Genomic DNA, 57,671 nt, shown 5'->3' on the forward strand with positions numbered 1-57,671 from the left:
GTAAGGACGAAAAATCTATGATTGTAATCTTTTGTCCCAGCCTCGTTTGTATCATTATTGCCATTCATTCAAGTCCGATTGATCATAGTAGTTTTTAAATCGCTTGATCATTTGGTCTTTTTGTTTGAGTAAAATAGCCAAGCCATTCAATAGCTCACTTGACGTTTCGACCATGGACATGGCTTCTTTTTGCTCCAACAGGGCTTCTTCCACGCCTTCATAGGGCGCTTCGGCTACAATCTCATCCAAAATGGTCGTAATCTGGTAAATTAAGCGGTGTTTGCGTTGTTCTTCATAAGCCTTGATTTTAGGTAATTCATTGATCATATAGCGAAAATCTAAATGCCGCATCATATGACCATCTTGAACAATGACATATTCCTTTTCAAAGGGGGATATGCCAGGAAATTGTCCGTGAATTTGATACCAACCGTCAAAAATTTGCCAAACACCAGGTTTTAGTTCGGGTTGGAAGTCGCGTTTTAGTACAAATGTTTCATCATCACCCGTAATTTCAGCTAACCAGCGTTTTTCATCAGGGCCAATCGGCATTAATGGGAGTTCGTGTGAAATCATGTGTTCACCTCATTCATATTTACTATATTTCATTCATTCCTAAGTATAGGGAATCTTTTACGCAAATAGCAAGCCTCACCTTTTAGATTCACTTGCGACGAATACTAGAAACGTTTAGTATAGTTTAAGTAAAGAACGCGTAAATGGAGGTTTTTCAGATGACAAGGTTATTCCAACATCAAACATTAGGTGACCTAATGGCAGGTTTTTTTGACGGGTCAATGACCATCGATGCACTACTCGAACACGGTAACTATGGTATTGGTACCATGGACCACTTAGACGGGGAATTGATTGTCATAGACGGTCAGGCCTATCAAGCTCGCGAAGACGGTCAATTAATTGAATTGACGGGTAAAGAAACCGTACCCTATGCATCGGTGACCTTCTTCAAATCTCACCATACCTTCGATGTGGCTACGCCCATGAATATGCTAGATTTTCAAGAAGTGCTCAAGACACAGCTACAATCCTTACATACCTTTTCTGTGATCAAAATAGAAGGTAGCTTTGAAAGTATGCATACGCGAGTCATTCCGCGCACGGAAAAGCCGTATCCACGTTTTGTTGAGGCGAGCCGTGTGCAACCAGAATTTAAAACCCAAAATGTAAAGGGGACTTGTATCGGTGTCTATGGTCCCTATCTATTCGAAGGTGTAGTGAAACAAGGATTCCATTGTCACTTTATCTCAGAAGATCGACAATTTGGTGGCCATATCTTAGACTATGTCATCAATCAAGGGCATATTGCGATTCAAACTGTCCGTCATTTTGACCAACACTTTGCCATTGATAATGAAGCATTTATGAATGCTGACATTAATTATGATAATCTCGTCGCTGAAATCAACGAAGGCGAGTAGTCACAAGCAACCTAAGCAAAGGAGTATATCACCATGCAACAATTTATGATTATTGCAGACCATCCCGTGATCATCAATCGTAGTGCGTCCTACAAAAATATTACTTTGCGGATTGTATTATCTAATCCCTCTATTAGGATATCCGTACCCATGCATGCCTCGAAAGCTACAATCGAACATTTCTTCATATCGAATCTTGAACAAATCGAGGCCATGCAAGCCGAAGTATTCGCTACTGCCGAGGCAAGTGCCAAGCAATATGTTACTGGCGAGATGCATCATTTATTTGGGGAATTGTATCCCTTAAAAGTCGAAGAAAGTAGCCAACCAAGCGGCGGTCATTTTGACAATGGAACCATTTATCTGTCCGTGAAAAAGGGGGCTAGCAGAGACGATAGGGGCATCGTTATGGATAAGTTCTTGCGGGAAACCCTAAAAGAAAAAACGTTAGAAGTGGCGGCAAGACTTGAACCTAAGATGGGCGTCCACGCCAACAAATTCACCATGCGTCTGATGAAGACACGGTGGGGGAGCTGCAATATCAATAAAAAGACGATTTCCATCAACTTACTCTTAGTGCAAATGCCACTCATTTGTCTAGAATCTGTCGTAGCCCACGAATTGGTCCACCTCTTAGAAACCAATCATAACAAGCGTTTCTATAGCTTAATGGACCAGTATTACCCAGCATGGCAGGAAGCAAATGAATTATTAAAAGAATTTTCTCACAAAGTTGATTAAAAATCTGTTAAAATAGTAAGCGAAATCTCATATAAGCCCCATAGATGCTATGGGACTTTTTCTATGCGTAAGACAATTTGAAAGGATGTAGTCATCTCATGTCAAAAAAGAAATTCACCATGCCATTAGCACTGAAGTTAGTGGTTGCTATTATTTTAGGTATTATCGTTGGGCAATTTAGTTTTCTGCCTGACTTCGTCTTCGAACTATTCAAGACGCTTTCAGGCATTTTTTCTGAATTCTTAAGCTGGATCATTCCATTAATGATTGTTGGTTTAATTATTCCGGGGATTGCGGAATTAGCGGAAGATGCTGGAAAACTATTAGGTATCACCCTAGGCATTGCCTATGGCTCAACATTGATTGCCGGGACATTCACCTATCTTGTTGCGAGCAATTTATTCCCCATTTTTATTACAACAGATTTAGCTGACAAAATTCAGTCATCTGGAAAAGGGGCAACTGCCTTGTTCTCCATTGGTCTTGAACCCATGTTTTCTGTGACGTCAGGTATCGTATTTGCCTTCATGGTCGGTCTAGGCATCTCGTGGTTGCGGACACAGGGCCGTGGTGAAGGCTTGTTAGCCATTTTCACAGATTTCGGGAAAATTATTGACCTAGCCTTGCAAACAGTTGTTATTCCATTATTGCCAGTCTATATTTTCTTCAACTTCGCGGACATGTCATATTCAGGCTCTGTATTTGCCGTTATGTCAGTCTTCTGGAAGGTTTTAATCACAGCAGTTGTCCTACATACCATCTATATTTCAGCTATGTTCTTATTTGCTGGATCTTATGGTGGGAAAAATGCGATTACCTTGATGAAGAATGAAATCCCAGGATGGTTAACTGCTGCGGGTACGCAATCGTCAGCAGCGACTATTCCAACTAACGTGGAAATTGCCAAGAAAAATGGTGTTTCTGAAGAAATTGCCAACTTTGTTGTACCCTTGTGTGCGACCATTCATTTGGCTGGTTCAATGATTACCATCACTTCAGTTGTAACAGCCATCCTATTGATGTACGGTATGCCAATTTCATTGGGTACGATGATTGCGTTCATCATGGTATTGGGTATTGCCATGGTGGCAGCGCCAGGTGCACCAGGTGGGGCGATTATGTCAGCCTTGCCATTCTTACCAATGGTTGGTTTAACAGAATCTTTCAACCAACTGGCTATTTCACTGTATATCACGCAAGATTCATTTGGTACAGCAGCCAATGTATCAGGAGATAACGCCATTGCCGTGATGGTGGATACTATCTACCAAAAAGATAAGCAGAAAGAAAAAAACAAAAAATAAACCAAGATACGATGAGCGTGTGAGGCACTGGGTGTTTCGCACGCTTATTATTTTTCAATGATAGAAAATACCTAAATGTCTTTATTCTTATAATGATAAATTTTTGTATAAAAAAGAATTGATAAGTGATAAAATGTAAGGGCATACAACACACCTGTAATCCATTTAATGGAGGAGGATACACGATGAAAAATTTAGCACCTTGTTTATGGTTTAGTGATGGCAATTGTGAAGAAGCCATCCAATATTACGTAGATACTTTTCCTGATTTCATATCCAGCAAATTGTCCGTTACCCGGATGCCACTCTAGATGAACATTTTGAGGGGATGGAAGGTAAGGTCATTACAGCTGAATTTACCTTAGGTGGCCATCAATACATTGCACTCGATGGCGGACCTGTTTTCCGCTTTAACGAAGCAATTTCCATCACCATTCTTTGCGATGATCAAGCGGAGATTGACTATTTCTGGTACAAGTTAAGTTTCGTACCTGAAGCAGAGCAATGCGGTTGGGCCAAAGATCAATTTGGCTTGTCGTGGCAGATTATTCCAGCTAATATGGGCGCACTCCAAACAAAGCCAGCCCAAATTCAAGCAATGATGCAGATGAAGAAAATCATCATTCAAGACTTGGTGGATTTAGCATAAGGGGGTGGTTGCATGCCATATGGACAGTTAATAGAACATGATCATCGCTATACCCTGTATTTTGAACGGAAATTGCGTTTTACACCAAGTGTCGTATTTGATGCTTTGGTAGATCCTAATATTTTCGCTCAATGGTATCCATTTGCAACAGGTGTGATGGACGTGAAGGTTGGCGGTCACATCAAATTTGATGATGGGGAAGGCGCTAAATATCACGGTATGATTACAAAGTTGGATGCACCGCGTGAATTCGAATTTATTGAAGATACTACGGATGTTATCCACATTAGATTAGAAGCTACAGAAACGGGCACGGGCACACTCTTGAAGTTCTCACATACTTTTGAAAGTCCCGATTGGATTGTGCCGACTGCGACAGGCTGGCATAATTGCCTGAATGTATTTCGGGATATTATGAATGGCTATGAAGCAAATTGGCCAATGCCTGATGAGTTGACCGCACTCGCGCATGTCTATGAGGAACGTTTCGCATCGAATTATACAAAATAAGCTGGCAGGACAACAGTGTGAGCAAGATTGCGTTTCACTTATTTGATGATATAAATGAAAATGATTTATTTTCTTGATCTTTTGGATGAAATAAGTGAATTTTCCGCTAAATCGTTCATTTATTTAAGTCGATAAATGAATCATTTTGTGGATTTTCATTTATTTCCATTTATGGGTTAATAGTCTTAAATATGTTTCATTTATTTCGCGATATAAATGAAACATGCAACCATTTTTTTACTTATTATCCTGAATAAATGAATCGACTAGAAAAAAATGATGGACACAAAAAAGCCAGGGACTTGATGTCGCTGGCTTTTCTTGTGCTATTCAAATGTTTTTTTGACTAAAATTTTCTTATTCGTGATATGTAGATGATCATTCACGTCATATACAATTGGTTCACCTGTAGCAATTTCTAAATCGGGAATAGCCTCATCAGAAATATTTTCTAGGTATTTAGTTAATGACCGCAAACTATTCCCGTGAGCCACGATTAAGACGTTCTTGCCTTCTTTGAGGTCGGCTGCAATATGATCTTCCCAGTAAGGCATGGTACGTATTAGGGTATCTTTTAAACTTTCACCGGCTAACAAATGGTCGATATCCAAATCTTCATATCGACGATCGAAGGTATTACCAGTCGCTTTTGGTGGCCGCACATCATATGAACGACGCCAAATATGGACTTGTTCATCACCATGAATGGCCGCCGTTTCAGCTTTGTTGAGGCCTTGCAAAGCGCCATAATGTCGTTCATTGAGTCGCCAATGTTTATGGACGGGCAAATACAATTGTTCTAAACTATTCAAGGTGTAATAAGTCGTTTGTATAGCACGGGTTAAGACTGAGGTATGGACGGTATCAAAAAGTATACCCTCCGCTTTAAGTGCCTCACCTGCCGCATGTGCCTCCTTGACACCAAGGGCACTTAATTCGGGATCCAACCAACCAGTGAAAACATTTCGGAGATTTAATTCACTTTGACCATGTCGTACAAGTACTAATTTCATATGCTGTCACTACTTTCTTCAAGAATGCTTAAGGATGAAGCTGTATTTTATCTGTATCATACCCCTATGAGCTAGGGCATACAAGTAATTCGCCGTGGACACAAATAGGATAGGTATCAAAAGGTGGACTGGGGCAGCGTATAAATAATGGCTTTTCCATCTTAAAGTGTAGGATCCTTAAACCTGTGACTTATATGAGCCAAATAAGCCACTTGGTAGCTGAGGCAGTGACTTATATGAAAAAATAGGCCACTCGTTAATTAAAGTTGTGACTTATTTGAAAAAATAGGCCCCTTGGTAACTGAGGCAGTGACTTATATGAAAAAAAAGGCCACTCGTTAACTAAAGCTGTGACTTATCTGAGAAAATAAGCCCCTCATTAACTAAAGATGTGACTTATATGAGCAGAATAGGCCACAGACAGAAAGGTATAGAAGTTGAGTTGTACCGTAACTACTACAATGCATGCTTTTTATAACAATCAAAAAAGGAGGACGGAACTCTAAATCCACCCTCCTTTTCTAGAAACAGTCAATTATAATAGGCCTGCGGTAAAACCACCGTCAGCAACAATAATCGTGCCGGTCACGAAACTGGCGTCATCAGATGCTAAGAATACAGCAACGGTCGCAATTTCATTTGGCTGACCAATGCGCGGATTCAAGGCGGCTACTTGGCCAATACGACTGTTGCCAAAATCGCTCAAATCCGTCATAGTAGAGGCGATATTCGTTGCTACACCACCTGGGGCAATACCGTTTACGCGGATACCTTTGTTGACATACATGAAGGCAGTGGACTTAGTCATCGCAGTGACTGCATGTTTAGAAGCAGTATAAGTTGTACCCGCTACGCCTGTGAGTAACCCACCTATTGACGTCACATTGATAATATTACCTGGTTTATCTTCAGCCAGCCAGTAATCAACGACTGCGCGCATACCATACATGACGCTGTATACGTTAACGGCAAAGATGTGTTCAAATTTTTCAGTTTGAATCTCAGCAACAGGTTCATTATGGTCCATGATACCCGCGTTATTCACCAAAATGTCGATAGTGCCATAAGTGTTTATCGCGTAATGAACTAAGGCTAGCATTTTTGCGTTGACCGCTACATCTACCTCAAAGGCAGTAGCAATACCCCCATTAGTTTCTATTGCTTGCACGACTGCTTGGGCACCCGCTAGGTTGTAGTCTGCGACCACAACCTTGGCACCTTCCTTGGCATATAGTTCAGCAATACCTTTGCCAATACCGGATGCACCACCTGTAACAATAGCTACTTTGTTCGCTAATTTTCCCATGATAATTCTCCTTTATCTATCGTTTCCAATTGTAATAGTGAAGTTGATCAGCAGTAAAAATAGACGTGCATCCATAGATAGCAAAAATATTCTTGTTGCCTATATTGTACAATCAATCACAAATAATTGCGAAGATATTGATGTAAACGGATAGATTATTTTAAGCAAGTATAAAACCATTTTCACGCTTGCATATATCCTTATCATACAAGCTTTTAAAAAAGCTTATGTTAAAATAGATAAATAATAGAAGAAAGAAAAGGTGACACAGAATGAAAAAATGGACAGGTCCTACAAAACAAGGGCTACAGTGGCTCGCACTTATCGCAGTCTTCATTTTAGCAATAATTTATTGGTCGAGTATCGTTGGTGCAGTGGGCATCTTATGGTCAGTTCTCTTCCCCATCATTTTAGGGGGCATGATTGCCTTTGTATTAAATATTCCCATGCGTTGGTTTGAGAAACATCTCTTTCCTAAGTCGGATAATAAATATTTGAAGGCATCTAGACGACCGTTAGCAATTATCCTCGCTTTATTAGTAATCATTTTGGCTATAACTGCAGTTGTGATTATTGTGATTCCGCAACTAGCGTCAGCCGTGATGACACTGGTCGAAGTTGTGCCAACTTTAGTAGAAAACATTCAGAATTGGTTTAATCAGCAAGAGGCATTGGTCCCAATGTTAAACCAATTAACTGACCAAATGAACGTCAATTGGTCTAGTGTTGTGTCAAGTGTAGCTTCAGGTGTGAATTCAATTGCTTCTGGTGTAGCAGCTACTTCAATTGCAGTGTTGACAACCTCTGTTTCTGCCGTAACCAATATTTTCTTAGCCTTAATGTTTGCCATTTACATTTTGGCTTCTAAAGAAAAATTGGGTAAACAAATCACTCGCTCTATGGCTGTGTATTTACCCAATGATATTGAGAACTTGTTATTGAACGTTTTAGCCGTTGCAAATGAAACATTCTCCAAATTTATTTCGGGTATGGTTACGGAAGCGGTAATTCTAGGTGTTTTAGTAACAGCAGGCTTATTGATTTTACAAATTCCTTATGCCGCAATGCTAGGGGTATTGCAAGGTGTACTTGCTTTGATTCCTATATTAGGAGCCTTCATGGCTGGTGCAATTGGCGTCGTCATCCTATTAGCCCTAAACCCAACCTATGCATTTGTGTATATCATTTTCGTTTTAATCATCCAACAAGTAGAAGGTGATCTCATCTATCCACGTGTGGTGGGAGATTCTATTGGATTACCAAGTATGTGGGTACTTTTTGCTGTAACAGTTGGCGCAGGACTTATGGGTATTCCAGGAATGTTGCTAGGGGTACCATTCCTTGCTTCAATTTATAAGATTTTAAAATTAGACGTACGTTACAGAGAAACGCTAGAAGCTAATTCTGCCAATCAAGAAGATACTGATCATGTGAAGTTTTTGGATAGTTTTCGTCATCACTTACTCACGAATGACGAAATTGATTGCTTGTAATTTTAGTTGAAGAAATATCACTTATAGATTCTTTTTTATGTAAAAAAACTGAAAAACACCATGTATAGCAGGGTTTTGTATAATGCGAAACATCAAGCTATGCTCGGTGTTTTTTATTTTATAATATCAATAAAGCTAATAAAAATACAATAGCGGTACAAAACTAGTTGAATTTGTGAAAAAATGAATTTGTTGAATTTCGATTAATTTTTGGTAAAAAGACAAAAAATGCAATGAAAGTCGCGTTTACATTTAACCTTAACAACTATTTCACAAACTTAGTCGAAAAATTGCGAATTTTTGACTTTGTGCAAGCGCTAAAACGATACAAAAATGTTTTGTAATCATGAAATTTGCGTGTTATTCTGTGCTTGTAAATAAATGAGCAATTGGCAAGTATGCCGAGGAGGATAAACATATGAAAGTCGTTGTAGTCGGAACTAACCATGCAGGTATCTCAGCAGCTAACACTATTTTAGAATCAGGCCAAGATGTTGAAGTGACATTATTAGACCGTAACTCTAATCTATCTTATCTAGGTTGTGGTACAGCACTATGGGTTGGACGTCAAATCGATAGTTATGAAGGATTATTCTATACAAACGCAGCAGATTTTGAAGCAAAAGGTGCGAAAATCTCTTTAGAAACAGAAGTAAAAGATATCGACTTCGAAAATAAAGTTGTTTACGCTGAAACAAAATCAGGTGAAAAATTAGAAGAAAGCTACGACAAATTAGTTTTAGCAACAGGATCTCTTCCAATCGCACCAAAATTACCAGGTAACGATTTAGAAGGGTTACACTTCTTGAAATTATTCCAAGAAGGTCAACAAGTTGATAAAGCCTTAGCAGCAGAAGACGCAAACATCGTATGTGTGATCGGTGCAGGTTACATCGGTGTTGAAATTGCAGAAGCAGCGGCTCGTCGTGGAAAAGAAGTACATCTTTTCGACGCTGAAGAACATTCATTAATGAACTACTATGATGTAGACTTCGCTGAAATCATGGACAAAAACCTTACTGACAACGGCATTCACACACACTTCGGTGAATTAGCAGAAGCTTACTTAGGCGAAAACGGTAAAGTAACTGGTTTGAAAACAACAAAAGGCGAATACAAAGCTGACGTTATCATCAACGCAATTGGATTCCGTCCAAACGCTGCTTTTGGTGAAGGCCACTTAGAAAAATTCGTGAACGGTGCTTACCTAGTAGACCGTACATTCAAAACAAGCGACGACTCTGTATACGCTGTTGGTGACTGTGCAACAAACTACTCTAACGCTGCCAACGCTACAACTTACATTGCATTAGCATCAAACGCTGTTCGCTCAGGTATTGTTGCAGCAACTAACATCTTAGGCACACACCTTGAAGGTGCAGGTGTACAAGGTTCAAACGGTATCGCAATCTTTGATAAAAAATTAGTATCAACAGGTTTCTCTGTTCGTGCCGCTGAAAAGAATGGCTTGAAAGTGAAATACACTGATATCGAAGATACACAATTACCAGGCTTCATGCCAGCAGACCATAATGCAGACGTGAAATTACGTATTGTATACGAAGAAGAATCTCGTCGTATAGTAGGTGCACAAATGGCATCAGATTATGATATGTCAATGGGTATCCATATGTTCTCATTAGCAATCCAAGAACAATTGACAGTTGATAAATTAGCATTGCTAGACATCTTCTTCTTACCTCACTTCAACAAACCATACAACTACATCACTGTAGCAGCTTTAAACGCTGAGTAATTTTTTGTAAAAAAGACATACTCTCCCAAAAAGGACCACCGAGCATCCAAGCTTGGTGGTCCTTTCGTTTATAGCAAGTTTTCAACAAAGAATTCCGTCATCAAATCCATCGTTTCCGTTTTTACTAAGTGGTCTTCATCCTCGTGAACGAAGACAATATTCTTTTTATCCTGATTATCCTCAATAAATTGTAGGGTTTGATCGTAAGGCACGCGCCAGTCTCTTTCCCCATGCCATACCAAGAAAGGTCTACCGTTTAAGGTATCAATATGGGTAGACAAATCATATTGATCAATCCAAGCCGTTAAGTCAGCCAAATCTTCTGGCACAAAACGATTGGTCAAATTCTTCGCGTGTTGAATCAAGCGGTCGCGATAGCGAATCGGCGTTGGCGACCCCATCATACATGAAGCCACCTTAATTTCCGGATGGTGGGTGAGTAAGGCACTTGATGTAAAACCACCCATCGATGTGCCACCAACCCCAATCTTATCATCTAAAATAAGGTCTAATTTGCGAAAATGGCTAATAATGGCGCCAAACTCAAACAAGTTACTTTGAATACTTTGCCAAAAAGTTAAGGACGGAATGGCAGAAACATTTTGCTTGCGGGCACCGTGGTTCATTGCATCCGGCAATAAGACCCGAAAGCCTTTTTGTGCGAGTTTGCGGCCTTGGGTCAAATTCAATTCCTTACTTGATTGCCACCCATGATAATAAACAATCAAGGGTAGGGGGGCATTTTTATAGTCACTAGGTACCACCTCTAACAAGGGGATTTCTCCAATATGACGTCTTCTAATGGTTATTTTCACGTGATCTCCCTCTTTACGTTGATTTCATCATGCCTAGCATAAAGGCTGCCAAATGAAATTGCAAATGAAAGCATTTTGTCCAAATGCAAGGAAAAATAGAGAAGTAGTTTTTATTGCAAATTTTGTTATTTTACTCATATATCTGGTAGTCAAATCAAAAAAGTTGGTGTATGATTGTGGGGTAAACAAAAACGTTTTCATAAATGAAAACGAATGCGTACTCGGCAATTATTGGAGGGTAAATATGGATACAAATACAAAAGAATTTCCTTGGATGGATGAATCATTGTCTCCTAAGGAACGTGCAAGCTTACTTGTTGCAAATATGGATTTAGATCAAAAAATCAACCAATTACATGGCGCCATGGCTACCATTGATATCTATGCAACTATGGATGGTATTGAAGATGACGAAGGTATGGAAAAATTGGCGGAACAAATTCAAGTGGAACGTCACGTTGACGCAATTGATGACTTAGCCATTCCACGCTACCGCATTACCAATGGACCAGTAGGTGTTGGGATGGGTGATGGTATGCCTAGTCCTAAGGCCACAGCATTGCCAATGACCATTGGTGTTGCTGCTTCTTTTGACCCAAGTCTTGCCTATGCATATGGTGACATCATCGGTGAAGAAACCTATACACTAGGCCAACATGTGCTAGAAGGTCCGGCAGTATGTTTACACCGTTTACCAATTTCTGGACGTAACTTTGAATACTTCTCTGAAGACCCATATTTATCAGGTGTGATGGGGGTAGAAATTACTAAAGCCATTCAAAGTCATGATGTGATTGCGATGGGTAAACACTTTGCAGTCAATGACCAAGAAGATGAACGTTTCCGTTATTCTGTAGAAATTGATGAAAATGTATTGCGTGAATTGTACTTACTACCATTTGAAATGTTAGTGAAGGACGGCGAAGTAGCAGCGATTATGTCTGCTTATAACCGTCTACGTGGTACTTATGCCACAGAAAATCGTTACCTATTAAATGACATTTTACGTAAAGAGTGGGGCTTTGACGGCTATGTGCAAAGTGATTTCTGGTCAGCACGTTCGGCAGCCGGATCATTGAACGCTGGTATGGATCATGAAATGCCGGATGCAAAATGGCTAAACGAAGCCAATATTAAAGAAGCATTAGCTGACCAATCATTGGAAGAGGAAACCATTGATCGTGCCTTGATTCGTCGTTTTACCCAAATGTTTAAATTCAATGTCTTTGGCCGTGAATATAAGCCTGGTACCATTGATGCCAAAACAAATGGGGAGCGTGCACGCCGTATTGGTGAAAAATCCGCTGTCTTATTGAAAAATGACAAGGGTCTTTTACCATTAGACCCAACAGCACATGACAATGTCTTGATCGTTGGTATGGCCAAATTTGCGCAATTTGCAACTCAAGGTGGTGGTGGTTCTTCGAAAGTAGATCCATTATATACAGTGGCCCCAGCTCAAGGGATGACGGATGTTTTAACTGATTTAGAATCATCTACAAAAGTTGATTTATTCGTGGTTGCTGATGATTTGAGTAACTTAGAAGATGCGAAAAAAGCAGTCGCTGCTGCAGATGCAGTTGTGATTATGGCAGGTTTAGTTGCAACTGAAGGTGCCGACATGAAGACACCACACCAACCTAAAGACCAAGATACTATGGTTGATGCTTTGTTAGGGCTAAATAATCAAACGGTTGTTGTTTTGAAAGATTCAACACCAGTTGTATTACCATGGATTAACAAAGCAGATGCAGTGTTAGAAGTATGGAACCAAGGGGTGGAAGATGGCCATGTGGTCGCTGATTTAGTCTTTGGTCGTGTGAATCCATCTGGTAAAGTACCTACAACTTATCCAGCCCGTGATGAAGATATGATTTCTTACGGACATGAAGAACGTTACCCAGGAATCAATGAAGGGGGAAGGTTTCCCAACAATTCATTATTCTGAAGGCTTAGAAATGGGTTATCGTTGGTATCAAGGACAAGGTGTGACACCAGGTTTCGCCTTTGGACATGGTTTGTCATACACTACATTTGATATCCATGATGCCAAACTTGACCAAGCAAGTTCTGAGGGACATGCTGCCATCAATATCACAGCAACAGTTACCAACACCGGTGACCGTGAAGGTGCTGAAGTTGTGCAAGTTTATGTGGGTATTCCAGTGGACGGTCAACCACCAATGCGTTTAGTTGGTTTCCAAAAAGTGAACTTACAAGCTGGTGAAAGCCAAGAAGTAGTCATTACAATTGATCCATTTGCGACAAATCATCCGTTAAGTGTCTGGGATGATGCAACGCATGACTTTGTGATTGAAGCAGGGGAATATCAATTCTTTGTGGGTAATGCCAGCGACAACATTGTGGCTACATTAGCACATACAATTCAATAAAGTGTTATAAAGGGCTGGGTGCCGTTACGTACCCAGTCTTTTTTCATTTATATAGGATATGGGTACTTCTTTTAGCTTATTTATTTTATAATAGAAGAAAGATGATTTTTAAGGAGATGATTTGATGGAATTACAAGATTATATGGATGTGTTAGCGAAAATAGGGGCTGCCGTGTTTGCGACCGTAGATGCAGATGGCAAACCGCGCACGCGTTATGCCAATGTAGGTGTTGCAAATGAGAATGGTATTTTTTTCATGACAAAAGAAAGTAATGATTTCTACAAACAGTTGATGGCCAACGAGCATGTGTCAATTTCGGGTTTGTTGAATGATGAAGATGGTATTCAAGCGATTACGGTGGATGGTAAGGTACGCGCGGTTGACCAAGCGTATTTAGAGGCCATTTTGAAGGATAATCCTTATGTGAAGGATGTATATCCGGATGAAGAGAGTCGTAAGGATGTTGTAGCCTTGCAAGTTTACGAAGGGCACGGTTCTTATATGAATTTGAAGGCGCATAGTAAAGGTACCTTCGATTTTTCAGCAGAATAAATTTTGATATTTGATGGAGGAAACTAGGGCATACAGATAAGGTGAGTGGATATGGGTATTCGAAAAAATCGAGCACAGTCGTATAACGAAGAGGCAACATTTGGCTTTAAAAGTATTTTCTTTGGCGCCTTAATTGTGATTTTATGGACAATTGCCTATATGTTTATTGTGGCAGTACCGCAATTATATACAATGTATGGGAATAGTTTGGACCACAATCTGATGTTGATTCTTGGTGTGGTGAGCTTGATATTTATGTTTTTGGTGACGATTTGGTTTTATCGTTATTATCAAAAGAAACATCCAGATAGTTTTCAGCCACTCACGAAAAAGGATTTACTTCATGTAGCCGGTTTGTATGTGGGCATCTTGATTTTTAAAACAGCCATGAGTTATTTGATGGGCTGGGTTTACGGTACCGATACAACAGTAAATGATGAAATGATTTTTGGCATGTTAGGTGATCATCCTAATATCCTCTTATCTTTAAATCTTGGCCTTAGCGTCATCACCTTAGCACCTGTAATGGAAGAAATCATTTTCCGTGGCATGATTAGTAAGGGGATGTTCTTGGATAAATATTTCTGGCCTGCGATTATTTTGAGTTCCTTATTCTTTTCTAGTTTGCACTTGTCAGGCAATCTGATTTCCTTTCTATTGTATGCAGGGATCGGTGCAATTTGTTTTATGGCTTACTGGAAAAACAAGAATCTGAATGCGGCCATCCTTCTGCATTTCCTAAATAACTTACCTGGCGCTATACTTTTAATCTTTGGATTGTATTAAACAGCGCATGATTTCAGAATTTACCTAGCTATTTGAAAAGATAGCTAGGTTTTTTTACGTTCTTTTTCGACTTTGTTACAGAATTGTTACGATATTTTTGCGTTTTATATTCATTTTCCAAATTCTCATTTAATCTTTAACGAATCTTAAAACATTGATGATGCACGTTTTCTTTAACCTTTCTTAAATATTTATCCGTGTACACTTCAAAATATTATCAATTTTTTGCGAACTTATTGAGAAAGAGAAGCGAAAAGTGTAAGAAATAGTAAATAATTTGTAATCTGATTGTTACGGAATTCGCGACATCACATGTATATAATAGCAATGTAAACAATTTTCAGGGGGTAGAAAATTTATGAAGTATTCAGTTAAGAAAATGGTTGGAACATCTCTGGCCACGTCCGCTGCATTAGCAGCCTTTGCAACAACAAATGTTTCTGCTGATGAAGTATATACAATTTCATCAGGCGACACGCTTTCATCAATCTCACGCAAATTTGATTTACCAATTGCGGATATTGCAGAAGCAAACTCAATCAGCAACATCGACTTGATCATTGCTGGTGAACGTTTAGATATTCCTACATTGGAAACACCAGTTGTAGCGAACACTAAACGCGTTGCAGATGCTACTAATGTTTACTCAGTAGTAGCGGGCGATACATTAAACAAAATCGCTGCTGACTTTAACACAACAGCGCAAACTTTACGTGACTTAAACGGCATCACAGGTGACTTAATTTTAGTTGGTCAACAACTTAAAGTTGCTGGTGAAGTTGCACAAGCAGCACCAGCTGCAGATACTACAACGACAGATGTTACAACTGAAGTTGAAACACCAGAAGTTACTGCACCAGTTGCAGCAGCACCAGTAAACAACTATGTTGCTGACGAAAACGGTAACTACACAGTTGTTGCAGGCGATTCAATCAATAAAATTTCAGCTTCATTTGGCGTTTCAGCTGCGGACTTACGTGCTGCTAACGGCTTATCAGGCGATTTAATTATTGTTGGTCAATCTTTAGCTATTCCTGGCTTAGCAGTTGCTGCTGAAGCAGTAGTAGAAACACCAGCGGTTGAAGAAACAGTAGCAGAAGCTCCAGTAGCTGAAGAAGTTGTTGTTGAAACACCTGTTGTTGAAGAAGCAGTAGTAGAAACACCAGCGGTTGAAGAAACAGTAGCAGAAGCTCCAGTAGCTGAAGAAGTTGTTGTTGAAACACCTGTTGTTGAAGAAGCAGTAGTAGAAACACCAGCAGTTGAAGAAGTTGTAGCTGAAGCGCCAGTTGTCGAAGAAACAGTAGCTGAAACACCAGTTGTTGTTGACTACAGTGCTGAACAAGAAGCAGCGGCACAAGCGGCAGCCGAAGAAGCAGCGGCACAAGCGGCAGCTGAAGAAGCAGCGGCACAAGCGGCAGCTGAAGAAGCAGCAGCACAAGCAGCAGCTGAAGAAGCAGCAGCACAAGCAGCAGCTGAAGAAGCAGCAGCACAAGCAGCAGCTGAAGAAGCAGCAGCACAAGCAGCAGCTGAAGAAGCAGCAGCACAAGCAGCAGCTGAAGAAGCAGCAGCACAAGCAGCAGCTGAAGAAGCAGCAGCACAAGCAGCAGCTGAAGAAGCAGCAGCACAAGCAGCAGCTGAAGAAGCAGCAGCACAAGCAGCAGCTGAAGAAGCAGCAGCACAAGCAGCAGCTGAAGAAGCAGCAGCACAAGCAGCAGCTGAAGAAGCAGCAGCACAAGCAGCAGCTGAAGAAGCAGCAGCACAAGCAGCAGCTGAAGAAGCAGCAGCACAAGCAGCAGCTGAAGAAGCAGCAGCACAAGCAGCAGCTGAAGAAGCAGCAGCACAAGCAGCAGCTGAAGAAGCAGCAGCACAAGCAGCAGCTGAAGAAGCAGCAGCACAAGCAGCAGCTGAAGAAGCAGCAGCACAAGCAGCAGCTGAAGAAGCAGCAGCACAAGCAGCAGCTGAAGAAGCAGCAGCACAAGCAGCAGCTGAAGAAGCAGCAGCACAAGCAGCAGCTGAAGAAGCAGCAGCACAAGCAGCAGCTGAAGAAGCAGCGGCACAAGCAGCAGCTCAAACTGGTAACGTAACTGCATTATTAAACAATGCATATGCTCAAGTTGGCGTACCTTACTTATGGGGTGGTAAAACACCTGCAGGTTTTGACTGTTCAGGTTTCGTATACTATGTATACCAACAAACTTACGGTGTAAACGTTGGTGGATCAACAGCATCTCAACAATATGCTGGTCCTAAGATTTCTGTAAGTAGCGCGCAACCAGGCGACTTAATCTTCTGGGGTTCTTACGGTTCTCCTTACCACGTTGCAATTTCATTAGGTAATGGACAATACATCCATTCTCAACGTCCTGGTGAAACTGTTCATTCAGAATCAATCAACCCTTACTGGGCACCATCATTTGCTGTAAGCATGGCTGCTTACAACTAAGCCCTAATTACATATTAAAATTCAAAAAAGATCGAGATTCTTACCCTCCTCGATCTTTTTTTTGTAAGTAAAATTGGTGTTTTTGTTTTGTAAAAAAACACTATGAAAGCCTTTAAGTAGCTAAATTGGCAATTGTTCATAAAGGTGTTAAAATAAAGCGATAGGTCAATGTTACATTTCCAAGATCAGATTTTTTAAAATCAAGGAGTATAGATAATGAAAAAAATATTAATAGTGGACGATGAGAAACCAATCTCAGATATTATATCGTTTAACTTAAAAAATGAAGGCTATGAAATCGATACAGCCTATGATGGGGAACAAGCTTTAGAGAAATTTGAATCTTTTGAACCAGACTTAGTGGTATTAGATTTAATGTTACCGAAAATTGATGGCCTAGAAGTGTGCCGTCAAATTCGTAAAGAAAGCCAAGTACCTATTATTATGCTGACAGCAAAAGATAGTGAAATTGATAAAGTATTAGGGTTAGAAATGGGTGCGGACGATTATGTGACCAAACCATTTTCAAACCGTGAATTAACGGCTCGTGTAAAAGCAAATATTCGTCGTAATAATGTCGTTATCGAGCAAGTTGCACCAGAAGAAGAGGGTGCCAATGAAAATATCATTGAAATCGGTGACTTGATTATTCATGAGGATGAATATATTGCATCTAAAAACGGTGTGGATGTTGAATTAACCCACCGTGAATTTGAGTTGCTTCATTATTTGTCACAACATATTAACCAAGTAATGACTAGAGAGCACCTACTACAAACGGTTTGGGGCTACGATTATTTTGGTGATGTGCGTACTGTAGATGTAACAGTTCGTCGTTTACGTGAAAAAATTGAAGAGAACCCGAGTCATCCAAAAATTTTGATTACACGTAGAGGTGTTGGTTATTTCTTGAAGATTCCTACACAAGAATAGAGGTAGGGTATGGCAAAATCTAAGAAAAAATCGGGTATCCCTTTTTTCAAATCTATTCACTTTAAGATACCAATTATATTCATATTAACCTTACTGATTTCGCTCCAAATTGTCGGAGCGTATTTTATTCGTTCACTTGAAACAGAAATGTTAACCTCTTTTGATGAGCAGGTAACGAGTCAAACAACCTTTCTGATTGATAATATTCAAACAGTTATGGAAGATGAAGATTTAAGTGAAGATGATAAAGAGACACAAATCAATTCGATTTTGCGTCGTTTTAATGATGATAGCGTATTAGAAATCCAACTATTTGATAGTAATGGCTTCTTATTAGCTACATCTAATCCGACTTCTCAATCCTATATTGGCCAAAGAACTGTGGATGCAACGATTGAAGAGACGTTATATACAGGTATTCGTAGTGAAACGACCGGCTATGATGCGACACAAGAAATCCGGGTGAAGAAATTCGTCACCCCTATTTTTTCAACGGCATCTTCTGGCGCTATGATTGGTATTTTGAATGTTTCGACAAACTTGGAATCTATTTATAATCAGGTGCAAAACATTGTGTCTTTATTCTTGATTGCATCAGGATTCTCTCTTGTATTTACAACAGGGCTAGCAGTTTTAATTTCAAGACAAATTATTAATCCACTGCAAAAAATGCGTGATCAAACGAAACAAATTGCAGAAGGTAATTATTCAACAACTTTGGATATTAATGCTGAAGATGAGATGGGCCAATTAGCAGAATCTATCAACTACTTATCTGTAAGGGTTGGGGACGCACAAGATTTAACTGAAGCCGAACGACAACGTTTGGATTCGGTATTACGTCACATGACGGATGGGGTAATTGCGACTGATAGACGTGGTAAAATCACGATTATCAATGACCGTTCATTGAATATCCTGAACAAAACCCAGGAAGAAGTTATCGGAGAGTCCATTATTGAAGTGTTGGATTTATCTGATCGTTTTTCATTTAGAGAGCTATTTGATCAACATGAATCCATCTTGTTAAATTATGGGACTGCAGAAGAAGAGACCATTATTCGCGCGGAATATTCTGTTATTCAACGAGAGTCAGGTTTTATTTCTGGTTTAGTATGGGTTTTAACTGATATCACCGAGCACGAAAAAATTGAGCGCGACCGTAAACAGTTCGTATCCAATATTTCACACGAATTACGTACACCACTAACCAGTGTGCGTTCTTATTCTGAAGCCTTGGTTGATGGTGCCATTAAGGATGAAGCTGTTGCAGTTGAATTCTTGAATGTGATTCAGACAGAAACAGACCGTATGATTCGAATGATTTCAGATTTACTACATTTATCACGTATGGATGCCAAACAACAAGTCTTAAACCGTGAATTAGTGATTTTCAAAGATCTTGTCAACCATGTCTTAGACCGTTTTGAAATGATGTTACAGTCTGAAGATTATGAAGGCAAAAATTATATTATCAAACGTGAATTAATGGAAGAAGAAGTTTGGGTTGAAATCGACCAAGATAAGTTAATTCAAGTAATTGATAATATTATGAATAATGCGATTAAATATTCACCTGATGGCGGGATAATTTATGTGCGATTGATGTCAACACACAACCAACTCGTACTAAGTATCCAAGACCAAGGTTTGGGTATTCCACAAGAATCAATTCCACACTTATTCGATCGTTTCTACCGTGTCGACAAAGCAAGATCACGAGCTCAAGGTGGTTCAGGACTAGGTTTGTCTATTGCTAAAGAAGAGATTGAGTTACATAACGGTAAAATTTGGGTCAACTCTATCGAAAACAAGGGAACAACCTTCTTTATTTCCCTTCCATTTGAAGAATTCGATAGCGATGAGTGGGCTGGAGAGGATGAGTGGGCTGATGAAGAAGAAGAATAGATGGCAATGGGTGATTCACGCGATATTAGCAGTCTTAGCGATTATTAGTCTAGTGGCCTCTATCAGCAATCTGTATGGGCCAAAACTCATCAATGGTTGGATTAGTCAAGTAACCGAAGATAGTACTAGTGACACGAGCACCGGTATGAATAATATGGCCATTTCAAATAATGCCAATGAAGACGATGGTAGTGAAGTAACCAATGCACTTGCTGCCCAAAGATTAATCGTGCATAACGCAACTGATGGTTATGAAGCAATTTATGATTTGGATGCCATTAGAGGGTTTAAAACAATTGTCTCTGGTTTTGAATATGAATCTTCATATGAAGAGGATTCAGCGTATAACATTCGTAATTATGCAGATTCTCAGGAGTTTATTGAAGGTAAATTAACCAATGAAACACCTGTTAATTTATTTTTAGCGGATGTATTAACATTACCAGCAGATTTACAAGAAATGGCGATTTCTAGTTACATTTATATACTAGGCACTGATCAAGTATATCTAGTGAATGATGCGGAAAATATTGCCTATGGATTGACGGTGACAAATAAAGCATCTGAAATTAATGAGACAACAAGCAACTTTTTAGATGACCACAACCATGCATTAACGCCCGTTGTGCCAGTGAATTTAGCGGATAGCTTAACGTATGTTTCCACGGAAGAAAATCAGTTAAATCATTTAACCTACTTACAAGAACGCCAACCAAATACCTACTTTTTGAACCATTTCTTTGAAAGGCCAGAAGATATTCATGATTATTCCTTAAACTCAATTGCACGTTACTATACAGAAGGCCGTCAATTGACCATCAATATGGAAACGTTTGAGGTTACTTTACTCCAAAATGTGGGGGAAGAAGCGGCAACGAGTCTGAATTCGCAAGTGACTGCAACAAGTGAGGCAATTGGGGATATTTTACCAGACCATGACTCATGGTTGTATGCAGAATATAACGGAAATGATGGCGATATTATCAATTACCGTAAATATGTGAACTCGCAGCCAGTATTTGGTAACAACTATGTTGCCAAAACGCAGTTTGTCATGAGTGGGGATGAAATTAAGAATATTTACTTATCTTCATTAACCATTCAAACGCAGGTTTCTGACTTATCAGAATCATATACGATTATGAGTGGTGTGGATGCCTTGAATTTATTAAACAATGCAGGTTATGCCAACCAAGATATTTCAGAATTGGTATTAGGCTATCGCTGGGTGCAAAATCCAGAAAGCTCTCGTTTAGTTGAGTTAGTGCCTTCATGGCATGTGCAAATGGATGACGAATGGTATATGTTAGAAAATCTTGTCGATATGTCTAGATATCCGTCACTTGCAACAAGATATACAGAAACAGGAGAAACCGTTGATTTATCTGTATACTTTAGCGATTTAGGTGACCCTGTTAGTGAAGAGGCTGTGAAAACAGCAGTAGAGGAAGATTTATCCGCAACACTTTCAGCTGAGGAACTATCCGCTTCAACAGAATCCACCGTTGAAGCAGACGCAAGTGCAAATGTTGAGGAGGCGAATTAGGGATGAATTTTAGAAAAGTTGAAGTCATTTTTATTATCGCCTTCTTGATTTTGGATATTTTCTTGGTCAATATCTTTTTAGATAAATATATTGGCACCTTTAATCAAGCGATTGCGAGCCAATCGGTAGATATTGCAACCGAATTGCAGACAAATAATATTAGCTATGATGAACCGTCAGATGAAGTATTGGCGACACCATTTATTCGAACGATAAATAAAACCATCACTTTAGACGAAGTCTTATCTGTAACAAGTGATACTCAAAGTGTTGAAGTTGTGCCAGAGTCTAATCAAATCGTTTCACAAATTAACGAGCCAGTGCCATTGAATGGTGTTGGGGAAAATACGGTTTCTGGGACGCTATCAGATGACGCTTTGAGCCAGTTGGACGCTTTTGTGGATAGTGAAGTATATGATGGCAACATGTATCAATTTGTTACCTATGATCAAAATGCGGGTACTATTTTATACATGAAACAGTCGGCTGCCAACTATCCAATTGCGGATGGTTCTGGAGAGATTGTATTCCAAGTTAATGAAAATTATGCCGTCTATGGTTATGATCAAACCGTTACCGGTGAATCAGCGACACAAGGGGAAGACAGAACAGTTATTACCCAAGCGCAGGCTATTGAGAATGCCTTTTTAAATAATTCCATTCCGGATGACGCAAGAATTGTGACATCCTTCCTATCCTACCGTCAAACCCTAGTGCTCGAAGAAATTACGCTGTATCATCCTGTCTGGACTTTATTTATTCAAGCCAGTGAAGGTACGACACAAAGAGTATACGTCGATGCAATCAATGGGTCAATTTTAACGCAATAGTCAATGTAATCAGAATAGTTTGAAAATTGGAAAGAGGATTTGTCATGTTTCAGAAAAATACATCTATCAAAAGATATCCGAGGCTAAGCACGAAAATAAGTACTTGGATCACGGCGGTTATCGTCATGTTTGTTATGTTTGCTGGTCAAGTGGCCAATGTACAAGCAGAAGTGAAGGTCACCGATTATACTAGCAACATCGATGTTCAAGATGACGGTAGTATGAAGCAAACTGAAACATTTGGCTTTGATGTGAAGGGCACAGTGAATGAAATCAATCATCGCATTGAATTAGGAGAACTGGGCAAGCTAACTGACTTAGCAATTAATATGAAAAGTGTGAGTGCGGAAGCATTCTTCCCCTTTGTAGCGAGCGATTCTAATGATGTGGGTACATACACACTAACCGAAAGTGAAGATGGTATGGATATTACCATCTACAATACGATTACAAATGCACCGCATATCGCCCAAGTTACTGGAACCTTAAGTGATTTATGGACGAATTATGCAAAATGGTCGATTCTACAAGCCAATTTCCTAGCTTTACCTTATGATACTGAAGAAGCATCTGTAACCTTAAATTTCCCAGCTGCAGTACCGGCGGATCAATCTGACATTATCGTGTCTTCCAAAGCCAAAACGACTTTAACATGGTCAGATGATCGCACGAGTCTAACCATAAAAGCGGAAAACTTAGCTGCGAATGAAGTGATTGGGGTTCAAATGTATATGCCAGTTGAAATTCTTGCCAACAATCAAACAGTTGGAAAAGATTCAGAAGGCGAATCAATCATTAAAGAGATGGAAGCTAGCCGTACAGCCGAGTCTAATCTGCAAACACGTTTAGGCCGTCAAATTTGGCTTGTGTCTGGTGGTTTATTCATCATCATTCTAGGCTATGCAATCTACTTGTTTATGCGCAAACGTGCTATTTTTGCGGCTGTTCCTGATCTAAAGGGGGCCGTGCAATCAAAACCTAATTACTTCGCACCACATAGTGTTGCCATGTTAACAGGTAAAAAATACTCGAATACACAGGCCATTGTCCTGTTGATTTTAGAAATGATCGAAAATAAGACGCTCGCCGCTCATTTTATTACCAATAAACGCGGTCAAATCGCAGATATTCAAGTAACACCATTGACAAATGAAACGAACCATCCAGCTGGCCAATTACTGCTAGCAGCGGTTGTTGAGCAAACAGATGCGCAAAGACAAGTGGTTTCGTTGAATGAACTGATTTTTAATCCTGCTAGTAAGGGTGTTGTACTTTTCACACGTTTAGGCCGTAAATTGGTACGTAAAATCCGTCAAAATGCGAAACAAGCCTTAAATAAAGAGGGCGTTTATAGTAAAATGAATCAAGTATTCCATACTATCTTAACGATTTATATGGTAGCATGGTTATTTGGGACTTTCTTCGTGGGCTACTGGCAAGTGCAATTGGGTCAGGTGAATATTTGGGCTATCGTACTTATTATTTTGAGTTTGGCGCTTGTGTATCTGATTCAACAAAATGTACTACCACTACGTACGGAGACAGGGGTTGCCTTATATAGACAATGGCAATCTTACTTGAAACAATTAGTGCAACAAACTACGGCTGGTGAAGTTTGGTCAAACCAAAGTAATGAGTGGTTAGATGATAAATACCTTTATTCATGGGTAGCTGCAAATAATGTGAAGTTAGCCAAAAATGTAGAAAAAGATCCACAAATTTTACAATTACCTTTGATGGGCTCAGCCCAATCAATTGCACATTTATCGTTGAAACGAATGAAATGGCAACCAGAATTTGTAGCAGATCAGACAGATTCAGAAGAAAACAAACAATAAAACTTAGTAAACAACATGTAGGAGGCAATCGTGGAGACTGCAAAGAAAGATTTTACAATGCGTGTTTCCATGCTCGGCAGTAGCTCTAGTGGAAACGCGACTTATATAGAAACCCCCAAACGTAAGATTTTGGTGGATGCAGGTTTTAGTGGGAAGAAATTAAAGGATTTGCTAGCAGGAATCAATCGCGATATTTCGGATATTGATTCTTTGTTTATCACACATGAACATTCAGACCATATTAAGGGTGTTGGTGTGCTAGCGCGTAAATATAATTTGAATGTGTATGCCAATGAAGCCACATGGCGTGCAATTGGCAATAAAGTTGGTACAATACCAATTGAAAAGCAAAATATTATCGAACAAGGGGATATCTTAACCCTAGATGATGTGGATATCGTCTCTTATGGTGTGAGCCATGATGCAGCTGAACCGCAATTTTATGCTTTTCAAAAAGATAACAAGCAATTTACCATTCTAACGGATACAGGCTATGTCAGTGACCGTCTAGTAGGTCTACTAAAAAATTCGGATGGCTATTTAATTGAGTCCAATCATGATATCGATATGTTGCGCATGGGTTCATATCCATGGTCGTTAAAACAACGTATCTTGGGCGACGAAGGGCATTTATCAAATGATGCTGGCGCGCAAGCAATGATTGATATGATTGGTGACCGTACCAAACGAATTTACCTTGGTCATTTGTCCAAAGAAAATAACATGAAGACCATCGCACATCAAACGTGTGTATCTGCCTTGACCCAGGCTGATTTAGGGGTTCATGAGCAATTTGAGGTCTATGATACGAATCCAGAAAAACCGACTGATCTTTATACTTTATAGTTGGGATTTATGAAATTTTATAGATTTGGCCCTAAAAAGTCACAAACTATTCAAAATTTCCTATTATAATCTAATTGTAAAGGCCAAAATAAACAACGAGGGGGATGAGCATATGTCTCAAAATAACGATCAATTCAATAACCAAAACGACGAACCAATTAAAAACCCAAATGAACCACATAAACCAGAAAAGAAAGCCCGTAAGATGACACCCTTGCAATCAGGTTTGATTGGGGGCGCAATTGCTACTTTATTAGTTGGTGGGGTAGGTTATGCCGTTACCTCCTCGGCTAATAATGACACAAGTATTTCGACTGAAGAAGTTCAATCGATGATTGATTCTGCAGTTTCAAGTGCGCAAGCAGCAAATTCAAGCGGATCAGTACAATCTACTAGCCTAGATGTAACGACTGACGTTTCTGAAACGGTTGCTAAAGTACAGGATTCAGTTGTTTCAGTAGTAAACATGACTGAATCCGTTTCGACTTATGATTTATTCGGATTTACTTCGCCTACACAAGGTAGTGAATCATCTTCTAGTGACGATGCTTCAACTGAATTAGAGACTTCATCTGAAGGCTCTGGTGTCGTGTATAAGGTTGATGGAGACACAGCCTATGTTGTGACAAACAACCACGTTATCGACGACGCAGATGCCATTAATATCATTATGGCAGATGGTACACAAGTAGAGGCTGAATTAGTGGGTACTGATCCATGGACTGACTTAGCTGTATTGAAGATTTCTTCAGATGTAGTATCAACCGTTGCTGAATTTGGTGACTCTGATAGCTTAACAGTAGGTGAGCCTGCTATTGCTATCGGTTCTCCATTAGGGTCTGATTACGCAACAACTGTTACACAAGGGATTATTTCTGGTTTAAATCGTTCGGTATCAGTCGATATTGACGGTGATAGTACATACGACTGGGTAGCAAATGTAATTCAAACAGATGCAGCGATTAACCCTGGTAACTCTGGTGGTGCCTTGTTAAATGCAGCTGGACAAGTAATTGGTATTAACTCGATGAAAGTTTCAGATTCTTCCGTTGAAGGTATGGGCTTTGCGATTCCATCTAATGATGTTCAAACAATTATTGCTGAATTAGAAGAAAATGGCCAAGTAATCCGTCCAGAATTAGGTGTTTCAATGGTAGACTTGAACCGTGTATCTCTTGAATACCAATCTCAAACATTACAATTACCAACAGATGTAACTGAAGGTGTTTATATTGCTGAAGTGGCCGTAGGTTCTGCAGCTGAAGCTGCTGGATTACAAGCTGATGACGTTATTGTAAGCTTCAATGGTGAACCAGTAACTGATTCTGCATCATTCCGTCAAGCACTATACAGCCAAGATCCAACTGCTACAGTGGAAATTTCTTACTACCGTGATGGTGAGTTACAAGAAACGACCGTTCAATTACAAGCACAAGAATCTTCAAGTACGAGCACTGTAACTGAATAATAGCTAAAACATACAGCGTAAGCCCACATTTTGTGTGGCTTGCGCTTTTTTGTTTGTTGAATCAAATAATGAGGGGATAGAAATATGTTGCTATAGCTAGTTATCCCCAAAATATATCCACAGTCTTGGGGATAAAAAGTGGAAAATGTGCATAAGTATATGGAAAGGCTTTAAATAGTATAATATAGGGCTTGTTCAATTGTGTAAAAACTGTGGATAATGTGGATAAGTACGGGGATAACTGCAAAGTTAAATGGAAATGTTGGTTTAAGGGGATTCTGAGCGAAAACGAATTGTGGATAATGTGGATAAAAATGTGTATGAAAAACGCGGTTGAAAGAGCGCATTTGCTCTTTCAACCGCTTTGGTGTTGTTTAGATTAACGAATTTCGCGTAAGTAGTCTGCTTTTTCAAATTTATCTGTGTTGGCAATGGCAACATAGATGTCATCAGGTTGGATCACGTAGTCAGCAGGGAAGGTTGTTGTTAACGCGTCACGACGTTTTTTACGAATACCGATAATGTTGATATCGTAACGTTGGCGAGTATTTAATGTTGTTAAAGCTTTACCCACCCATTGGTCTGGGGCACGGAACTCAACTAATGAAGTTTCGTCGTCTAATTTAATTACTTCTTCGATAGTATTGTGGATCATGCGACGAGCAATTTGGATACCAGATTCTTTTTCAGGTTGAACTAAAACATCTACACCGAAAGCTGATAACACTTTACGGTTTGTTTTATTTTTTACTTTACAGATGATGTGTTTAATACCTAACTCTTTCGCGTTTAATACACCAAGAACTGAAGCTTCAAGGTTAGTACCAGTTGAAACAACAATAGCATCACATTGGCCGAAGCCTAATTCACGCATGTAGTCGATATCGGTGAAGTCACCAACGGAACCAACTGTTAAGTATCCTTCTAATCGGTCAACATTCTTTTGGTCAAGGTCACAAGCAATGATTTCGACACCATTCTCTGATAATTCTTTGGCGATTGTTGAACCAAAGATACCTAATCCTAAAATACCAACTAATTTAAATTTTCCCATTTTATTTTTACACCTATCCTATTAAAATATTTGTGGTTGTATATTGAATATCGCTTGTCTTATCTTTCTTATCTGGTAACAAGGAAATGAACATTGTCATTGGTCCGATACGACCGATAAACATTAAGGACATTATGACAACTTGGCTAGCCAGTGTTAATGTAGGGGTTAAGTTAGCCGTAACACCTACAGTTGCAAAGGCTGAAATTGATTCAAACAAGATATATAAATAATCAACTTGCGGATCAAAGGTTAAAATTAATCCTGAACCAATAATTAATAAAGCAATGTAAAGTAAGAAAATAACGAAAGCTTGACGTAACAATTGTGCTGGAATCGTATGTTTTACAAAGTTTACGTTTTCTTTTTGTTTAACTTCAGCAATAGCCATCATGATAACTAAAGCGAAGGTAGTTGTTTTCAAACCACCAGCAGTACCACCTGGGCTACCACCGATAAACATTGTGACAATAAATATTAAAATTGACACGGGATGCGCTAAGGTATAATCAATTGAAGCAAAACCAGCAGTACGCATGGTAACTGTCTGGAATACAGCAGTCATGATTTTGTTGCCAACAGTCATATCACCAATGGTACCTTCATTTTGCCATTCAAAAGCTAAGAATAAGATGGTACCTAGGCAGATAATTAATACGGTCATTCCCAATGCTAATTTTGTGTGTGGTCGTAATTTACGAATTGCAGTTTTAATCGCAATTCTTGGACGTGACCAGTCAAATTGTTTAACTTGATTCGTAACATCAAACCAAACACTAAAACCAATACCACCTAATACGATTAATGAAATAATCGTCCAGTTAATAATTGGAACAGTTTGGTACCCTATCATTGACATATTGGATAGGGGATCAAATCCAGCATTACAGAAGGCTGAAACAGCCATGAAAATACTGATGAACGTACCTTTAGCAAACCCCAATTCTGGAATAAAGAAAGTGGCGAATAATAAAGCACCAATACCTTCAATAATGAAAGTATATTTGAAGATTTTTCCTAGCCAATTTGAGATGTTGTCTAGGGAATTACTATTCAAGGCACCTGTAACTGCGACTTGGGCACTCATTCGCACATTATGGCCGATTTTGAAGTAGATGACAGAGATAAAAGTCATCAGTCCTAAACCACCAATTTGAATTAGGATCATCATGATAATTTGACCAAAAATGTTGTAAGTATCATATATAGATTCAACCCATAAACCGGTCACACAGACTGCAGATACGGCGATGAATAAGTGGTCAAAGTATGTAGCATCTGACGTTGCCACTTGGCTGATTGGTAAGTTCAATAGTAGAGAACCTACAAAGATTACCAAAGCGAATGATAACGCGATGATTTTGGCACTGGATAGGTGACCAACAGGGTTGGCAACATAACTCAGCATTTTACGAAAAATATTAATCGTTAAGCCCTCCTTATATAATTTTAAAAAAATTAATAATTACAAATACGATTAATTATAGTCACTTTATTAGAAAAATAAAGTAAAATAGAAAAGAAAAACTTTTAAATAAGCATTTTTGCATGATTGGAGTCTTTTTGCATGTTAGTAAAAATTATCTCAGTTGGAAAACTGAAAGAAAAGTATTTAAAACAAGGTATCGAAGAGTATGCCAAACGTTTGAGTCGCTATACAAAATTTGAAGTCATTGAAGTCAAAGATGAACCTACCAAGGAAAATGCCAGTGAAGCGGAAGATGAGCTAGTCAAGAATGCTGAGGGTGAACGCATCTTAGCAAAAGTGAAAGATGATGATTATGTCTACCTTTTAGCAATCAACGGAAAAATGATGTCTTCTCCTGAACTAGCCAAACATATGCAACAGCAAATGACGCAGGGGAAATCAACCCTTGTCTTTATTATTGGTGGTTCTCTGGGTACGAGCGACGCTGTTTATAAACGCGCGAATCAAGAAATCTCTTTTGGAAAAATGACCTTGCCTCATCAATTGATGCGACTTGTATTGACGGAACAAATATATAGAAGCTTCAGAATTCAGAACAATGAACCATATCATAAATAACTTTTAATTAATAATATAGTAACACATTCATGGGCGTTTACAACTTTGAGCTAGAAGGGGAAAATGCCATGGTCGGAGCCAATACAAGTTTACTTGGAGGCTTGGTGGCAGCAACTACTTTATTCATCGTGAATATGATTTTCAAAAATTGGATGTACCGTATTCCTTGGTTTAGTAAGATGCTAGAAGGGGATGCACACCTGCTAGTCTATGAGGGTAAGGTGAATGACGCCAACCTTCAAAAATCGAAGATTACCACCAATGATTTGCTGGAAGCCATTCGCGAGCATGGCTTAGCCGACGTTGCTGAGGTCAAGATGGCTGTCCTTGAAGTAGACGGCAATATTAGTGTCATTGCTGGTGATAAACGCTAAGAATAAATACTTTTTAGACAAAAGAACCATATTTTCAAGATATGGTTCTTTTTTAGTGGACAAATATACAAATTAAAATATAATGAAAAAAACGATATAGCAGGGAAAGTTAGCAACCTTTGTGTAACCATTTTTTTCAATAAACCAATAAATTTATCAAAGCTTGAAAAAAGCTTGGATTAATATAAACCGTTTTCATTGCTACTATAAGCGTGTAAAGAAAAAGCAAAGGAGCGATGGATAAATGGATTGGTTAGAAGTAGAAGGCAAAGTTGTAATTGTTACTGGGGGTGCTTCAGGGATTGGTCAGTCAATTGTTGAAGAATTGTTAGCAGCTGGAGTGAAAGTCGCAAACTTCGATTTGAAGGATAATGGCAAAGAACACGAAAATTTAATGTTCGTGGCGACTGATGTAACAAGTAAAGATAGCGTTGAAGCAAGTGTACAAAGCGTATTAGATACTTTTGGTACGATCGATGCAGTTGTCAATAATGCAGGTATTAATATTCCACGTTTATTGGTAGATGCAAATGACGAAAAAGGACCGTTCGAATTATCTGAAGATGTTTTTGACAAAGTAACGACTATTAACCAAAAAGGGGTTTACATTGTTGCCCAAACAGTTGGCCGTGTACTAGTTGGTAAAAAAGATGGTGTTATCATCAACATGGGTTCTGAATCAGGTCTTGAAGGTTCAGAAGGACAAAGTGTTTACGCCGCTACTAAAGCAGCTGTTTATTCATACACACGCTCTTGGGCAAAGGAATTGGGTAAACACAATGTACGCGTTGTTGGTGTCGCACCGGGTATTATGGAAGAAACAGGTTTACGTACACTGGCTTATGAAGAAGCACTTGCCTACACTCGAGGTAAATCAGTTGAGGAATTACGTGCGGGATATTCAAACACAAGTACAATTCCATTAGGCCGTAGTGGAAAATTGACGGAAGTTGCTGATCTTGTCTTGTACTTAGTATCAGACAGATCAAGCTATATTACGGGTGTGACCATTAATGTGGCAGGTGGTAAAACAAGAGGATAGGAGGTATTGAATTGGCGCTCGTCGAACGATGGTATAAAATTTTAAATTTGTTTGAAACGAGTCCAACGATTAGTCAGGATGAAATGACTGAGTACCTTGGCATTTCACCACAAACGATTAAGAGTAATATTTCCTTGTTGAATAATGAGTTGGTACATATTGCTTCTATAGAATATGAAAACAAATTTTATACGTTAAAGATTTTTAATTTGGTTGAATACGAAAAGATTTTATCTGGTCGCCTTAAGATAGACAGTGATTTTAATTCTTCTAAGAAACGATTTGCTTATATCTTGAAACGATTAATCGATAGTTCCTACACAGTTCAACTAATGGATTTGGCTGATGAAATGAATGTAAGTCGAAATACAGTAGCGAATGATATTAAAGAAATTCGAAGCCTGTTACAAGATTACCAAGTCGAATTGATAGGGAAGACGAGTAAAGGTCTAAGCTTAAAGGGGAATGAGTTAGAAATTCGGCTCATCTATGTTCATTTTATCTTAGATTATTACGCCATTGACTCACTCATTCCAGGTATAAACGATCAACTGAATGACTTATTAGCGGCATTCGATATTACGGACAGAATTCAAAATTTACTGAAACGTTCAATTACAGTGACTTTATCTCGTATTCATGAACAACATATCTTAGATCGTGAGATAGACTATTACTATTTTAAGGATTCGGATTTATTGGATGAATTAACTGGTGAAATTGAATTAGCCTTTCAGCTATCAATCAGTCAGTACGAGAAAGCTTTCATGGCCTTTCCATTAAATTTGTATAATCAAGGGATAAATCGCAACTTAAACGTAGCCTATGTCAAAGATATTTTTGACAAGATGATGCAGCGATTGCAAGACACTTTTGCCGTCAATATTGATAGTAATTTGTTATATGATGAAATGTTTCAGCATCTGGTTTTCCTTATCAATAGAGTAATTTTTAGACCTAAAACGAATGACCTCCTACTAAAAGATATTCATATCAAATATCCAGTATCCTATGCGATGGCAGAAATTTGTTGTGATGAAATCAGTAAAGCAATAGGACGACCAGTGGTCAAAGAGGAAGTGAATTATCTTACTTTATATTTGGAAATGTTGGTGAATAATCGAAGCAAGGATGACTATAAAGAAATAGCGGTGATTTGTCATACAGGTCTAGGCACAGCGTTACTGTTAAAACAACGGTTGCAGCAAGTGTTAGGTGATGAAATTCATATCACCAACTTTTCGGAAGCAGATTATAGCAAAGAAGATTTTTCAACTTACTTCGCTATCTTTACCACGATTCCTTTACGACACTTGCAGACGGATGTACCAGTCATCCAAATCTTACCTACTTTTGACGCATTAGAAATCAAACAAGAGTGGGATCGCATTGAAAAACAACAATTACGCCGTGAAGGAGATGTGCGTATTTCGCATATTGCATTACAAGCAAATAAATCATATGAAACACAATTGAATGTGATGGCAAAAACGCTAGAGAAAGCCAACCGTGTGGATGCTGGATTTGCACAACGTATTCAAGAACGTGAACAATTACAATCAACAGTTTTTGGTAAAGGGATTTCAATGCCCCATGCTAGCAATAGTGGCTCAAGTAAGATTGAAATTATCATGGGTACGTTCGAAGAGGCAATCCAAACGGAAAATGGTCCAGTCGAGTTGGTCATGATGTTGGCTGTGCCAGATGAGATGAATGATAAGAAAATAGACACCTTGCTTGAAATTTATGATTTTATTTTTTCAGCAACAGATAGTGTGGAATTAAAAGAAAAAGTCTATGCTTGGCAGCAAGCAGGGACATCAATGATTCAGGAAGATGAGGGGGTTGAATAATGGCTTTTACATATATTTTTGGTTTTGTGGCAATAGCAGCCTTATTAATTCAAACGGCATTTGGCTATTTTCAAGTAAAACATTTCAATACGGTATATCAAGAATTACGAAGAAAAGGTAAGGTTGCAATCGGCCGCAGATCGGGCAAGATTCAATCCGGTACAATCGTTTTCTTCGCTGTTGATAAAGACGATAAAATTTTAGATGCACGTATCATGCAGGGTGTCACAGTACTTGCTAGATTTAAACCTAGAAATGAATACATTGGACAGGATATTCATTTTATTGACAGATATCATCCGCTAGTTCAAAAAGAAAATAAATTAATTCAGATTGCTATGGAAGATGCACGTGAAATTTATCTACGTGTGGCGATTGGTAATTATGTAGAAGAGAAAAAAGGAAATGTCTTGCAAGAGACAGTTATGAATGTTGGTTTGGCAAAAAATTGGTTACTAAGTAAATTTAATAAGAGGAGTGTTTAATTATGGAGTGGATTGTTCAATTTGCACAAGGTTTTATGAACTTATTTCAAACAGGTGGGGAAACCTTTATCTCATGGATGACATCTATCGTACCATTGGTATTGATGTTGATGATTGCCATGAATGCCTTAATTGCGTTGTTAGGTGAAGAACGTGTGACAAAACTAGCACGTATTTCAACGAAAAACCCAGTTTCAAGATACATGATTTTACCTTTCGTAGCAGCCTTTATGTTGGGTAATCCAATGTCTATGACAATGGGGCGTTTCTTACCAGAATTCTATAAACCATCTTATATTGCAGCTCAAATGCAATTCTGTCATACAAGTAACGGGATTTTCCCACATATCAACCCAGGTGAATTATTCGTTTGGTTAGGTATCGCCAACGGTGTTGCACAATTAGGTTTAAACGAAATGGAACTTGCGATTCGCTACTTATTAGTAGGGTTAGTAATGAACTTTGTTGGTGGTTGGTCAACGGACTTTATCACTGAACGTATCTCTAAACAACAAGGTGTTGTTTTAAGCAAATCTGTTGAAACCGTTATCTAATTTATCGAGTGAAGGAGAAATGAATCATGACTGAATACAAGAGCATTAAAGTACGTAAAGGTAACGGGGGCTATGGTGGACCGTTAACCATAACACCGACTGCAGAAAAAAATAAATTTATCTATGTCGTAGGTGGCGGTGAACGCCCTGAGATCGTTGACAAAATTGAAGAATTAACAGGTATGGAAGCTGTAAATGGATTTAAAACGTCTATTCCAGATAATGAAATTGCTTTAGCAATCATCGACTGTGGTGGTACATTACGTTGCGGTATTTATCCGAAAAAAGGAATTCCAACAATCAACGTAATCCCAACTGGTAAAGCTGGTCCATTAGCACAATATATCAACGAGGACATCTATGTATCTAACGTGGGTATGAATCAAATTGAACTTGCGGATGAAAGTGAAGCAGCAACGGCTGCTGTAGCTGCAAGTGAAAAAGCTGATGAGAAAAAAGCAACATACGATACTTCTAAGAAAATGACAGAACAACGTACGGATACAAGTATTGTTACTAAAATCGGTATGGGTGCAGGTAAAGTGATTGCAACCTTTAACCAAGCTGCACGTGAAGCTGTTCAAACGATGTTAAATACTGTCATTCCATTCATGGCTTTCGTTTCCTTGATCATAGGGATTATCCAAGGTTCTGGTATTGGTACATGGATAGCCAATGCTATGGCGCCATTAGCAGGTAATATTTGGGGACTATTGATCATCGGTTTTATCTGTTCAATTCCATTCCTTTCTCCATTACTAGGTCCTGGTGCGGTAATCAGTCAAGTTATCGGTACATTAATTGGGGTAGAAATTGGTAAAGGAAATATTCCTCCACAATTAGCATTGCCAGCATTATTCGCTATCAATACACAAAATGGTTGCGATTTCATCCCAGTAGCATTAGGATTATCTGAGGCGGATGCTGAAACGGTTGAAGTTGGTGTACCAGCAGTATTATATTCTAGATTCTTAAATGGTGTACCACGTATCGTCGTTGCATGGTTAGCAAGCTTTGGTTTATACAGTTAGAAAAGGGGACAATAGATGACAGTTTATCAAACAGAAGTATTTGACATTGGCGCACAAGCCGAATTATTCCAAGCCGAAAATATGATTTTATTATTTGGTAAGGATGCATCACAAGACTTAGCAGAATATTGCTTTAATATTTATGTAAATCAACTAGAAGATCATATTGAACCTGGTATGACTGTAAAATTCGACGACAATAGCTATGAAATTACAGCTGTTGGTAATGTCGTTGAAAAAAACTTAGTTGATCTAGGTCACATCACAATTAACTTTAATGGCGCAACAACTGCCGATCTTGCAGGTACATTGTATGTTGAAGCAAAACCATTGCCAAACATCGAAGTAGGTACAGCAATATCAATTCATGCATAAAAAATTGATAAATCGGATCAGCAATGGTTCGATTTATTTTTGAGGTGAAATTATGAAGAAAATTATCTTTGATATGGATGGGGTTCTAGTCGATTCAGAATATACCTATCTACAATCTAAAACAGATATTTTGCATGAGCAAGGTTTTATGAAGGATATCTCGTATCAATATCAATTCATGGGTACCACCTATGATTTTATGTGGCAAACGATGAAGGATGAGTTGGGCTTACCCGATAGTGTGGAGACTTATATTGATAAAATGAATCGCTATCGTCAAGCCATGATCGAGCGAGATGGCGTGAGAGCTATCAAAAATAGCGTCGAATTGGTCGACGAACTTGGCAAACGTGGCTATCAAATGGCCGTCGCTTCGTCGTCACCTAAATTGGAAATTATGCGTAATCTAAGGCAACTTGGTATTACCTCACAATTTGCACATTTAGTTAGTGGGGAAGAAGTTGCGCGTTCAAAACCAAATCCGGATATTTTTGAAAAAGCTGCGCATTTATTACAAGCACCATCTTCAGAATGTATTGTGATTGAAGATACCCGTAATGGGGTACTTGCAGCCAAAGCGGCCGGCATGTATACGATTGGTTTTGCCAATCCAGACTACCCGAAACAGGATTTAAGTAAGGCAGATATTATTGTGACTGATATGATGGATGCCTTAACTATCATTACTGAAGCAAAATAACACAGGAGCATTAGTGAGGGGGAATAGCTATGTATTTAGATACAGCGGATATCACATTAATCGAACATTTTGACCAGTTAGGTATATTGAAGGGTGTTACAACAAACCCAAGTATTCTGCGTAAAATTGAGCGGAATAGATGGACACAATTGCAGGCAATTCAAGCAACAACAGAAGGCCATGTGTTTTGCCAGGTGGTAGGGAATGGTTTTGATGACTTACTAGCAGATTTCGAGCAGATTAAGAAAATTGAGGAGCAAGCTCTTTTTGCCATAAAAGTACCTGTTAATTTTGAAGGGCTAAAATTTATTAAGTATTTAAAGGAAACCGAGCCAGAGCGCAAGGTGTTGGGAACGGCAATTTATTCAGCAGACCAGGGAATATTAGCGGCTTTAGCTGGTTGTGATTTCATAGCCCCTTACGTGAATCGGATGTTGAATAATAATATTGATCCTTTTGCAGAAATTACTAGTATGCGCTTGTTTATTGATGAGCGCGATTTAGCAACGGAAATTATGGGTGCAAGTTTTAAAAATACTAGTCAAGTGGTATCAGCTTTAAATGCTGGGGCACATACAGCTACAGTGGCACCTGATATTTTAGAAGCAATGATGGAGAAACAATTGGCGACCAATGCGATTGCAGTATTTAATGAAGATGGACAGGTCACTTTTGAAGCATAAAGCTTAGTCGAATATGAATGCATCCCAAAGCCAATGATGGTTTTGGGATTTTTTGAAAATTTATTTTCACACATTGAAAATTGTTGCGAAATAGCTGAGCATTTTCATGGGATATGGTAATATAGGGATGAAAAAGACATTTGCCGTATGCGTAAAGTGAGGAGTAATAAGATGAATATTTTTCCAATTCGGGCACTAAGTGATAATTATATTTGGGTCATTGAAGATGAAAAACAATTGATTATCGTGGACCCAGGGGAAGCAAAACATGTACTATCTTATGTGGCAGCTGAAAAGCCTGAAGCTATGGCGATTATTTTAACCCATAAACATCATGATCATGTGGATGGGGTGGCTGAGATTGTCGCGCAATACCCTGATACTAAGATTTATGGGCCGCGTGAGATTGAAGGCTTTGATATGACCTATATTGAAGATGGGGACCAATTTACCGTATTAGGCCATGAAGTCACAGCCTTATTATCTGCAGGACACACAGAAGGCCATCTGTCTTATATGGTGGACAGTTTGTATCTATTCTCTGGCGATGCGATGTTTTCAGCCGGATGCGGTCGTGTATTCACAGGGGATTACCAAGCAGAATTCGATGCTTTAGAAACCTTTAGCCGTTTAGACGAAGATGTGGCTGTTTTCGCAGGTCATGAGTATACCTTAACCAACTTACGATTTGCCCACTCAGTCCAACCAGAAAATGAGGTACTAGCGGAAGCCTTGGCGCAAGTGGAGACAGTTATCGACTCAGAACATCCAACTTACCCATCAACAATCGGCCGTGAGAAAGTGATTAATATCTTCATGCAGGCTGCAGATGTGCAGGAATTCAAAGCCTTACGCGATTTACGTGATCAATTTTAATGACCGCAAAGCATCCTTTAAAGGGTGCTTTTTTGTTGGTTCAAATTGCTGGAAAACCTATACAAAAAATAAGACAATTTTGTACTTATATGAATGTATTTAATGTCAAAATAAAAATCCTAAGCCAAGAAAAATTGTGATATAGCAACAGGCACGAAAGCCTTAAATAATAGGTGTTTTGCACAATTAATGATAGGGAAACATCATAAAATATCTTTATATGTATAAATGTATTTTATATTTAATATGAACGTACAATTGACTTAATTAATTAGCTATAACTATAATGAATATGTGCAAACGCTTGCAATTTTTGCAGGGGACGCAAATTGATTTAAGGGAGGAAATTTTTATGTGGACATTTATTATTGGTGTTGCTGCATTGATTATCGGTTATTTCACATATGGGAAATATATCGAGAAAAATTTTGGGCCAAATCCAGACCGTGAAACACCGGCTGAGATACTTAGAGATGGCTTAGACTTCGTGCCAATGCCTAAATGGAAAAATGCAATTATTGAATTATTAAACATTGCCGGTACCGGTCCTGTATTCGGACCAATCATGGGGGCATTATATGGTCCAGTAGCTTATATTTGGATTATTTTTGGGTGTATTTTCGCCGGAGCGGTTCATGACTACATGTTGGGTATGGTTTCATTGCGTAACAATGGGGCACAATTACCTGTACTAGCAGGGAAATACATCAACAAAGCAACCATGCACGTAGTTAACTTATTTGCTTGTTTATTACTACTGTTAGTAGGTACAGTATTTGTTTCTTCACCAGCAGCTTTGATTCAAAGTTTATTACCAGCTGGCGTTCCGTTATTATTGATTATTGTGCTTATCTTTATTTACTATTTAATTTCTACAGTCTTACCAATTGACCAAGCAATGGGGAAAGTTTACCCATGGTTTGGTGCGATTCTAATCATTTCATCAATTGCCATTGGTCTAAGCTTAATTTTTGGCGACCATACAATGGTGGAATTAACGCCAGCTACACTAGATAACTTCCATCCAAAAGGTTTGGCTATTTTCCCAGGGATTTTCTTCACCATTTCATGTGGTGCCATGTCTGGATTCCATGCGACACAAGCACCTATGGTATCTCGTACAATGGAAAATGAACGCGAAGGTCGCTTCACTTTCTACGGTATGATGATCGCTGAAGGTGTCATCGCCATGATTTGGGTGGCTGCATCATTAGCCTTATTCGACGGTCAAACCTTAAGTGGTATGATCGATGCGGGTACTGCTTCTGCAGTTGTAAATGCTGTTTCAATCGAGTTATTAGGTAGTTTCTTCGGTACAATCGCTATCGTAGGTGTTATCGTATTACCATTATCATCTGGTTTATCAGCATTCCGTTCATTACGTATCATCGTTGCAGACTACATCAACGTGAAACAAGATACATTACCTAAAATTATGGCAATCACTATTCCGATTTACGTGATCTCATTCTTCTTAACATTCGTAGACTTCAACATCTTATGGCGTTACTTCAACTGGGCTAACCAAGTTACAGCTGTATTAGCCTTACTTGTAACAACCCGTTACTTATTCTTGAAAGGTAAAAACTACTTCGTTACCTTGGTACCAGGGATCTTTATGCTATACGCCGTTGTCGTTTACCTATTGAGTGAACCAATCGGATTTGGCTTAGGTTTAAGCAACCTCGCATACTGGGGTGGGGCAGCCATTACCTTAATTATCCTAGCCGTATATTGGAAACAAGGGGTTGACCAAAAAGCGAAATTAGATCCGTCAGCTAAATTAATTAATGACCAACTTTCTATTCAAACGCTTTACCCAGACTTAGTAAATGACAAATAATTGTTAAAAAATACCGTCGCAGTCAACAATGGCTGTGGCGGTATTTTTGCGTTCACTATTTACATTTACAGGTTTACTAATCGTCAACCGCTAGCCACCTAGGATTACCCCAATGCCATAGGCAACAAGTGCGGCTGCACCCCCAATTAAGAGCATTTCCATACCTGATTTAAACCAATTAGTATGGGTTAGGCGTGATTTTGACGCACCTAGGATAAAGAGGGTAATAGCCGTTAAAACACATGCCACAGCGAATGTATTGGCCATCAAGAAGGTGTTCATTGAAGCAAACACATAGGCAATTAACGGAATAAAACCATAAATCAAGAATGAGAAGAAAGTAACTAAGGCATTACGCATAGGATGGGTTTCTATTTCTTCATCCCCAAACTCACTATTGATCCGTTCTTGTTCAAAAATGTTCGGATAGTTGGCTAAGGTAGATGAAATTTGGTCGGCATCTGCTTTAGAGACGCCTTTACTTTGGTAATTTTCAGATAGTTTAGTGACTTCAATTGCGAAGTCACTTTGAAAATCCAAACGACGTTTTTGGATCGCATTCTGTACAAATTCCCCTTCAGATTTACTAGACAAATAGTCGCCGACTGCCATGGATAAACCATCAGCCAAGAGGTTGGCGAAACCTAGGATAATGACGACCTCCAAGGATAGTGCACCACCGGTAGCACCTGCAACCACGGCGAAGGTGGTGACGATGCCATCTAGGCCACCATAGACCATACTTTTCACGTAATTGCCGTTCATTAAAGATTCTTTTTTCACACTATCATCCATATGCAAAGCCTCCCTTGTTATATTCTCTTTATTATAAGGCCAGATTGACAAAATTGCGTTATTAGTTGTTTGCATCATGCTGAGAAAATAAAGAAAAAGTCCCCGACGGCTAGATATGTATGGAAATCTAGTCGTTGAGGACAAGTTTGTTTCAGATTATTCGGCTGTTGATTCGCTAGTTGCATCGCTACTAGAACTGAAGCTTGTACCAAAGATGTTATCTACGATAGATAGGATGCGATCCCAAATACCAAGAGAGTCTTCTTTCAATTGTTCAGTATCGGTGTTGGCAATTGCTGAGCTTGCTGTTTCAGCTACATTGCTAGCAGCAGTACTAGCTGCATCCGTTAATGAACTTGCAAGGTTTGATAACTGTGTTTTTTGTTCTTCAGTTAATTCAAGCGCAGAGAAGTTTTGCATTTGATCAATGATGGCTTGAATGTTTTCTTGTGAAATAACGCCATCTAAATTGTAGTTGTTGATGACATTATTCACGATAACGGTAATTTCATCAACTGAAATACTACCACCGTTTTCGTCTTTCAAGCTCGCTACTTCAGATTTGATGTCAGCAATGGCTGCATTTAAATCTGCATCTGAATAGCCTTCAGTATCTTGGTTTTCTTCAGTAATAGAAGATGTAACGGCTAATTCATCTTGGGCTACTTCACGAGCATCCGCGTCTAAGGTTTGGCCAGCACTTTCAAAGGCTTTATAAACACCGGCTAAGGCACCAGAACCATCTACTTCAACAGCTGATGCAACTTTGATGTTCACATCGATTGCACCGGCAGTGATTGCCGCATTTTCGTATTGGGCTTCGGTGATGCTTGTAATTGTATCTGGTGTGGCGATTTCTACCGTTACACCACCGTCGTTATCTGCAGCCGTGATATAAGCTGATGAATATACTTGAGAATAAGGATAGCTATCTTGCAATAAATCGTTTAATTCGCTAACTTGGACTTCAATTTCTTCAGTGCCATCTTCAACACCTAATAATGATTTTGTTTCTTCGAATTGACTGTCAGTTAATGTCTCTCCATACGTAAACATTGGATCAATTGCGACCCGGTCGGCTGACTTACTTGGTGCTAAAACGGCTAAACCTAGCGCTAACACACCACTCGTCAATGCTAATCGTTTTGTAAATTTTTCCATGTTCTATTTCCTCCTACTAACCTGGCAGGCACCCAATGTGCTTTTGGTTGGTACACTCATTCTACCATGTTTTGAAAAAGAGATTTTTAGGAAATAATTAACAAGAATGTAAATAAATTTAAAGAATGAAATAGGATGCGAGCGCGGGCGTTTAGACAGGGAGCACTGGAGGGAATATGCAGTAGCAAGTGAAACTTGCTGCAAATATTTCCGAAGTGGAGGCCTGTCTGCCCAAGCGAGCTCAACTTTAGGATGTGAGAAAAGCGTTCAATCAGAGCAAGAATAATACCGTTCCGAATGGTTTTTATCCAATAAAGAGTATATTTTTGTTATAATAAGGAAGGCGCATGCAAAGAAAAGCAAAATTTTTCTTAAAAATGCTTAAAATAAGTGACAAGCTGTCAGTTTAAAAGTATGATTTAGGCTACAGCGCAGATTTTTGGAGGGATATAAAATGGATATTGAACAGAAAAAAGAAATGTTACGCATTTTAGCACAAGATGCTCGGCTAGCACCCAAAACAATCGCCAATATGATTGACTCAACCGAAGAGGAAGTAGTCGCTCAAATCGAAGCTTACGAAAACGAAAACGTTATTGCTGGTTACCACACAATGATTAACTGGGATGTTGCAGATGACAACTTACTATCAGCAATGGTTGAAGTAAATGTCGACTTACATCACGGCGTATCTTACAAAGAAGTAGCAGAAGCAATCTATGAGTATGACCAAGTAGAATCACTTTACTTGATGTCAGGTGCTTATGATTTCTTATTATTGACGAAACGTTTGACTATGCTAGATATCTCTAAATTTATTTCAAAACTCGCTTCAATCGATGAAGTTAGCGCAACAACAACACATATTGTAATGAACCGTTATAAAGAACAAGGTGTCGTTTATAAGGACATTGAAGAAGACGGTGGACGAATGGTGATTTCACAATGACAAAATCTCAAAATCAAACCGTATTAGACATGCAACCCTCTGGTATCCGACGTTTTTTCGATATTGCTAATGAAATAGAAGGTGTCATTTCATTAGGGGTAGGAGAACCAGACTTTCCAACACCTTGGCCAATCCGTGAAGAAGCAATCCGGTCAATTAAAAAAGGTAAAACCTACTACACTGCCAATGCCGGATTAATTGAATTGCGCCGTGCAATTTCAACCTATCTTTCAAACAAATACGACATCCATTATGATGCACAAACAGAAGTAATTGTGACAGTTGGTGGATCAGAAGCGATTGACTTAGCTTGTCGCGGCCTGATTAACCCTGGTGATGAAGTACTTGTGATGGATCCTTCTTACGTTTCATACGTACCTTCAATTGAATTAGCAGGTGGTATTCCAGTGCCAATTCAATTGCCAAGTGAACATGATTTCATCTTGCAACCTGAAGGTATTGAAGCAAAAATTACGGACAAAACCAAAGCCATTATCTTAAACTATCCAAATAACCCCACAGGTGCAGCAGCATCTCGTGAAGAACTAGAAAAAATTGCGGACGTTATCAAGAAACATGATTTATACGTGTTAACTGATGAAATTTATTCTGAAATTTGGTATGCCAAAGATAAATACACTTCTATCGCGTCATTTGAAGGGATGAAAGAACGTACAATCTACATCAATGGTTTTGCCAAAGCCTTCTCTATGACAGGTTGGCGTATTGGTTACCTATGTGGTCCTGAAGTATTGGTAGAACAAATGTTAAAAGTACATCAATTTACCATTATGGCAGCACCAACGGTATCACAATATGCAGCAATCGTTGCCTTAGAAGAATGTGACAATGAAGTAGAAGCGATGCGTAAAGACTACCTACAACGTCGAAACTTCCTATTAGGTCGTTTCCGTGAAATGGGTATTCCATGTTTCGTACCACGTGGTGCCTTCTATACATTCCCAGACATTCGTGAATTCAACATGACCAGTGAAGAATTTGCCTTAGCTTTACTAGATGCTGAAAAATTGGCCGTAGTGCCAGGTACAGCCTTTGGTGAAGGTGGGGAAGGTTTCCTACGTATTTCATACGCATACTCAATTCGTGAATTGACGATTGCCATGAATAAAATTGAAGACTTTATCACGAAATTACGTAATCAAAAATAATAAATATGAAAACGGTCGGAATCTGTAGAGGTTCCGATCTTTTTTGTAGCTTCATTTTTGAACCATCTGCCGGAACCAGTCTGATCGTTGTCATTTATCAACAACAAAAAACGAGCCTGATATCAAAATCAGACTCGTTCATCGCAATATTATTTGTAATCTACATCGGGTGAGTATTCGTTGGCTGCATCCCAAAGTAAGTATTCAGTGGCGCCGTTATCAATGACAGCGTCAATTTGTTCCTGTACTTCAGCAGGACCGTATTCTTTCCATGTGCCATCCGCTAAGTATGAAGCGGTAAAGTCTTGTAACCATGGACGTGATTTAGCCGGTGAATCCAACTCTTGCATCAATGCATTTTCTTTTTTCATATAGGCATCTACAACTTCATATGGGTGTAAGTCTGGATAATCCAATCCAAAGTAGCCTGGTCCCCAGTGTGAAGGGTAGATCATGGCTGAGATAGCATCCACGTTTTCAGCCATCATGTTAAAGTTTTGGCCGATACCTGGTGTAGCCACCACATCCGTTACATAACCAAACATATCCGCAGATACTTCTACGCCATAAGGTTTCAATTCCTCACGGGCATAGGCTAAGAAATCAGCGATAACCATTTGACGGGCTTCAGTTGAATCCTTACCGTATTCAGCATAGTCGCCCATATCATAAGTTAAGCTTTCACCGAACATCTCGAAGGCTTCAGGGAAGCGTACATAGTCAAATTGAATATCCTTAAATCCAGCACGTGCTGCGGCTTTGGCTGTTTCCACTAGGTAAGCCCAGTTATCTTTGTTGTATGGATTTAAGAAGGCGTCGCCACCATGGTTGGTCCATACTTGGCCATCAGCTGTTTGGAAGCTACGTTCCGGTTCTGCCTTCGCTAGGTTAGTATCTTTAAAGGTTGTGATACGCGCGATTGGATAAATTTGCTTGTCTTCAAAAGTTTGCATCAAAGTTTTGCCATCAATGGCATCAGTTTCAGCAGCATTCACGGATGCATCTTCGGTTGGCAGGTCCATGGTGATGTTTCCATAGTCATCTTTGACATCTAGTACAACAGTATTTAGGTTGGTGTTATCTAGTAAAGCCATATTTTGTTCATATAAAGTAGGGTTGGTTGCACCATCAGCAGAAAGGTAAATCCCTTTAACACCTTCAGCGGGATAGGCAATGTCATAACCTGAATCGTAAACAAATTTATCTGGAATTGTTTCAGGTGTGGCTAATAAATCATTTTGGTTAGCCGACAATTCCGGTGTTGCTTCAGTATCCTCATTCGATACACTTGAGGAAGCAACAGATTCACTACTTGCACTCGATGACGTGCTAGTTGCTTGACTAGACGTTGTCGAAGCTGACTCATTTGCAAAGTTCATATTCGCCAAGCCGTACCAATCGGTTTTTATACCGAAAATAAGCAATAAACTGACTAGCATAGCCACGACGAGCGACAATACTAACTTCCAATTAAATTTAGGCCCTTGTGGGGTTGGTCGTTTTGATGGTGTAGGTTGATTTGATTGATTTTGGTCCAAAATATTGGCCTCCATTCTTCTTCAATAACATTAGGCTTCAGGATCTTCAGCTAACTTGGCTAAATTAGGTAAGACTTCAGCCAACAATTCCTGAGCAGTTTGGTATTGGCTATTGATGCCAGTCATACCATCTGTGAAAACAGTTAAGTCACTATCTTCAGCAGCAAGCTGTTGATAATAATCATTCTCTGCATCTAATACAGCTTGATAGTTTTCAACATAGCCGGCCATCTGTTCATCAACAGTTAACACGAGATTGCGCATTTCACTGAAATTAGAAAAGTCTTCTTCCGCAGTGAAGTCAGTTTCATCAAATTTCTTTAAGGTAGCCGCTTGATTATGTAGGTTTTCATAATCCTCTTTAAGGGTTTCAAAAGCATCTTGGCGGGCTATTAAATTCGCACGCGTTTCACCTTGGCCACCCTCCGCCATATTGGCTAAACTTTTATCTGCAGCCAAATCAGTTTCGAAGTCAGTTTGTAAATCAGCTTCATTGGTCTGAATGATCTGCAAGGATTCGGTCATATCATTGGCTTCCTGCTGTGCCTGACTGATCACCTGGTCGGGTGTGGCACCACATGCAGAAAGAAGGAGGATGCTTAATCCAGCTACCATTAGACTAGCTTTTTTCGTCATAATTCATTTGTACTCCCATCTAACAAATTTTGGTATATAATAACTAATAAATCATATCATTATTTTATCATACGTGATTTTCTAATAATTCTCAAGAATTTTCTAAGTTCGGTCTTAAGTCCCTATTAAGCAGAAAGATATCCGTTATAATAATAGATAAGAAAATCTAACCATCGGATGACAATTAAAAACCTATTTTAACAGTCATAAAAGTGCTTTCATATAAATGGACACTAAGATTTAACTAAAAATTACATTAAATCATCAGATTGAACGATGAATTGAGGAGTTGTAGACCATGAGCAAAAAGCTAGATAACGCCAGACTATGGCGACTAGGACTTGCAGCGGCTGCCACTGGTATTGGCTACGTATACCATGCCATGAGCCAAGAACGGTCATTAAAAAGCAAAGTAATCCAAGGCGGCTTACGTGTAAAGAAGGAGGCGGATCGTTTTATGCCAACAGATAAAAAAATCCAAGCAACCGAAGCGTACGCCAACCGTCCCAAAAATCACGAAGACCTATTTTTTATCACACGCGATGATAAGGCCCAAATTCTTCGTGGGAAAAATGGTGTACTCATTGATTTAGAAACAAATCTATTGTCGTCAACTACTGCAAATCCTTGGATTATATATTTCCATGGTGGTAGTGGTATCGATACCTTACAAGAAAAGGAATGGCGCTTTGTGCAGAAGTTGGCCAAATCATTTGATGGTCAAGCCAACGTTTCTGCAGTATTAATTAAATCCTTTGCCAACCAAAGCATTATCGATGAAGCAAGACGCATCAGCAATCTGATACATGAGATGGCGAAACAATTGGGGCGCAGTCTAGAGGATGTTTACTTTGTGTCGAGCGACACGGGGGCCATTCCAGCTTTATTGACGGCTGATTTCCTAGTCCAAGATAAGTTGAAAATCAAGCGCGTATTCCTTTTATCACCATGGCTAAATGGTACGTTCGATGACGTGACCGTGAATCCTAAAGACGTGGTGTACGATGCGACGCGTGTGAATGCGATTAAGACTTTGTGGAGGCAAAAGAATCCGGCCCTAAACTATGCCAAGATGCCAACTGAAGAGTTGCCGGCGATTGATTTCGTGAATGGTACTGATGATAGTTTTGCCTGTGATGGGCATTGGCTGCACAAACGTTTACGTGCCCACAACCAACAAAGTAATTATTATCAATTTGAGTTTATGCATCATCAATTTTATTTAGATCAAATTCCAGAGAGCCAAGAAGTGATTGATATTATTCACCAACAAATTATTGCAGCTGAATAGGGCTGTCCATATTGGTTCTAGTGGATGAAACTGCTATAATAAGCCTTAAAGGAGTGATTTTATGATACCTGGTATGTATTTTGACTGGACCATCGTCCTCATTATTATTGGTGGGGTTATTGCAAGTATCGCAAGTGCGAATGTAACCCGCACATTTAATAAATATAGTAAATATACAACTGAAAAAAGAATGACTGGTACCCAAGTTGCAGAATATATTTTGCAATATTCAGGTATTACGAATGTACGTGTGGAGCGTATTGCAGGGAATTTAACTGACCACTACGATCCAACAAATAAAGTATTACGTCTTTCAGATGCAACCGCTGATTCGACTTCAATCGCAGCCATTGGTGTTGCTGCCCATGAGTGTGGTCACGCTGTGCAAGATGCGCAAGGCTATTTCTTTATGACGTTGCGTCAAAAAATTGTTCCAATTGTAAATATTGGATCTAATTTCTCTTGGCCAATTTTGATTATGGGTGCAATTGCAGGATTCAATGAAACCTTAATTAATATAGGTATTATTTTATTTGCCTCAACTTTGATTTTCCAATTGGTTACTTTACCAGTTGAATTTGATGCGTCAAACCGTGCTTTAAAAATCATGGAAGAGGGTAATATTTTAACCGCTAGTGAATTACCATATGCCCGTAAAACGCTACGTGCTGCTGCCATGACATATGTTGCTGCAGCGATTGCTGGTGCTTTATCGCTTTTACGTGTCTTGATTTTATTTGGTGGTCGTTCACGCGATTAATTGTTCAACTGACATCCCCTTCAACAACCTTGGACGAGTTCGGTTCAGGGTTGTTTTTTTGTGAAATAGGTCCTAGGGTTGATGTCAAAATAGTAAGATTTGGTAAACTATGTGTATATTCGATACGATTATCATCTATAAAGAGGAGGTGGCAAACATTGAACGGAGATAGCAAACAACAAGCAAAAGATACACTCGTGCATAATCGAGCCTGGTTCATCATATTTACCTTGATTTTTGCAGGGCTATATTGGGTCCTAGGACTAGTGCAAGCAGCAATTACAGCAAGTATTTTTCCAGTAATCATCGTCTTTCTATTATTCAATTTAGTGTTCTTCGCGGGTACGGAAATGGTTTATTTACGGTCTTTGATGATCAAAAATAACCAACAATCCTTGCACTTTTTCCGTGACATGGTGCGACCATTTTTCAATGATGCCTTACGTTATGGCTGGGCCAATTTCATTAAAGGGGTTTATCTTGTACTTTGGTCACTCGTATTCTTTTTTCCAGTCATCTACAAATGGATGGCCTATGCATTAAGTAACTTTTTGATTATAGATTTTCCTTTGTTGTCGACCAATGAAGCAATTACTGAAAGCCGTCGCTTAATGCGTGGTCGAAAGGGCCGTTTTATCTGGTTACATATCCGATTTATCGGATGGTTCATCTTAATTCCAATTACCTTAGGTTTAGCCTATTTCTATGTGAAACCATACTATACCTTGGCTTTGATTAACTTCTATGAACAAGCCCTAGAAGAAGATGGCTACCCAGAAAAAATTAGAAGGTTTGAAGCTGGGGATTCAGCTTCTACTAATCGCCACCGTCAAGAAGTGAAGCGACCACGCAGAAAAGTGTATATCACTAAGCGAAAACCACAAGAACCAACACACACATACAAACACACCGACTATCAATATGACGACGACAGTTGGGATGATTTTTAATAAAAGAAAAGGGTGTCGATGAAAATGATCGACACCCTTTTTATATTTGATTGCACAAAAAAACCGCCGAAGCGGTTTTTTTAGTACATTGTAGGATTAATATTGTTCTAAGTAAGTGTTCAATTCCCAGTCTGTAACTTGGTGTAAGTACTCTTGGAATTCAATACGTTTGCTTGATAAGAAGTTAGCAGTGATGTGTGCACCTAATGATTCTTGTACAACTTCATCTAATTCTAATTCGTCTAATGCACGAGATAGAGAGTTAGGTAATTTGTCGATACCACCGTTTGCTAATTCATCAGCAGTCATTTTGTATACGTTACGGTCGATTGGTGCAGGAGCAACCATTTCGTTTTCGATACCTTTAAGACCAGCACCTAAGATAGCAGCTAATGCTAAGTATGGGTTAGCTGCTGGGTCAACTGAACGTAATTCAACACGAGTTGATTTACCACGTGCAGCTGGGATACGGATTAGTGGTGAACGGTTACGAGTTGACCAAGCAATGTTTACTGGTGCTTCGTAGCCTGAAACTAAACGTTTGTAAGAGTTAACGATTGGGTTAGCAACAGCAGTAATTGCTTTTGCATGTTCTAATACACCAGCGATAAATTGCATAGCTGTTTCAGATAATTGGTTATCAGTATTTGCATCGTAGAATACGTTTTCGTCACCTTTGAATAATGACATGTTGCAGTGCATACCTGAACCATTGATACCATAAATTGGTTTTGGCATAAATGTTGCATGCAAGTCATATTTACGCGCAATTGTTTTAACGATTAATTTGAATAATTGAATCTTGTCACAAGCGTCAACAACGTTTGCGTATTTGAAGTCAATTTCATGTTGTCCGATAGCAACTTCATGGTGAGAAGCTTCTACTTCAAAACCAAGGTCTTCAAGGACAAGTACAATTTCACGACGGCAGTTTTCACCTAAGTCTACAGGTGCAACATCAAAGTATCCACCAACATCATTTACACGAGTTGTTGCATTGCCATCTTCACCGATTTTGAAAAGGAAGAATTCAGGTTCTGGACCTAAGTTGAATGAAGAGAATCCGAAGTCATCTAATTTTTCAACCATACGTTTTAAGTTACCACGAGGGTCACCAGCAAATGGTTCACCATCAGTTGTGTAAATATCACAGATTAAGATCGCAATTTTTTTGTCGTCAGATCCCCAAGGGAAAACTGTCCAAGTATCTAAATCTGGATATAGTTTCATATCAGCTTCTTCGATACGAACGAAACCATCGATTGAAGAACCATCAAAGGCCATTTCATTGTCTAAAGCTTTGTCCAATTGTGATACAGGGATTTCAACGTTCTTTAAGATACCGTTAACATCTGAAAAGGCTAAACGAATAAAATGTACGTTTTTCGCTTTTGCATCTTCAAAGATTGCTTCTCTTGTCCATTTTGACATAATTTTAACTCCTTTTTTTCTTCCTGGTTTTATACTACTTGAGTATTATCTACATAAAAATACATAATTGCAAGCGCAATTTTACGTATCGTGTTATAAAATGTAACATGAATATCATTTTGGAGCAAAATGTGACATTTACAACAGAAAGCACACACTTTTTGCTATAATAATGAAAATATTATGAAAAAATGAAAATGAAATGAGGAAGTATAGATGGTAATTTGGGGGGCAATTGTAAATGCCTTAAGTGTATTACTTGGTGGTTGGCTTGGGAGTTCGATGGGACATCTACTACTTGAACGTACGAGAAAAGGGATCATGACAGCAATTTCGTTAGCGATTGTCTTTATTGGTGTTCAAGGTGCTTTGGAGACAGAAAATTTAATCGTGATGATTCTCTCATTGGTTTTCGGTACACTCATTGGGGAATCTTTAGATTTTGAAGGAAAATTTAATCATTTCGCGCATCAATTACAGGAACGTTTTGCAGGTGATGGCGAATCAACTTTCCAAGAGGCCTTTGTTTCTTCCACATTATTTGTGGCTGTCGGCGCAATGGCGATTATTGGATCTTTGCAATCAGGATTATCCCTTGACCATTCTACTATGTACGCGAAATCCATCTTGGACTTTGTATTCATTTTTGTACTTTCATCAACTTTGGGCATAGGAGCTGCCTTTTCAGCGGTACCACTTTTTGTTTATGAGGCTGCATTGGCTATTTTAGCTTCATTTGTAGCACCATTTTTAGCCACCGAGGTAACAACCGAAATAGGGGCTGTAGGGTCATTGTTAATCATGGGGTTAGGATTTAATCTGATGCAGGTAACGGACATTAAAGTTATGAACATTGCACCATCTATGTTCATGCCAATCCTTATTTTGCCAATTTTAACGATGTTTTAACATTTTTAGAATGATATAAAGACAGACTAGTATATAATAGAGAAAAAAGGATTTAGGAGACGATTATTTCATGGAAATGTATGCATATATTGAGGACTTAGCATCTAGTAAATCAGCACCAGGGGGCGGTTCAGCAGCTGCCTATGCTGGATCAATGGGTGCAGCTTTGGGTAACATGGTATTAAACATTACGATTGAAAAACAAAAAAATGCCGATAAAGAATTATTGAGTGGCTTAGTTGCACATATGACGGCACATCAAAAAAACTTGTTCGACCTTGTGAAAGGTGATGAAGAAGCATCTACTCAATTATTTGATGCATACAAATTGCCGAAAGATTCTGATGAAGAAAAAGCAACTCGTTTACAAACTATCCAAGATGGTTTGAAGATTGCTACCGAAGTACCACTTGATGTTATGATGAATGCAACGCATGCATTAGAAATTATGATTCAAGTTGCTGAATTAGGACGTAAATCTGTTTTAGCAGATGTAACTGTGGGCACTTCTATGTTAAAAACAGCTGTCCTAGCTGCAAATGAAAATGTCGTTGAAAATGTTGAATACTTGAAAGATGCAGAGCTAGCAGCATCATTTGCAACACAAGCTGAAGATTTCATTGCGAGAACACACTTAGCGACAGAATTAATCGCTAAAAAACTAGAAACACGTTAATTTCAGTATTGATCAGGAGACCGGATTTGGATGCCGGTCTTTTTTGTTTGACTAATAAGTGCACATGTTCAAGCTTGATAGTATTTACATAATCAATTTGCAAGCAGTCTATTTGGAGAGGTTTCGTATTTTAGTTATGATGTAGTTAATCAAAACGACCAGAAAGTAGGTGGAAAAGTGGAAAGTGTGGTTTTCGGCGGCCATCCAGAAATGGAAACGTCAGCATCTCATCAATTTTTATATGCAGCTAGACCAGAATCAGTCCCTTTTATCCAAATTGAAAGACCTTTTACAGACGAGAATATTCACCAATATCAGACAGCAATTTTAAACGCAGACCGCTGGTTTCTACAATTTCCATTATTTTGGTATCAAGCACCAGGATTGGTATCAGACTTTATTCAAGAAGTGTTTTCAAAAGAATTCTTAGATCAAAATACGAAGGCTTTAAAAGATAAAGAATTTGGTGTCATTATTTCAGTAGGTGTACCCCTACGTCAGTACCAAGCCGGTGGACGTGAAGATGTGACCATTTCTGAATTGCTAAGACCTTTCCAATCTTTTGCTCGTGCGATTGGCTTAAAATATTTACCACCATTTGTTTTAGCACAACATTCGTATCAACCAGAGCACGTTCAGCAAGAAAATCTGGTACAATTTAGACAGTATCTACAACTGCCTACCCAAGCCAATTTTGCGAAACGAAATGCCTGGCTCATTGCATCATTACAAGAAATTTCTAGTGAATTTGATCAACCATTGAAAGACCAATTGAATTTGGTTGCAGATGAATGGTCAGATGCGATGGATAATTTAGCCGACATTGAAGCACAGTTACCGAAAACGACTTGGCGATAGGGGGAAAAGAAATGATTATTTTTAACTCGAGAAAGGATCTACTGATGGACGACAATCTATCTTGGACGGAAGCCATCATCGATGAAGCTGTCCAAAAGGCTAATAATTACGCAACGATTGCTTTATTAAAAAAAATCAAAGCTGAAATTGCAGAAACTGATAAACGTATCGCCCAAGCACAAGGAAAACTAGATGGTATTTCTTGGAACCACGAAGAGTGGTAGTATGCGCTTTTCACCCTGTTAAACAATCAAAATGACTTGACTTATTGAATGACAATGATAAAATGCCATTATGAAGCCTTTGCTTCACATTCAAATAGCCTTGTGCAATGCAATGATTGTGGCGTTCAGTGATGAGCGGAGTAGTGAGATATCTGGCAACAAGAGACCTAGTGGTTGGTGAAAACTAGGCAAAGATACAGCGCGAATTACCCACGGGAGCAATTTCTAAAGACGGCTAGTGCCCGTTAACGCACAAGAGTGGTTATAGTTCAATGTATCTATAACAATTTGGGTGGTAACACGGTAAACAATCGTCCCTGTACTAAGTTTTTGACTTGGTACAGGGATTTTTTTATTTTAACAAAAGGAAAAAGGAGCATATTCATGGATATTATTGAAGAACTAGAATGGCGCGGTGCCATTAATCAACAAACAGATGAAGAAGGATTAAAAAACTACATTAAAGATCACCAAATCAGCTTATACTGCGGGGTTGACCCAACAGGGGACTCGTTACATATCGGTCACTTAATTCCATTCATGGTCTTAAAGAGATTCCAATTAGCTGGTCACCGTCCTGTTATTTTAATCGGTGGTGCAACTGGTTCAATCGGAGACCCATCAGGTAAATCTGAAGAACGTAATCTACAATCAATGGAACAAGTTGAAGATAATGCACGCAAACTTGCTGGCCAAATGGAACGTCTTTTCTTGCAAGAAGAAGATGCGGACTTCCGTATGGTGAACAACTATGATTGGACAAGCAACTTATCCCTATTAGATTTCTTGCGTAACATTGGGAAACGTTTCAATGTAAACACCATGATCAAAAAGGATATTGTCGCTTCTCGTTTAGAAACAGGTATTTCATTTACTGAGTTCTCATACCAAATTTTACAATCAATGGACTTCTTACATTTATTCAAAAATGAAGATGTACGTTTACAAATTGGTGGGGCAGATCAATGGGGGAACATTACGTCTGGTCTAGAATTAATCCGTAAAGAAGAAGGACCAGAAGCCGAAGCCTTCGGACTAACAATTCCATTGATGTTAAAAGCAGATGGTACCAAATTTGGTAAAACAGCTGGTGGTGCAGTATGGTTAGATCCAGAAAAAACATCTCCATACGAATTCTACCAATTCTGGTTAAACCAAAATGATGCTGATGTTGTGAAATACTTGAAATACTTTACTTTCTTATCTAAAGAAGAAATTGATGCTTTAGAAGAAAAAGTGGCTACTGAACCTGAAAAACGTGAAGCTCAAAAAACATTAGCTGAAGAAATGACGCTATTTGTACATGGTGAAGAAGGTTTGAAAGATGCACAAACCATTACTGAGGCTTTATTCTCTGGTAATATTGCTGACTTGTCTGCAAAACAAATCGCTCAAGGTTTTGGTAACATGCCAGGATCAACTATGCCAAAAGAAGCAAACAACTTGGCAGTTTGGTTGGTTGACGCAGGTATCGAAGGTTCTCGTCGTCAATCACGTGAAGACATCACAAATGGTGCCATCTACGTAAATGGCCAACGTATCCAAGATGTAGACTACGAAATTTCTGCTGCTGATGCCATCGAAGGTCAATACATCGTGGTTCGTCGTGGTAAGAAAAAATACTTCCTTGTGACAATCGAGGGTTAATTTTCATCATATTATTCATAAAGCACTGTCTCTTAGTTGAGATAGTGCTTTTTTCTTTTTCAAAATACGATGCACTTGTTTTAGTGTGTGTCGTATACGTAACAAGCCCCTCGAAACGCTTGGTAAAAGTTGTGTAAATCCTATAGTAACGGGCTTTATAACCTGTTAGGATGACTGTGACGACGTCATTTGAACAGGAGGGGATTTTATTTATGAAATATGTGAAATTGAAATTGCTTAGTATTTTTTTCATCAGCATCAGTGGTTTTTTCGTCAATGCGCAACTTGTGTATGGTCAAACGCGTGACCAAGCAAACACCAATACGACTGAGTTACTCGTCAGCCCTGAAATTTCTGATATCTATTTAAATGATCAGGAGCGACAAGCTATTATCCAAGAAGGTATTGCCTTACTGGGGCAGCCTTATGTGTGGGGTGGCAATACGATAGGTGGTTTTGATTGTTCGGGCTTTATTGAGTATATTTTCAAAAAAGAAGGAAAATATATGCCGCGGACGACGCAACAGCAACAATACTTTGGGGATAAAATCCCGGTCAATCAGGCATTGCCAGGTGATTTATATTTCTTTGAAGATAATGGCGATGTGTATCATGTTGCTTTAGCACTTGGTGAAGGTGCTTATATTCATAGCCCAAGTCCCGGACATAATGTCTCTTATGGACATACGAGTCGTTTTCAAGCTCAGTTTGCACTTCGGGTACTCTAGCAAGCGCAATCATGATAAAGTCAAGGTAAGCAAGAAGAATGCCCTTAAAAATATGATCAATTGTGATATACTATTACGGAACATACTAGATAAATATTAGGGGGCACTCATTCGTGGCTGAAAATAAAGAAACTTTTTATATTACAACACCGATTTATTACCCAAGTGGTAAATTACACATCGGTAATACTTATACAACTGTAGCATCTGATACCTTAGCACGTTACAAACGCGCAAGTGGTTATGACGTATTATTCCTAACGGGTACAGATGAACACGGACAAAAAATCCAACAAAAAGCTGAAAAACAAGGCATTACACCACAAGAATACGTGGATAACATGGCTGCTGGCATGCAAGAATTATGGAAGACAATGAAAATCTCAAATGACATTTTCATGCGTACTTCTAGCGAAGCCCATGTAGAAGCAATTCAAGCTATTTTTGAACGTCTGTTAGCTCAAGGTGATATCTACCTAGGTGAATACGAAGGTTGGTACTCTGTTTCTGATGAAGAATACTTCACTGAAACTCAATTAGCTGAAGTGTACAAAGACGAAAATGGCAAGGTGATTGGTGGGGTTGCACCATCAGGACATGAAGTTGAATTAGTAAAAGAAGAATCTTACTTCTTTAGAATGAGTAAATATGCGGATCGTTTAGTAGCTTACTACGAAGAGCATCCTGAATTTATTCAACCAGAAACACGTAAGAACGAAATGATTAACAACTTCATCAAGCCAGGTTTGGAAGATTTAGCTGTATCACGTACATCATTTAACTGGGGTGTACCTGTTAAATCTAATCCAAAACATGTGGTTTATGTATGGATTGATGCCTTAGCAAACTATATTACTGCTTTAGGTTACCCTAACCACGACATGACAAGATTCGAAAAATACTGGCCAGCAAGCATTCATTTTGTGGGTAAAGAAATCGTTCGTTTCCATACGATTTATTGGCCAATTATGTTGATGGCATTAGACTTGCCACTGCCAAAACAAGTATTTGGTCACGGTTGGTTATTAATGCAAGACGGTAAAATGTCTAAATCTAAAGGTAACGTTGTCTACCCAGAAATGTTAGTAGAACGTTACGGTCTAGATTCTCTACGTTACTACTTAATGCGTGAAGTGAAATTCGGTTCAGATGGTGTCTTCACACCAGATAACTTTATTAACCGCATTAACTACGACTTAGCGAATGACCTTGGTAACCTATTGAACCGTACAGTTTCAATGGTTAACAAATACTTAGGTGGTCAAGTAGGCGCTTATCCTGGTCAAGTGACTGAATTTGATGCGCCACTAGAAGAATTAATTGCGAGCGAATTAGCTGGTTACCATAAAGCAATGGATGATTTACAATTCTCAGTTGCTTTAGACCATGTATGGGAAATCATTTCACGTACCAATAAATATATTGATGAAACTGCACCATGGATTCTTGCTAAAGATGAAGCATCTGCAGATCAATTGCAATCAGTAATGTACCACTTAGTGGATTCTTTACGTATCATTGCAATCTTAATCCAACCAGTTATGGTTGAAACACCTGCTGAAATGTTTAATCAATTAGGTTTAGACTTCACAACAGATGCAGGTTTTGAAAATGCAAAAGTTGGGTTATACCCTGAAACAGCTAAAGTTGTTGAAAAAGGTCAACCAATCTTCCCACGTTTAGATCACGATGAAGAAGTTGCTTATATTCAAGCACAAATGGCTGCATCTAAACCAGCTATTGCTGAAGAAGAAGAAGTAGCGAGCGAATTCAATCCAGAAGAAACGACCTTAGTGTCAAGCAAAGATAGCCAAATTAAATATGATGTCTTTGATCAAGTGGAATTGAAAGTTGCTGAAGTAATTGATGCAGATTTCGTAGAAGGTGCGGATAAATTATTGAAATTCAGATTAGATGCTGGGGACGAAGGTCACCGTCAAATCTTATCTGGTATCCGTGAATTCTATCCAGATCCAAAAGTCTTAATTGGTAAAAAAGTATGCATCGTTGCAAACTTGAAACCTCGTAAGATGAAGGGTCAAATTTCTCAAGGTATGATCTTATCTGCAGAAAAAGACGGCAAATTACAAGTTGTATTTGCTCCGGATGATGCAGTGAATGGTTCAGAAATTGCCTAAACAATAGTACAACGCAAAGACTGGGTTTTTATCCAGTCTTTTTCTAAGTTAAGGAAGGAAATTTATGTTATTTGATACACATACACATTTAAATGTTGATGACTTTGATGAAGACCGTGAAGAGACCATTTTGCGTGCACGTGAAGTGGGCGTGAAAGGTTTTGCTTTAGTTGGTTTTAATGTGAACACGATTCGTCGTGCCCAAGAGATGATTCAAGGAAATCCTGACATGGTGGGTATTTATGGTTGGCACCCAACGGAAGCGATTGACTATAATGCGGCGGCAGAGTCATTTTTGCTAAAAGCACTTGAAAGTCCTAAAGT

The 57,671-nt window shown here is 38.9% G+C and carries 56 protein-coding genes and 1 other annotated feature (1 of these 57 running past the window's edge); of the genes, 45 read left to right on the plus strand and 11 right to left on the minus strand.

Annotated elements, in window-relative coordinates; all coding sequences use genetic code 11:
- Positions 1-54 precede the first annotated feature (54 nt).
- Positions 55-576 (minus strand): hypothetical protein, encoded by a 522-nt coding sequence (locus EF384_RS03980; RefSeq protein ID WP_123779697.1) that lies wholly within the window; start codon positions 574-576, stop codon positions 55-57.
- Positions 577-734: 158 nt separating this feature from the next.
- Between EF384_RS03980 and budA the strand changes: the two genes are divergently transcribed.
- The 6 genes from budA to EF384_RS04005 all read left to right on the plus strand — a co-directional run bounded on the left by budA (position 735) and on the right by EF384_RS04005 (position 4,643).
- Positions 735-1,439 carry an acetolactate decarboxylase gene (gene budA, locus EF384_RS03985; RefSeq protein ID WP_123779698.1) on the plus strand — a complete coding sequence of 235 codons (705 nt, stop codon included), beginning with the start codon at positions 735-737 and terminating at the stop codon, positions 1,437-1,439.
- 33 nt (positions 1,440-1,472) lie between these two features.
- The gene (locus tag EF384_RS03990) at positions 1,473-2,180 is read left to right on the plus strand and encodes a M48 family metallopeptidase (RefSeq protein ID WP_123779699.1); all 708 of its coding nucleotides are present in this window, start codon (positions 1,473-1,475) and stop codon (positions 2,178-2,180) included.
- A gap of 98 nt (positions 2,181-2,278) precedes the next feature.
- Complete coding sequence (locus tag EF384_RS03995; protein WP_123779700.1) at positions 2,279-3,484, plus strand: dicarboxylate/amino acid:cation symporter; 1,206 nt, start codon at positions 2,279-2,281, stop codon at positions 3,482-3,484.
- A 185-nt stretch (positions 3,485-3,669) separates the two neighbouring features.
- Positions 3,670-3,795 (plus strand): VOC family protein, encoded by a 126-nt coding sequence (locus EF384_RS09890; RefSeq protein ID WP_255421236.1) that lies wholly within the window; start codon positions 3,670-3,672, stop codon positions 3,793-3,795.
- A gap of 17 nt (positions 3,796-3,812) precedes the next feature.
- Entirely contained in the window at positions 3,813-4,133 is a 321-nt protein-coding gene (locus EF384_RS04000; RefSeq protein WP_255421237.1) for a VOC family protein, read from the plus strand.
- A gap of 12 nt (positions 4,134-4,145) precedes the next feature.
- Positions 4,146-4,643 (plus strand): SRPBCC domain-containing protein, encoded by a 498-nt coding sequence (locus EF384_RS04005; RefSeq protein ID WP_123779701.1) that lies wholly within the window; start codon positions 4,146-4,148, stop codon positions 4,641-4,643.
- A 326-nt stretch (positions 4,644-4,969) separates the two neighbouring features.
- Here EF384_RS04005 and EF384_RS04010 read toward each other — a convergent pair whose 3' ends face one another.
- Together EF384_RS04010 and EF384_RS04015 are read right to left on the minus strand one after the other, a co-directional pair.
- A complete protein-coding gene (locus EF384_RS04010) occupies positions 4,970-5,656 on the minus strand; it encodes a 2,3-bisphosphoglycerate-dependent phosphoglycerate mutase (RefSeq protein WP_123779702.1) in 687 nt (228 codons plus the stop codon).
- A gap of 535 nt (positions 5,657-6,191) precedes the next feature.
- A complete protein-coding gene (locus EF384_RS04015) occupies positions 6,192-6,962 on the minus strand; it encodes a glucose 1-dehydrogenase (protein WP_123779703.1) in 771 nt (256 codons plus the stop codon).
- A 272-nt stretch (positions 6,963-7,234) separates the two neighbouring features.
- On the opposite strand from EF384_RS04015, the gene EF384_RS04020 reads away from it, so the two are divergent.
- Both EF384_RS04020 and nox read left to right on the plus strand, forming a co-directional pair.
- Positions 7,235-8,455, plus strand: a complete 1,221-nt coding sequence (locus EF384_RS04020) for an AI-2E family transporter (RefSeq protein ID WP_123779704.1) — start codon at positions 7,235-7,237, stop codon at positions 8,453-8,455.
- A gap of 418 nt (positions 8,456-8,873) precedes the next feature.
- Positions 8,874-10,211 (plus strand): H2O-forming NADH oxidase, encoded by a 1,338-nt coding sequence (gene nox / locus EF384_RS04025; protein ID WP_123779705.1) that lies wholly within the window; start codon positions 8,874-8,876, stop codon positions 10,209-10,211.
- A gap of 68 nt (positions 10,212-10,279) precedes the next feature.
- Here nox and EF384_RS04030 read toward each other — a convergent pair whose 3' ends face one another.
- Complete coding sequence (locus EF384_RS04030) at positions 10,280-11,026, minus strand: alpha/beta fold hydrolase (protein ID WP_123779706.1); 747 nt, start codon at positions 11,024-11,026, stop codon at positions 10,280-10,282.
- 244 nt (positions 11,027-11,270) lie between these two features.
- Between EF384_RS04030 and EF384_RS04035 the strand changes: the two genes are divergently transcribed.
- The 12 genes from EF384_RS04035 (at position 11,271) to EF384_RS04085 (ending at position 26,570) form a co-directional block, all read left to right on the plus strand.
- The gene (locus tag EF384_RS04035; protein ID WP_199729712.1) at positions 11,271-12,974 is read left to right on the plus strand and encodes a glycoside hydrolase family 3 protein; all 1,704 of its coding nucleotides are present in this window, start codon (positions 11,271-11,273) and stop codon (positions 12,972-12,974) included.
- A gap of 10 nt (positions 12,975-12,984) precedes the next feature.
- A complete protein-coding gene (locus EF384_RS09760) occupies positions 12,985-13,419 on the plus strand; it encodes a fibronectin type III-like domain-contianing protein (RefSeq protein ID WP_199729713.1) in 435 nt (144 codons plus the stop codon).
- Between the two features lie 124 nt (positions 13,420-13,543).
- Positions 13,544-13,972, plus strand: a complete 429-nt coding sequence (locus EF384_RS04040; RefSeq protein ID WP_094517866.1) for a pyridoxamine 5'-phosphate oxidase family protein — start codon at positions 13,544-13,546, stop codon at positions 13,970-13,972.
- A gap of 51 nt (positions 13,973-14,023) precedes the next feature.
- Positions 14,024-14,758, plus strand: a complete 735-nt coding sequence (locus EF384_RS04045) for a CPBP family intramembrane glutamic endopeptidase (RefSeq protein ID WP_123779707.1) — start codon at positions 14,024-14,026, stop codon at positions 14,756-14,758.
- Between the two features lie 358 nt (positions 14,759-15,116).
- Positions 15,117-17,201 carry a C40 family peptidase gene (locus EF384_RS04050; protein WP_123779708.1) on the plus strand — a complete coding sequence of 695 codons (2,085 nt, stop codon included), beginning with the start codon at positions 15,117-15,119 and terminating at the stop codon, positions 17,199-17,201.
- A gap of 216 nt (positions 17,202-17,417) precedes the next feature.
- Positions 17,418-18,134 (plus strand): response regulator YycF, encoded by a 717-nt coding sequence (gene yycF / locus EF384_RS04055; RefSeq protein WP_123779709.1) that lies wholly within the window; start codon positions 17,418-17,420, stop codon positions 18,132-18,134.
- Between the two features lie 9 nt (positions 18,135-18,143).
- The gene (gene walK / locus EF384_RS04060; RefSeq protein WP_123779710.1) at positions 18,144-20,042 is read left to right on the plus strand and encodes a cell wall metabolism sensor histidine kinase WalK; all 1,899 of its coding nucleotides are present in this window, start codon (positions 18,144-18,146) and stop codon (positions 20,040-20,042) included.
- Complete coding sequence (locus EF384_RS04065) at positions 20,026-21,588, plus strand: hypothetical protein (protein ID WP_123779711.1); 1,563 nt, start codon at positions 20,026-20,028, stop codon at positions 21,586-21,588. The genes walK and EF384_RS04065 overlap by 17 nt, the downstream gene beginning before the upstream one ends.
- A 2-nt stretch (positions 21,589-21,590) precedes the next feature.
- On the plus strand, positions 21,591-22,418 hold the full coding sequence (locus EF384_RS04070) for a two-component system regulatory protein YycI (protein ID WP_123779712.1): 828 nt from the start codon (positions 21,591-21,593) through the stop codon (positions 22,416-22,418).
- Positions 22,419-22,462: 44 nt separating this feature from the next.
- Positions 22,463-24,256 carry a DUF2207 domain-containing protein gene (locus tag EF384_RS04075; protein ID WP_123779713.1) on the plus strand — a complete coding sequence of 598 codons (1,794 nt, stop codon included), beginning with the start codon at positions 22,463-22,465 and terminating at the stop codon, positions 24,254-24,256.
- Positions 24,257-24,313: 57 nt separating this feature from the next.
- Positions 24,314-25,102, plus strand: a complete 789-nt coding sequence (locus tag EF384_RS04080; protein WP_123779758.1) for an MBL fold metallo-hydrolase — start codon at positions 24,314-24,316, stop codon at positions 25,100-25,102.
- A gap of 112 nt (positions 25,103-25,214) precedes the next feature.
- Positions 25,215-26,570, plus strand: a complete 1,356-nt coding sequence (locus EF384_RS04085; RefSeq protein ID WP_123779714.1) for a S1C family serine protease — start codon at positions 25,215-25,217, stop codon at positions 26,568-26,570.
- A gap of 379 nt (positions 26,571-26,949) precedes the next feature.
- Here the strand turns inward: EF384_RS04085 and EF384_RS04090 are convergent, their stop codons facing one another.
- Both EF384_RS04090 and EF384_RS04095 read right to left on the minus strand, forming a co-directional pair.
- Positions 26,950-27,624, minus strand: coding sequence for a potassium channel family protein (locus EF384_RS04090; protein ID WP_123779715.1), 675 nt, complete (start codon positions 27,622-27,624; stop codon positions 26,950-26,952).
- 13 nt (positions 27,625-27,637) lie between these two features.
- The gene (locus EF384_RS04095; RefSeq protein WP_123779716.1) at positions 27,638-29,032 is read right to left on the minus strand and encodes a TrkH family potassium uptake protein; all 1,395 of its coding nucleotides are present in this window, start codon (positions 29,030-29,032) and stop codon (positions 27,638-27,640) included.
- Between the two features lie 159 nt (positions 29,033-29,191).
- On the opposite strand from EF384_RS04095, the gene rlmH reads away from it, so the two are divergent.
- From rlmH to EF384_RS04155, 12 genes are all read left to right on the plus strand, one after another.
- On the plus strand, positions 29,192-29,671 hold the full coding sequence (rlmH, locus tag EF384_RS04100; protein ID WP_123779717.1) for a 23S rRNA (pseudouridine(1915)-N(3))-methyltransferase RlmH: 480 nt from the start codon (positions 29,192-29,194) through the stop codon (positions 29,669-29,671).
- 29 nt (positions 29,672-29,700) lie between these two features.
- On the plus strand, positions 29,701-30,045 hold the full coding sequence (locus EF384_RS04105) for a DUF421 domain-containing protein (protein ID WP_123779718.1): 345 nt from the start codon (positions 29,701-29,703) through the stop codon (positions 30,043-30,045).
- 244 nt (positions 30,046-30,289) lie between these two features.
- A complete protein-coding gene (locus tag EF384_RS04110; protein WP_123779719.1) occupies positions 30,290-31,087 on the plus strand; it encodes an SDR family oxidoreductase in 798 nt (265 codons plus the stop codon).
- A gap of 11 nt (positions 31,088-31,098) precedes the next feature.
- Positions 31,099-32,940: a BglG family transcription antiterminator gene (locus EF384_RS04115; protein WP_148076699.1), complete on the plus strand. Its 1,842-nt coding sequence runs from the start codon at positions 31,099-31,101 to the stop codon at positions 32,938-32,940.
- Complete coding sequence (locus EF384_RS04120; protein WP_123779721.1) at positions 32,940-33,425, plus strand: transcriptional regulator GutM; 486 nt, start codon at positions 32,940-32,942, stop codon at positions 33,423-33,425. The genes EF384_RS04115 and EF384_RS04120 overlap by 1 nt, the downstream gene beginning before the upstream one ends.
- Positions 33,426-33,427: 2 nt before the next feature.
- Positions 33,428-33,979 carry a PTS glucitol/sorbitol transporter subunit IIC gene (gene srlA / locus EF384_RS04125; protein ID WP_123779722.1) on the plus strand — a complete coding sequence of 184 codons (552 nt, stop codon included), beginning with the start codon at positions 33,428-33,430 and terminating at the stop codon, positions 33,977-33,979.
- Positions 33,980-34,005: 26 nt separating this feature from the next.
- Positions 34,006-35,010 (plus strand): PTS glucitol/sorbitol transporter subunit IIB, encoded by a 1,005-nt coding sequence (gene srlE, locus EF384_RS04130; protein ID WP_123779723.1) that lies wholly within the window; start codon positions 34,006-34,008, stop codon positions 35,008-35,010.
- A gap of 15 nt (positions 35,011-35,025) precedes the next feature.
- Complete coding sequence (locus EF384_RS04135; protein ID WP_123779724.1) at positions 35,026-35,385, plus strand: PTS glucitol/sorbitol transporter subunit IIA; 360 nt, start codon at positions 35,026-35,028, stop codon at positions 35,383-35,385.
- 49 nt (positions 35,386-35,434) lie between these two features.
- Positions 35,435-36,085, plus strand: a complete 651-nt coding sequence (locus tag EF384_RS04140; RefSeq protein WP_199729715.1) for an HAD family hydrolase — start codon at positions 35,435-35,437, stop codon at positions 36,083-36,085.
- Positions 36,086-36,114: 29 nt separating this feature from the next.
- Positions 36,115-36,768 carry a transaldolase family protein gene (locus EF384_RS04145; RefSeq protein ID WP_123779726.1) on the plus strand — a complete coding sequence of 218 codons (654 nt, stop codon included), beginning with the start codon at positions 36,115-36,117 and terminating at the stop codon, positions 36,766-36,768.
- Positions 36,769-36,939: 171 nt separating this feature from the next.
- Complete coding sequence (gloB, locus tag EF384_RS04150; RefSeq protein ID WP_123779727.1) at positions 36,940-37,644, plus strand: hydroxyacylglutathione hydrolase; 705 nt, start codon at positions 36,940-36,942, stop codon at positions 37,642-37,644.
- A 352-nt stretch (positions 37,645-37,996) separates the two neighbouring features.
- Positions 37,997-39,487 carry a carbon starvation CstA family protein gene (locus EF384_RS04155; RefSeq protein WP_123779728.1) on the plus strand — a complete coding sequence of 497 codons (1,491 nt, stop codon included), beginning with the start codon at positions 37,997-37,999 and terminating at the stop codon, positions 39,485-39,487.
- Between the two features lie 90 nt (positions 39,488-39,577).
- On the opposite strand, the gene EF384_RS04160 is transcribed toward EF384_RS04155, so the two are convergent.
- Together EF384_RS04160 and EF384_RS04165 are read right to left on the minus strand one after the other, a co-directional pair.
- Positions 39,578-40,282, minus strand: a complete 705-nt coding sequence (locus tag EF384_RS04160) for a VIT1/CCC1 transporter family protein (RefSeq protein WP_123779729.1) — start codon at positions 40,280-40,282, stop codon at positions 39,578-39,580.
- Positions 40,283-40,438: 156 nt separating this feature from the next.
- Positions 40,439-41,443 (minus strand): DUF1002 domain-containing protein, encoded by a 1,005-nt coding sequence (locus EF384_RS04165; protein ID WP_123779730.1) that lies wholly within the window; start codon positions 41,441-41,443, stop codon positions 40,439-40,441.
- Positions 41,444-41,897: 454 nt separating this feature from the next.
- On the opposite strand from EF384_RS04165, the gene EF384_RS04170 reads away from it, so the two are divergent.
- Together EF384_RS04170 and EF384_RS04175 are read left to right on the plus strand one after the other, a co-directional pair.
- A complete protein-coding gene (locus EF384_RS04170) occupies positions 41,898-42,392 on the plus strand; it encodes an Lrp/AsnC family transcriptional regulator (protein WP_123779731.1) in 495 nt (164 codons plus the stop codon).
- Complete coding sequence (locus EF384_RS04175) at positions 42,389-43,561, plus strand: aminotransferase class I/II-fold pyridoxal phosphate-dependent enzyme (protein ID WP_123779732.1); 1,173 nt, start codon at positions 42,389-42,391, stop codon at positions 43,559-43,561. Before EF384_RS04170 ends, EF384_RS04175 begins: the two co-directional genes overlap by 4 nt.
- A 149-nt stretch (positions 43,562-43,710) precedes the next feature.
- Here EF384_RS04175 and EF384_RS04180 read toward each other — a convergent pair whose 3' ends face one another.
- Both EF384_RS04180 and EF384_RS04185 read right to left on the minus strand, forming a co-directional pair.
- A complete protein-coding gene (locus tag EF384_RS04180; RefSeq protein ID WP_233570028.1) occupies positions 43,711-45,099 on the minus strand; it encodes a putative glycoside hydrolase in 1,389 nt (462 codons plus the stop codon).
- A 30-nt stretch (positions 45,100-45,129) separates the two neighbouring features.
- On the minus strand, positions 45,130-45,735 hold the full coding sequence (locus EF384_RS04185; protein ID WP_123779734.1) for a YkyA family protein: 606 nt from the start codon (positions 45,733-45,735) through the stop codon (positions 45,130-45,132).
- Between the two features lie 298 nt (positions 45,736-46,033).
- Here EF384_RS04185 and EF384_RS04190 point away from each other — a divergent pair, with 298 nt between their 5' ends.
- The 3 genes from EF384_RS04190 to EF384_RS04200 all read left to right on the plus strand — a co-directional run bounded on the left by EF384_RS04190 (position 46,034) and on the right by EF384_RS04200 (position 48,736).
- Positions 46,034-47,026, plus strand: coding sequence for an alpha/beta hydrolase (locus tag EF384_RS04190; RefSeq protein WP_123779735.1), 993 nt, complete (start codon positions 46,034-46,036; stop codon positions 47,024-47,026).
- A 61-nt stretch (positions 47,027-47,087) separates the two neighbouring features.
- The gene (locus EF384_RS04195; protein ID WP_123779736.1) at positions 47,088-47,786 is read left to right on the plus strand and encodes a zinc metallopeptidase; all 699 of its coding nucleotides are present in this window, start codon (positions 47,088-47,090) and stop codon (positions 47,784-47,786) included.
- 158 nt (positions 47,787-47,944) lie between these two features.
- Entirely contained in the window at positions 47,945-48,736 is a 792-nt protein-coding gene (locus EF384_RS04200) for a DUF975 family protein (protein WP_123779737.1), read from the plus strand.
- A gap of 96 nt (positions 48,737-48,832) precedes the next feature.
- On the opposite strand, the gene glnA is transcribed toward EF384_RS04200, so the two are convergent.
- The gene (gene glnA / locus EF384_RS04205) at positions 48,833-50,167 is read right to left on the minus strand and encodes a type I glutamate--ammonia ligase (RefSeq protein WP_123779738.1); all 1,335 of its coding nucleotides are present in this window, start codon (positions 50,165-50,167) and stop codon (positions 48,833-48,835) included.
- A 216-nt stretch (positions 50,168-50,383) separates the two neighbouring features.
- Here glnA and EF384_RS04210 point away from each other — a divergent pair, with 216 nt between their 5' ends.
- The 8 genes from EF384_RS04210 to EF384_RS04245 form a co-directional block, all read left to right on the plus strand.
- Complete coding sequence (locus tag EF384_RS04210) at positions 50,384-51,076, plus strand: DUF554 domain-containing protein (RefSeq protein WP_123779739.1); 693 nt, start codon at positions 50,384-50,386, stop codon at positions 51,074-51,076.
- 70 nt (positions 51,077-51,146) lie between these two features.
- Entirely contained in the window at positions 51,147-51,752 is a 606-nt protein-coding gene (locus tag EF384_RS04215) for a cyclodeaminase/cyclohydrolase family protein (RefSeq protein ID WP_123779740.1), read from the plus strand.
- A gap of 177 nt (positions 51,753-51,929) precedes the next feature.
- Entirely contained in the window at positions 51,930-52,610 is a 681-nt protein-coding gene (locus tag EF384_RS04220; RefSeq protein ID WP_123779741.1) for an NAD(P)H-dependent oxidoreductase, read from the plus strand.
- Between the two features lie 11 nt (positions 52,611-52,621).
- The gene (locus EF384_RS04225; protein WP_123779742.1) at positions 52,622-52,834 is read left to right on the plus strand and encodes a hypothetical protein; all 213 of its coding nucleotides are present in this window, start codon (positions 52,622-52,624) and stop codon (positions 52,832-52,834) included.
- A 103-nt stretch (positions 52,835-52,937) separates the two neighbouring features.
- Positions 52,938-53,156: a binding site (T-box leader), on the plus strand.
- 62 nt (positions 53,157-53,218) lie between these two features.
- The gene (gene tyrS / locus EF384_RS04230; protein ID WP_123779743.1) at positions 53,219-54,481 is read left to right on the plus strand and encodes a tyrosine--tRNA ligase; all 1,263 of its coding nucleotides are present in this window, start codon (positions 53,219-53,221) and stop codon (positions 54,479-54,481) included.
- 212 nt (positions 54,482-54,693) lie between these two features.
- The gene (locus tag EF384_RS04235) at positions 54,694-55,209 is read left to right on the plus strand and encodes a C40 family peptidase (RefSeq protein ID WP_123779744.1); all 516 of its coding nucleotides are present in this window, start codon (positions 54,694-54,696) and stop codon (positions 55,207-55,209) included.
- A 113-nt stretch (positions 55,210-55,322) separates the two neighbouring features.
- Positions 55,323-57,347 (plus strand): methionine--tRNA ligase, encoded by a 2,025-nt coding sequence (gene metG / locus EF384_RS04240; RefSeq protein ID WP_123779745.1) that lies wholly within the window; start codon positions 55,323-55,325, stop codon positions 57,345-57,347.
- A gap of 64 nt (positions 57,348-57,411) precedes the next feature.
- Positions 57,412-57,671 carry the 5' end (the start) of a TatD family hydrolase gene (locus EF384_RS04245; protein WP_123779746.1) on the plus strand. Its footprint extends 538 nt past the window's final position, so 260 of the gene's 798 nt are visible here — the first part of the coding sequence; its start codon is at positions 57,412-57,414; the stop codon falls past the right edge of the window.

The organism is Aerococcus agrisoli (assembly GCF_003797145.1).
GTDB lineage: Bacteria > Bacillota > Bacilli > Lactobacillales > Aerococcaceae > Aerococcus > Aerococcus agrisoli.

Bases quoted from the DNA above. Each gene is read 5' to 3' on its own strand.
- EF384_RS03980 (WP_123779697.1), bottom strand. From the start codon at position 576: ATGATTTCACACGAACTCCCATTAATGCCGATTGGCCCTGATGAAAAA.
- budA (WP_123779698.1), top strand. From the start codon at position 735: ATGACAAGGTTATTCCAACATCAAACATTAGGTGACCTAATGGCAGGT.
- EF384_RS03990 (WP_123779699.1), top strand. From the start codon at position 1,473: ATGCAACAATTTATGATTATTGCAGACCATCCCGTGATCATCAATCGT.
- EF384_RS03995 (WP_123779700.1), top strand. From the start codon at position 2,279: ATGTCAAAAAAGAAATTCACCATGCCATTAGCACTGAAGTTAGTGGTT.
- EF384_RS09890 (WP_255421236.1), top strand. From the start codon at position 3,670: ATGAAAAATTTAGCACCTTGTTTATGGTTTAGTGATGGCAATTGTGAA.
- EF384_RS04000 (WP_255421237.1), top strand. From the start codon at position 3,813: ATGGAAGGTAAGGTCATTACAGCTGAATTTACCTTAGGTGGCCATCAA.
- EF384_RS04005 (WP_123779701.1), top strand. From the start codon at position 4,146: ATGCCATATGGACAGTTAATAGAACATGATCATCGCTATACCCTGTAT.
- EF384_RS04010 (WP_123779702.1), bottom strand. From the start codon at position 5,656: ATGAAATTAGTACTTGTACGACATGGTCAAAGTGAATTAAATCTCCGA.
- EF384_RS04015 (WP_123779703.1), bottom strand. From the start codon at position 6,962: ATGGGAAAATTAGCGAACAAAGTAGCTATTGTTACAGGTGGTGCATCC.
- EF384_RS04020 (WP_123779704.1), top strand. From the start codon at position 7,235: ATGAAAAAATGGACAGGTCCTACAAAACAAGGGCTACAGTGGCTCGCA.
- nox (WP_123779705.1), top strand. From the start codon at position 8,874: ATGAAAGTCGTTGTAGTCGGAACTAACCATGCAGGTATCTCAGCAGCT.
- EF384_RS04035 (WP_199729712.1), top strand. From the start codon at position 11,271: ATGGATACAAATACAAAAGAATTTCCTTGGATGGATGAATCATTGTCT.
- EF384_RS09760 (WP_199729713.1), top strand. From the start codon at position 12,985: ATGGGTTATCGTTGGTATCAAGGACAAGGTGTGACACCAGGTTTCGCC.
- EF384_RS04040 (WP_094517866.1), top strand. From the start codon at position 13,544: ATGGAATTACAAGATTATATGGATGTGTTAGCGAAAATAGGGGCTGCC.
- EF384_RS04045 (WP_123779707.1), top strand. From the start codon at position 14,024: ATGGGTATTCGAAAAAATCGAGCACAGTCGTATAACGAAGAGGCAACA.
- EF384_RS04050 (WP_123779708.1), top strand. From the start codon at position 15,117: ATGAAGTATTCAGTTAAGAAAATGGTTGGAACATCTCTGGCCACGTCC.
- yycF (WP_123779709.1), top strand. From the start codon at position 17,418: ATGAAAAAAATATTAATAGTGGACGATGAGAAACCAATCTCAGATATT.
- walK (WP_123779710.1), top strand. From the start codon at position 18,144: ATGGCAAAATCTAAGAAAAAATCGGGTATCCCTTTTTTCAAATCTATT.
- EF384_RS04065 (WP_123779711.1), top strand. From the start codon at position 20,026: ATGAAGAAGAAGAATAGATGGCAATGGGTGATTCACGCGATATTAGCA.
- EF384_RS04070 (WP_123779712.1), top strand. From the start codon at position 21,591: ATGAATTTTAGAAAAGTTGAAGTCATTTTTATTATCGCCTTCTTGATT.
- EF384_RS04075 (WP_123779713.1), top strand. From the start codon at position 22,463: ATGTTTCAGAAAAATACATCTATCAAAAGATATCCGAGGCTAAGCACG.
- EF384_RS04080 (WP_123779758.1), top strand. From the start codon at position 24,314: ATGCGTGTTTCCATGCTCGGCAGTAGCTCTAGTGGAAACGCGACTTAT.
- EF384_RS04085 (WP_123779714.1), top strand. From the start codon at position 25,215: ATGTCTCAAAATAACGATCAATTCAATAACCAAAACGACGAACCAATT.
- EF384_RS04090 (WP_123779715.1), bottom strand. From the start codon at position 27,624: ATGGGAAAATTTAAATTAGTTGGTATTTTAGGATTAGGTATCTTTGGT.
- EF384_RS04095 (WP_123779716.1), bottom strand. From the start codon at position 29,032: ATGCTGAGTTATGTTGCCAACCCTGTTGGTCACCTATCCAGTGCCAAA.
- rlmH (WP_123779717.1), top strand. From the start codon at position 29,192: ATGTTAGTAAAAATTATCTCAGTTGGAAAACTGAAAGAAAAGTATTTA.
- EF384_RS04105 (WP_123779718.1), top strand. From the start codon at position 29,701: ATGGGCGTTTACAACTTTGAGCTAGAAGGGGAAAATGCCATGGTCGGA.
- EF384_RS04110 (WP_123779719.1), top strand. From the start codon at position 30,290: ATGGATTGGTTAGAAGTAGAAGGCAAAGTTGTAATTGTTACTGGGGGT.
- EF384_RS04120 (WP_123779721.1), top strand. From the start codon at position 32,940: ATGGCTTTTACATATATTTTTGGTTTTGTGGCAATAGCAGCCTTATTA.
- srlA (WP_123779722.1), top strand. From the start codon at position 33,428: ATGGAGTGGATTGTTCAATTTGCACAAGGTTTTATGAACTTATTTCAA.
- srlE (WP_123779723.1), top strand. From the start codon at position 34,006: ATGACTGAATACAAGAGCATTAAAGTACGTAAAGGTAACGGGGGCTAT.
- EF384_RS04135 (WP_123779724.1), top strand. From the start codon at position 35,026: ATGACAGTTTATCAAACAGAAGTATTTGACATTGGCGCACAAGCCGAA.
- EF384_RS04145 (WP_123779726.1), top strand. From the start codon at position 36,115: ATGTATTTAGATACAGCGGATATCACATTAATCGAACATTTTGACCAG.
- gloB (WP_123779727.1), top strand. From the start codon at position 36,940: ATGAATATTTTTCCAATTCGGGCACTAAGTGATAATTATATTTGGGTC.
- EF384_RS04155 (WP_123779728.1), top strand. From the start codon at position 37,997: ATGTGGACATTTATTATTGGTGTTGCTGCATTGATTATCGGTTATTTC.
- EF384_RS04160 (WP_123779729.1), bottom strand. From the start codon at position 40,282: ATGGATGATAGTGTGAAAAAAGAATCTTTAATGAACGGCAATTACGTG.
- EF384_RS04165 (WP_123779730.1), bottom strand. From the start codon at position 41,443: ATGGAAAAATTTACAAAACGATTAGCATTGACGAGTGGTGTGTTAGCG.
- EF384_RS04170 (WP_123779731.1), top strand. From the start codon at position 41,898: ATGGATATTGAACAGAAAAAAGAAATGTTACGCATTTTAGCACAAGAT.
- EF384_RS04175 (WP_123779732.1), top strand. From the start codon at position 42,389: ATGACAAAATCTCAAAATCAAACCGTATTAGACATGCAACCCTCTGGT.
- EF384_RS04185 (WP_123779734.1), bottom strand. From the start codon at position 45,735: ATGACGAAAAAAGCTAGTCTAATGGTAGCTGGATTAAGCATCCTCCTT.
- EF384_RS04190 (WP_123779735.1), top strand. From the start codon at position 46,034: ATGAGCAAAAAGCTAGATAACGCCAGACTATGGCGACTAGGACTTGCA.
- EF384_RS04195 (WP_123779736.1), top strand. From the start codon at position 47,088: ATGATACCTGGTATGTATTTTGACTGGACCATCGTCCTCATTATTATT.
- glnA (WP_123779738.1), bottom strand. From the start codon at position 50,167: ATGTCAAAATGGACAAGAGAAGCAATCTTTGAAGATGCAAAAGCGAAA.
- EF384_RS04210 (WP_123779739.1), top strand. From the start codon at position 50,384: ATGGTAATTTGGGGGGCAATTGTAAATGCCTTAAGTGTATTACTTGGT.
- EF384_RS04215 (WP_123779740.1), top strand. From the start codon at position 51,147: ATGGAAATGTATGCATATATTGAGGACTTAGCATCTAGTAAATCAGCA.
- EF384_RS04225 (WP_123779742.1), top strand. From the start codon at position 52,622: ATGATTATTTTTAACTCGAGAAAGGATCTACTGATGGACGACAATCTA.
- tyrS (WP_123779743.1), top strand. From the start codon at position 53,219: ATGGATATTATTGAAGAACTAGAATGGCGCGGTGCCATTAATCAACAA.
- EF384_RS04235 (WP_123779744.1), top strand. From the start codon at position 54,694: ATGAAATATGTGAAATTGAAATTGCTTAGTATTTTTTTCATCAGCATC.